This is a genomic window from Solirubrobacter deserti (genome assembly GCF_027587175.1).
In the GTDB taxonomy this organism is placed as follows: Bacteria; Actinomycetota; Thermoleophilia; order Solirubrobacterales; family Solirubrobacteraceae; genus Solirubrobacter; species Solirubrobacter deserti.
Genome location: NZ_JAPCID010000021.1, coordinates 1 through 55837, shown reverse-complemented (window position 1 = coordinate 55837; position 55837 = coordinate 1). Strand labels below are relative to the sequence as shown.

Annotated in this window: 56 protein-coding genes, 1 tRNA gene and 1 pseudogene (1 of these 58 cut by a window edge); 35 read left to right on the top strand and 23 right to left on the bottom strand. The window is 72.4% G+C overall.

Annotated elements, in window-relative coordinates; translation table 11 throughout:
- Positions 1 to 911: the 3' portion of a delta-60 repeat domain-containing protein gene (locus OJ962_RS16285; protein ID WP_202954932.1), read on the top strand. The gene continues 358 nt to the left of window position 1, outside the view; 911 of the gene's 1269 nt are visible here — the last part of the coding sequence; the start codon falls outside the window, past its left edge; it ends in the stop codon at positions 909 to 911.
- Here the strand turns inward: OJ962_RS16285 and OJ962_RS16280 are convergent.
- Complete coding sequence (locus tag OJ962_RS16280; protein WP_202954931.1) at positions 889 to 2205, bottom strand: pyridoxal phosphate-dependent decarboxylase family protein; 1317 nt, start codon at positions 2203 to 2205, stop codon at positions 889 to 891. The two genes, OJ962_RS16285 and OJ962_RS16280, sit on opposite strands and share 23 nt — an antisense overlap.
- A 67-nt stretch (positions 2206 to 2272) precedes the next feature.
- On the opposite strand from OJ962_RS16280, the gene OJ962_RS16275 reads away from it, so the two are divergent.
- The 5 genes from OJ962_RS16275 to OJ962_RS16255 are packed head-to-tail and all read left to right on the top strand — an operon-like array spanning position 2273 to position 6720.
- Positions 2273 to 2548 (top strand): hypothetical protein, encoded by a 276-nt coding sequence (locus OJ962_RS16275; RefSeq protein WP_202954930.1) that lies wholly within the window; start codon positions 2273 to 2275, stop codon positions 2546 to 2548.
- 9 nt (positions 2549 to 2557) lie between these two features.
- Complete coding sequence (locus OJ962_RS16270; protein ID WP_202954929.1) at positions 2558 to 3793, top strand: RNA polymerase sigma factor; 1236 nt, start codon at positions 2558 to 2560, stop codon at positions 3791 to 3793.
- Positions 3794 to 3804: 11 nt separating this feature from the next.
- A complete protein-coding gene (locus tag OJ962_RS16265) occupies positions 3805 to 4893 on the top strand; it encodes an aminotransferase-like domain-containing protein (RefSeq protein ID WP_202954928.1) in 1089 nt (362 codons plus the stop codon).
- Positions 4874 to 5527, top strand: coding sequence for an alpha/beta hydrolase family protein (locus OJ962_RS16260; RefSeq protein WP_202954927.1), 654 nt, complete (start codon positions 4874 to 4876; stop codon positions 5525 to 5527). The genes OJ962_RS16265 and OJ962_RS16260 overlap by 20 nt, the downstream gene beginning before the upstream one ends.
- Positions 5518 to 6720 (top strand): kynureninase, encoded by a 1203-nt coding sequence (locus tag OJ962_RS16255; RefSeq protein ID WP_202954926.1) that lies wholly within the window; start codon positions 5518 to 5520, stop codon positions 6718 to 6720. The genes OJ962_RS16260 and OJ962_RS16255 overlap by 10 nt, the downstream gene beginning before the upstream one ends.
- Here the strand turns inward: OJ962_RS16255 and OJ962_RS16250 are convergent.
- Together OJ962_RS16250 and OJ962_RS16245 are read right to left on the bottom strand one after the other, a co-directional pair.
- A complete protein-coding gene (locus tag OJ962_RS16250) occupies positions 6717 to 7175 on the bottom strand; it encodes a VOC family protein (protein WP_202954925.1) in 459 nt (152 codons plus the stop codon). The two genes, OJ962_RS16255 and OJ962_RS16250, sit on opposite strands and share 4 nt — an antisense overlap.
- 20 nt (positions 7176 to 7195) lie before the next feature.
- Positions 7196 to 7612, bottom strand: a complete 417-nt coding sequence (locus tag OJ962_RS16245; RefSeq protein WP_202954924.1) for a MarR family winged helix-turn-helix transcriptional regulator — start codon at positions 7610 to 7612, stop codon at positions 7196 to 7198.
- A gap of 126 nt (positions 7613 to 7738) precedes the next feature.
- On the opposite strand from OJ962_RS16245, the gene OJ962_RS16240 reads away from it, so the two are divergent.
- Both OJ962_RS16240 and OJ962_RS16235 read left to right on the top strand, forming a co-directional pair.
- Positions 7739 to 9130, top strand: a complete 1392-nt coding sequence (locus tag OJ962_RS16240) for a DHA2 family efflux MFS transporter permease subunit (protein ID WP_270006479.1) — start codon at positions 7739 to 7741, stop codon at positions 9128 to 9130.
- Between the two features lie 14 nt (positions 9131 to 9144).
- Entirely contained in the window at positions 9145 to 9903 is a 759-nt protein-coding gene (locus OJ962_RS16235; RefSeq protein ID WP_202954922.1) for a helix-turn-helix domain-containing protein, read from the top strand.
- Here OJ962_RS16235 and OJ962_RS16230 read toward each other — a convergent pair.
- Genes OJ962_RS16230 through OJ962_RS16215 form a run of 4 tightly spaced genes read right to left on the bottom strand, consistent with a single transcriptional unit; the run spans position 9867 to position 13530 of the window.
- A complete protein-coding gene (locus OJ962_RS16230) occupies positions 9867 to 10205 on the bottom strand; it encodes an STAS domain-containing protein (protein ID WP_202954921.1) in 339 nt (112 codons plus the stop codon). The genes OJ962_RS16235 and OJ962_RS16230 overlap by 37 nt on opposite strands.
- Positions 10202 to 11797, bottom strand: a complete 1596-nt coding sequence (locus OJ962_RS16225; RefSeq protein ID WP_202954920.1) for an ATP-binding SpoIIE family protein phosphatase — start codon at positions 11795 to 11797, stop codon at positions 10202 to 10204. The genes OJ962_RS16230 and OJ962_RS16225 overlap by 4 nt, the downstream gene beginning before the upstream one ends.
- Positions 11798 to 11809: 12 nt before the next feature.
- On the bottom strand, positions 11810 to 12886 hold the full coding sequence (locus OJ962_RS16220) for a calcium:proton antiporter (RefSeq protein WP_202954919.1): 1077 nt from the start codon (positions 12884 to 12886) through the stop codon (positions 11810 to 11812).
- Entirely contained in the window at positions 12883 to 13530 is a 648-nt protein-coding gene (locus OJ962_RS16215) for a haloacid dehalogenase type II (protein ID WP_202954918.1), read from the bottom strand. Before OJ962_RS16215 ends, OJ962_RS16220 begins: the two co-directional genes overlap by 4 nt.
- A gap of 11 nt (positions 13531 to 13541) precedes the next feature.
- Between OJ962_RS16215 and OJ962_RS16210 the strand changes: the two genes are divergently transcribed.
- Together OJ962_RS16210 and OJ962_RS16205 are read left to right on the top strand one after the other, a co-directional pair.
- Complete coding sequence (locus tag OJ962_RS16210; RefSeq protein ID WP_202954917.1) at positions 13542 to 15704, top strand: beta-glucosidase family protein; 2163 nt, start codon at positions 13542 to 13544, stop codon at positions 15702 to 15704.
- Entirely contained in the window at positions 15695 to 16555 is an 861-nt protein-coding gene (locus OJ962_RS16205; protein ID WP_202954916.1) for a LysR family transcriptional regulator, read from the top strand. Before OJ962_RS16210 ends, OJ962_RS16205 begins: the two co-directional genes overlap by 10 nt.
- Here the strand turns inward: OJ962_RS16205 and trxA are convergent.
- From trxA to OJ962_RS16190, 3 genes are all read right to left on the bottom strand, one after another.
- Positions 16511 to 16834, bottom strand: coding sequence for a thioredoxin (trxA, locus tag OJ962_RS16200; RefSeq protein WP_270006478.1), 324 nt, complete (start codon positions 16832 to 16834; stop codon positions 16511 to 16513). The genes OJ962_RS16205 and trxA overlap by 45 nt on opposite strands.
- Before the next feature lie 63 nt (positions 16835 to 16897).
- Entirely contained in the window at positions 16898 to 17605 is a 708-nt protein-coding gene (locus OJ962_RS16195; RefSeq protein ID WP_202954914.1) for a metal-dependent transcriptional regulator, read from the bottom strand.
- A 19-nt stretch (positions 17606 to 17624) separates the two neighbouring features.
- Positions 17625 to 18500 carry a LysR family transcriptional regulator gene (locus OJ962_RS16190; RefSeq protein ID WP_202954913.1) on the bottom strand — a complete coding sequence of 292 codons (876 nt, stop codon included), beginning with the start codon at positions 18498 to 18500 and terminating at the stop codon, positions 17625 to 17627.
- Positions 18501 to 18684: 184 nt separating this feature from the next.
- On the opposite strand from OJ962_RS16190, the gene OJ962_RS16185 reads away from it, so the two are divergent.
- Complete coding sequence (locus OJ962_RS16185; protein ID WP_202954912.1) at positions 18685 to 19629, top strand: ATP-dependent DNA ligase; 945 nt, start codon at positions 18685 to 18687, stop codon at positions 19627 to 19629.
- Here OJ962_RS16185 and OJ962_RS16180 read toward each other — a convergent pair whose 3' ends face one another.
- A complete protein-coding gene (locus tag OJ962_RS16180) occupies positions 19630 to 20730 on the bottom strand; it encodes an NAD(P)H-dependent glycerol-3-phosphate dehydrogenase (protein WP_270006477.1) in 1101 nt (366 codons plus the stop codon).
- Between the two features lie 131 nt (positions 20731 to 20861).
- On the opposite strand from OJ962_RS16180, the gene OJ962_RS16175 reads away from it, so the two are divergent.
- The 3 genes from OJ962_RS16175 to OJ962_RS16165 are packed head-to-tail and all read left to right on the top strand — an operon-like array spanning position 20862 to position 23385.
- The gene (locus OJ962_RS16175; protein WP_202954911.1) at positions 20862 to 21839 is read left to right on the top strand and encodes an ATP-binding cassette domain-containing protein; all 978 of its coding nucleotides are present in this window, start codon (positions 20862 to 20864) and stop codon (positions 21837 to 21839) included.
- Positions 21836 to 22612 carry an ABC transporter permease gene (locus tag OJ962_RS16170; protein ID WP_202954910.1) on the top strand — a complete coding sequence of 259 codons (777 nt, stop codon included), beginning with the start codon at positions 21836 to 21838 and terminating at the stop codon, positions 22610 to 22612. The genes OJ962_RS16175 and OJ962_RS16170 overlap by 4 nt, the downstream gene beginning before the upstream one ends.
- Positions 22612 to 23385, top strand: a complete 774-nt coding sequence (locus OJ962_RS16165; RefSeq protein ID WP_202954909.1) for an ABC transporter permease — start codon at positions 22612 to 22614, stop codon at positions 23383 to 23385. Before OJ962_RS16170 ends, OJ962_RS16165 begins: the two co-directional genes overlap by 1 nt.
- Here the strand turns inward: OJ962_RS16165 and OJ962_RS16160 are convergent.
- Positions 23382 to 24944: an FG-GAP repeat domain-containing protein gene (locus OJ962_RS16160; RefSeq protein WP_270006476.1), complete on the bottom strand. Its 1563-nt coding sequence runs from the start codon at positions 24942 to 24944 to the stop codon at positions 23382 to 23384. The genes OJ962_RS16165 and OJ962_RS16160 overlap by 4 nt on opposite strands.
- 54 nt (positions 24945 to 24998) lie before the next feature.
- Between OJ962_RS16160 and OJ962_RS16155 the strand changes: the two genes are divergently transcribed.
- Positions 24999 to 26252, top strand: coding sequence for a glycerophosphodiester phosphodiesterase family protein (locus tag OJ962_RS16155; protein WP_202954907.1), 1254 nt, complete (start codon positions 24999 to 25001; stop codon positions 26250 to 26252).
- On the opposite strand, the gene OJ962_RS16150 is transcribed toward OJ962_RS16155, so the two are convergent.
- The 4 genes from OJ962_RS16150 to OJ962_RS16135 all read right to left on the bottom strand — a co-directional run bounded on the left by OJ962_RS16150 (position 26253) and on the right by OJ962_RS16135 (position 29962).
- Positions 26253 to 27260 carry a glycerate kinase family protein gene (locus OJ962_RS16150; protein WP_202954906.1) on the bottom strand — a complete coding sequence of 336 codons (1008 nt, stop codon included), beginning with the start codon at positions 27258 to 27260 and terminating at the stop codon, positions 26253 to 26255.
- Positions 27257 to 27787, bottom strand: a complete 531-nt coding sequence (locus OJ962_RS16145; protein WP_202954905.1) for a transposase — start codon at positions 27785 to 27787, stop codon at positions 27257 to 27259. The genes OJ962_RS16150 and OJ962_RS16145 overlap by 4 nt, the downstream gene beginning before the upstream one ends.
- Positions 27788 to 27906: 119 nt before the next feature.
- Positions 27907 to 29250, bottom strand: coding sequence for a sensor histidine kinase (locus tag OJ962_RS16140; protein ID WP_270006475.1), 1344 nt, complete (start codon positions 29248 to 29250; stop codon positions 27907 to 27909).
- A 31-nt stretch (positions 29251 to 29281) separates the two neighbouring features.
- On the bottom strand, positions 29282 to 29962 hold the full coding sequence (locus tag OJ962_RS16135; RefSeq protein WP_202954903.1) for a response regulator transcription factor: 681 nt from the start codon (positions 29960 to 29962) through the stop codon (positions 29282 to 29284).
- A gap of 82 nt (positions 29963 to 30044) precedes the next feature.
- Here OJ962_RS16135 and OJ962_RS16130 point away from each other — a divergent pair, with 82 nt between their 5' ends.
- The 7 genes from OJ962_RS16130 (at position 30045) to egtD (ending at position 37291) form a co-directional block, all read left to right on the top strand.
- A complete protein-coding gene (locus OJ962_RS16130; RefSeq protein ID WP_270006474.1) occupies positions 30045 to 31127 on the top strand; it encodes a S1C family serine protease in 1083 nt (360 codons plus the stop codon).
- A gap of 10 nt (positions 31128 to 31137) precedes the next feature.
- Entirely contained in the window at positions 31138 to 32169 is a 1032-nt protein-coding gene (locus OJ962_RS16125) for an AAA family ATPase (protein WP_270006473.1), read from the top strand.
- Positions 32166 to 33131: a VWA domain-containing protein gene (locus OJ962_RS16120; RefSeq protein WP_202954901.1), complete on the top strand. Its 966-nt coding sequence runs from the start codon at positions 32166 to 32168 to the stop codon at positions 33129 to 33131. Before OJ962_RS16125 ends, OJ962_RS16120 begins: the two co-directional genes overlap by 4 nt.
- Before the next feature lie 82 nt (positions 33132 to 33213).
- Positions 33214 to 34182, top strand: coding sequence for a DUF58 domain-containing protein (locus tag OJ962_RS16115; RefSeq protein ID WP_202954900.1), 969 nt, complete (start codon positions 33214 to 33216; stop codon positions 34180 to 34182).
- Between the two features lie 55 nt (positions 34183 to 34237).
- Positions 34238 to 35212: a VWA domain-containing protein gene (locus OJ962_RS16110; RefSeq protein WP_202954899.1), complete on the top strand. Its 975-nt coding sequence runs from the start codon at positions 34238 to 34240 to the stop codon at positions 35210 to 35212.
- Between the two features lie 37 nt (positions 35213 to 35249).
- Positions 35250 to 36311 (top strand): SUMF1/EgtB/PvdO family nonheme iron enzyme, encoded by a 1062-nt coding sequence (locus tag OJ962_RS16105; RefSeq protein WP_202954898.1) that lies wholly within the window; start codon positions 35250 to 35252, stop codon positions 36309 to 36311.
- On the top strand, positions 36308 to 37291 hold the full coding sequence (gene egtD, locus OJ962_RS16100; RefSeq protein ID WP_202954897.1) for an L-histidine N(alpha)-methyltransferase: 984 nt from the start codon (positions 36308 to 36310) through the stop codon (positions 37289 to 37291). Before OJ962_RS16105 ends, egtD begins: the two co-directional genes overlap by 4 nt.
- Here the strand turns inward: egtD and OJ962_RS16095 are convergent.
- The 3 genes from OJ962_RS16095 to OJ962_RS16085 are packed head-to-tail and all read right to left on the bottom strand — an operon-like array spanning position 37266 to position 38581.
- Positions 37266 to 37649, bottom strand: coding sequence for a hypothetical protein (locus tag OJ962_RS16095; RefSeq protein ID WP_202954896.1), 384 nt, complete (start codon positions 37647 to 37649; stop codon positions 37266 to 37268). The genes egtD and OJ962_RS16095 overlap by 26 nt on opposite strands.
- Positions 37650 to 37664: 15 nt before the next feature.
- Complete coding sequence (locus OJ962_RS16090; RefSeq protein WP_202954895.1) at positions 37665 to 37961, bottom strand: hypothetical protein; 297 nt, start codon at positions 37959 to 37961, stop codon at positions 37665 to 37667.
- A gap of 41 nt (positions 37962 to 38002) precedes the next feature.
- Positions 38003 to 38581 (bottom strand): TetR/AcrR family transcriptional regulator, encoded by a 579-nt coding sequence (locus OJ962_RS16085; RefSeq protein ID WP_255525886.1) that lies wholly within the window; start codon positions 38579 to 38581, stop codon positions 38003 to 38005.
- Here OJ962_RS16085 and OJ962_RS16080 point away from each other — a divergent pair.
- Genes OJ962_RS16080 through OJ962_RS16070 form a run of 3 tightly spaced genes read left to right on the top strand, consistent with a single transcriptional unit; the run spans position 38580 to position 41883 of the window.
- A complete protein-coding gene (locus OJ962_RS16080) occupies positions 38580 to 39206 on the top strand; it encodes a DUF2867 domain-containing protein (protein ID WP_202954893.1) in 627 nt (208 codons plus the stop codon). The two genes, OJ962_RS16085 and OJ962_RS16080, sit on opposite strands and share 2 nt — an antisense overlap.
- Positions 39190 to 41442: a DEAD/DEAH box helicase gene (locus OJ962_RS16075; RefSeq protein ID WP_270006472.1), complete on the top strand. Its 2253-nt coding sequence runs from the start codon at positions 39190 to 39192 to the stop codon at positions 41440 to 41442. Before OJ962_RS16080 ends, OJ962_RS16075 begins: the two co-directional genes overlap by 17 nt.
- A gap of 57 nt (positions 41443 to 41499) precedes the next feature.
- The gene (locus OJ962_RS16070; RefSeq protein WP_202954892.1) at positions 41500 to 41883 is read left to right on the top strand and encodes a CAP domain-containing protein; all 384 of its coding nucleotides are present in this window, start codon (positions 41500 to 41502) and stop codon (positions 41881 to 41883) included.
- Here OJ962_RS16070 and OJ962_RS16065 read toward each other — a convergent pair.
- Entirely contained in the window at positions 41872 to 42702 is an 831-nt protein-coding gene (locus OJ962_RS16065; RefSeq protein WP_202954891.1) for a M23 family metallopeptidase, read from the bottom strand. The genes OJ962_RS16070 and OJ962_RS16065 overlap by 12 nt on opposite strands.
- Before the next feature lie 117 nt (positions 42703 to 42819).
- On the opposite strand from OJ962_RS16065, the gene OJ962_RS16060 reads away from it, so the two are divergent.
- Positions 42820 to 42892, top strand: a tRNA-Phe gene (locus OJ962_RS16060).
- Between the two features lie 133 nt (positions 42893 to 43025).
- Here OJ962_RS16060 and OJ962_RS16055 read toward each other — a convergent pair.
- Positions 43026 to 43181 carry a hypothetical protein gene (locus OJ962_RS16055; protein ID WP_202954890.1) on the bottom strand — a complete coding sequence of 52 codons (156 nt, stop codon included), beginning with the start codon at positions 43179 to 43181 and terminating at the stop codon, positions 43026 to 43028.
- Between the two features lie 20 nt (positions 43182 to 43201).
- Between OJ962_RS16055 and OJ962_RS16050 the strand changes: the two are divergent.
- Together OJ962_RS16050 and OJ962_RS34445 are read left to right on the top strand one after the other, a co-directional pair.
- A pseudogene (locus OJ962_RS16050) lies at positions 43202 to 43833 on the top strand (transposase); the annotation flags it as partial.
- Between the two features lie 174 nt (positions 43834 to 44007).
- Positions 44008 to 44349: a transposase gene (locus OJ962_RS34445; RefSeq protein ID WP_202955216.1), complete on the top strand. Its 342-nt coding sequence runs from the start codon at positions 44008 to 44010 to the stop codon at positions 44347 to 44349.
- On the opposite strand, the gene OJ962_RS16045 is transcribed toward OJ962_RS34445, so the two are convergent.
- Positions 44339 to 45046, bottom strand: coding sequence for a L,D-transpeptidase (locus OJ962_RS16045; RefSeq protein WP_270006471.1), 708 nt, complete (start codon positions 45044 to 45046; stop codon positions 44339 to 44341). The genes OJ962_RS34445 and OJ962_RS16045 overlap by 11 nt on opposite strands.
- A gap of 605 nt (positions 45047 to 45651) precedes the next feature.
- Between OJ962_RS16045 and OJ962_RS16040 the strand changes: the two genes are divergently transcribed.
- The 5 genes from OJ962_RS16040 to OJ962_RS16020 all read left to right on the top strand — a co-directional run bounded on the left by OJ962_RS16040 (position 45652) and on the right by OJ962_RS16020 (position 51970).
- Complete coding sequence (locus OJ962_RS16040) at positions 45652 to 48294, top strand: DUF11 domain-containing protein (RefSeq protein ID WP_270006470.1); 2643 nt, start codon at positions 45652 to 45654, stop codon at positions 48292 to 48294.
- Positions 48295 to 48397: 103 nt separating this feature from the next.
- Entirely contained in the window at positions 48398 to 48763 is a 366-nt protein-coding gene (locus tag OJ962_RS16035) for a response regulator transcription factor (RefSeq protein WP_202954886.1), read from the top strand.
- A gap of 141 nt (positions 48764 to 48904) precedes the next feature.
- Positions 48905 to 49621, top strand: coding sequence for a helix-turn-helix transcriptional regulator (locus tag OJ962_RS16030; protein ID WP_202954885.1), 717 nt, complete (start codon positions 48905 to 48907; stop codon positions 49619 to 49621).
- A 74-nt stretch (positions 49622 to 49695) separates the two neighbouring features.
- On the top strand, positions 49696 to 50298 hold the full coding sequence (locus tag OJ962_RS16025) for a hypothetical protein (RefSeq protein ID WP_202954884.1): 603 nt from the start codon (positions 49696 to 49698) through the stop codon (positions 50296 to 50298).
- Positions 50267 to 51970, top strand: a complete 1704-nt coding sequence (locus OJ962_RS16020; protein WP_202954883.1) for a GGDEF domain-containing protein — start codon at positions 50267 to 50269, stop codon at positions 51968 to 51970. Before OJ962_RS16025 ends, OJ962_RS16020 begins: the two co-directional genes overlap by 32 nt.
- Before the next feature lie 6 nt (positions 51971 to 51976).
- On the opposite strand, the gene OJ962_RS16015 is transcribed toward OJ962_RS16020, so the two are convergent.
- The gene (locus tag OJ962_RS16015; RefSeq protein ID WP_270006469.1) at positions 51977 to 52705 is read right to left on the bottom strand and encodes a helix-turn-helix transcriptional regulator; all 729 of its coding nucleotides are present in this window, start codon (positions 52703 to 52705) and stop codon (positions 51977 to 51979) included.
- Between the two features lie 217 nt (positions 52706 to 52922).
- Here OJ962_RS16015 and OJ962_RS16010 point away from each other — a divergent pair, with 217 nt between their 5' ends.
- Complete coding sequence (locus OJ962_RS16010; RefSeq protein WP_270006468.1) at positions 52923 to 54560, top strand: carboxypeptidase-like regulatory domain-containing protein; 1638 nt, start codon at positions 52923 to 52925, stop codon at positions 54558 to 54560.
- Positions 54557 to 55837, top strand: a 1281-nt coding sequence (locus tag OJ962_RS16005; RefSeq protein WP_270006467.1) for a sigma-70 family RNA polymerase sigma factor, incomplete at its 3' end; no start/stop codon positions are given. The genes OJ962_RS16010 and OJ962_RS16005, both read left to right, overlap by 4 nt.

Sequence of the window (55837 nt, the reverse complement as noted above, 5' to 3'; positions counted from 1 at the left end):
CAGACGGCTCGACGCGCTTCGTGACGCTGCGGCTGCTGCCGAGCGGTGAGATCGACCCGAGCTACGGCGCCGGCCAGGGGTACGTGCTCAGCGGCCCGAACGACGCCGTCCTGCACGCGATGACGATGAACCGCGACGGCGTCGTCTACCTCGGGGGCGAGAGCAACGGCGCGCCGTTCATCATGCGCCTGCTCGGCGACGGCACGGTCGACCCCGCCTTCGCCAACCCCGCGCTCGGCCTGACCGGCCGCGTGACGGGCCTGCTGATCCGCCCCGACGGCACGCTCACCTACACGGTCGCCACCGGCGCCGCGGCCTTCACCGTCGTGCGCCTGAACGCCGCCGGCACGCTCGACCCCGCCTGGGGCGGCACCGGCGTCGTCACCCACGTGCTCAGTTCCGGCACCGGGCCGGACGTCGGCGCGATGGCCGTGCGCCAGGGCTCGGCCACCACGACGCTCGTCGCCGGCACGGACACCACCGCCGCCGGCACCGCCCGCGGCGCCGTCGTCCGCCTGAATGCCGACGGTTCACTCGACACGGCGTTCGGCTCCGACGGCATCACGCGGATCTCCCGCTCGGGCCGCGACCTCCACGTCACGTCGATGGTGCGCGACCGCTCCGGCCGCATCCTCGTCGCCGGCACCGGCCGCACGCCCGACTCGCTGCTCGTCCGCCTGCGCGCCAACGGCGCCCGCGACGCGCGCTTCGGCAACGGCGGCCTCACCTTCCCCGTGCTCGGCGCCCCGCCCGGCGGCACGCCCGTCTTCACGCGCTTGGACGCGATCGACGTCGCGGGCAGCAAGGCCGTCGTCGTCGGCTCCGCGGCCGGCCCGGGCCGGCTCGTCCGCAGCATCAACGGCACCACTTACACGGGCCGCTTCGCGCTCACCGTGACGCGATTCGACTGACCCGCTCGTGCAGCCACGGCACGTGCGGCTCGTGCTCGGGCTTCATCAGCACTGAGCGCAGCACGCGCGCGCCGTCGGCGTCGAGCTCGACGTCCGGATGCGCGGCGGCGAACGCGTCACGGCCGATCCGCAGCGTGGAGAGGAACACCGGATCCTCCTCCGTCATGCCGGCCTGCAGCACCTGCTCACTCGCCGCGTCGATCTCCGACGCGCGCGACCGCGTCGGGAAGTAGGTGAGGATGTCGAGCTCGGGCTCGCGGTGGAGCGTGAGCGCGTCCGAGCCGCGGATCAGCTCCGCCCACGCGCGCGCGGCGCGCACGCCCGCGGAGAGGATCGGCGCGAGGTCGAGCGAGCGCAGCGTCAGCCACAGCGCCGCCGCCGCGGCGCCCGCGCGCGAGCACTCCAGCGAGATCTCGCCCAGGTGCAGCTCGGCCGAGGTGAAGTACGTGTACGGCGAGTCGTGCTTGTACAGGCGCCCGACGCCCGGGTCGCGGAACAGGATCGCGCCGCACCCGTAGGGCTGCAGCCCGTGTTTGTGCGGGTCCACCACCACGCTGTCCGCGCGCGCGATGGCGCGGAACGGCTCTCCGTCGATCAGCCCGGAATCGGCCAGCAGCGCGAAGAAGCCGCCGTAGGCCGCGTCGACGTGCACGCGCACGCCGTACTGCTCGCGGAACGTGACGGCGCGGGCGACGTCGTCCAGCGTGCCGGTCCCGGTCGTCCCCGCCGTCACCACCACGGTGCCCACGCGCCCCTCGCGGCACAGCGCCTCGACCGCGTCCAGGTCGATCCGTCCCTGCACGTCCGCGGGCGCCTCCAGCCCGGTCACGCCCAGCACGGCGCACATGCGCGAGTGCGTGTAGTGCGCGTTCGCCCCGTACACCACCGCCTTGCCCGGGTGCAGCTCACGCGCCACCCACAGCGCTTCGAGGTTCGCGATCGTGCCCGAGGAGGTGAGGTGCCCGAGCGTGTCGTCCGGGAAGCCGAACATGCGCGCCAGCCACGCGACCACCTCGACCTCCATCGCGGACGTCGCCGGCCCGCCGTCCAGCGCATGGTTGTTGGCGTTCACGTGCAGCGCCGCGGTGTAGGCAGCGATGGCCACGGGGTGCGGCGGCTTGAGCATCTGCCCCGCGTAGCGCGGGTGATGGAACGGATAGCTCGTCCCCATGCGCTCGACGAACTCGCCCCAGGCGGCCTCGAACCGCGCGGCGTCGGGCTGCAGGGCGGGATGCGACGGAGCCGGCTCCCGCCAGCTCGTGACAGCGTCGCGGGCACGATCGAGAAAATCCACGGTGCGAAAAATATCCGCGAGGGGGGAAGGTCCGTCACATCACGCCCGCTCGCCTCGTGACGCCGACATGACCCGCATCCTCCCCACCCTCCTGCTGACCACCACCCTGGCCGTCGGCGGCGTCACGCCCGCCGTCGCGGCGGACAAGACCGGCGTCCGAGCGGTCTGCGCCGAGTCCACCTACGTCATGCACAAGCCCGGCAAGACCGTGACCGGCACCCTGTTCAAGGACCAGAAGATCCGCGTGACCCGCTACAGCCCTTCCGGCCGGTGGGCCTATGGCGACGCCCGCGGCAACGCGAAGCGCAAGGGTTGGGTCAAGACCGCCGATCTCTGCCGGTAGGCTCCGCCGGTGAACCCCGCTCTGCGCCTGCGCTCGGACGACCACCTGGTCCGGCTGTTCCGCGCGGGGCGGGAGGACGCCTTCGAGGCGATCCACGACCGCCACGCGCGGCGCCTGCACGCCGCCGCCGCCCGCGCGCTGCGCACCCACGGGGGCGACCCGGAGGGCATCGTCCAGGAGGCGTTCATCCGCGCCCACCGGGCGCTCCGCGGTGAGCGCGCGCCGGCGGAGCTCAAGCCGTGGCTGCACCGCATCGTGCGCAACCTCTGCATCGACGAGCTGCGGCGCACGCGAGCCGTCTCGCTCGACGATGACGACGACGAGATCCAGGTGCCGGCGGGCGAGGACGTCTACTCGACGCTCAGCCGCCGCCACGAGTTGCGCGGCCTGATCGACGACCTCGCGGACCTGCCCGAGCAGCAGCGCGCCGCCCTGCTCATGCGCGAGCTCGACGGGCTGACCCACGACGAGGTCGCGAGCGTGCTCGAGATCACACCCCAGGCATCACGCCAGCTCGTCATGCGCGCCCGCACCAGGCTCAACGCCGCCGCTGAGGCGCGCGACGCCGCCTGCGGCGACATCCGCGACGACCTGCTTGTCGCGCACGACGAGAAGCGCCGGCCGTCCGAGCACGCGCTGCGCCACGTCCGCGGGTGCTCCGCGTGCGCCGAGTTCCGCGCGAACCTGAAGGCCACGCGCAGCCGCCTGCGCGTGCTGGTCCCGCCGATCGGCTTCGGCCCGCTCGGAGGTCTGTTGTCCGGCCTCGGCGGTGGCGGCGGCGTCGCCACCAAGGTCGTGGCCGGAGGCTGCTGCGCGGTGCTCGCCGCGGGCGGCGCGACGGCCTGGGTCGCCGGCCAGACCGAGGTCGTGCGCGACCGCGCTCCGGCCGCGGAGGGCGGCGGCCGGGCCCTCATCGGCACACCGATCCGCAAGGGCAGCGCCCTGCCGCCCGACGTGGCGATCGCGAAGCTGACGGTCGAGCTGCCCGCGCGACAGCGCACGTTCAAGCGGCTCAGCGCCCGCGTGAGCTGCCCCGCCGGGATGGTGGCCGCCGGGCTCGCCCAGCCGCGCACGCAGGACGGCAAGCTCGCGCTCGAGCACCTCGCGATGTACCAGATCTCCAAGGCCGACCACCGCCGTCTCGCCCGCGGCCGACCGTCGCGCACGACGGAGATCGAGTACGCGGCCCAGCGCCGGGACGCACCGCTCGTGATCAGCGTCGGCACGCTCTGTAAACGCCGCTAGGCTCCACGCCTATGGCCACGATCTCCTTCGCCCGTGGGGCGCCGTCGCTCGACATCGTCGACGTGGAGGGCCTCAAAGAGGCCTCCCGACTCGCCTTCGAGAACGACCCCGCCGGGACGACGGCGTACGGGACGAGCGTGGGCTACGTGCCGCTGCGCGAGTGGATCGCCGAGCAGCACGGCGTGGCCGTCGAGCAGGTGCTCGTCACCAACGGCTCGATGCAGGCCGACGCGTTCCTGTTCGAGTTGCTCGTGCAGCAGGGCGACGCGGTGATCGTCGAGAACCCGACCTACGACCGCACGCTGCTGAACCTGCGCGGCCGCGGCGCGGACGTGCGCATGGTCGACCTCGAGCCCGACGGCATCAGCATCGACGCGCTCAAGACGGTGCTCGGCGAGGCCGTGCACCCGAAGCTCGCCCACATCATCCCGAACTTCCAGAACCCCGCGGGCTACACGCTCTCGGCCGAGAAGCGCACGGCGCTGCTGGAGCTCGCGGTCGAGCACGACTTCACGATCTTCGAGGACGACCCGTACGTGGCGATCCGCTTCGAGGGCGAGTCGATCCCGACCATGCTCAGCCAGGACGACGCCGGCCGCGTCGTCTACGCGTCCTCGTTCAGCAAGACCGTCTGCCCGGGCATCCGCGTCGGCTACCTCGTCGGGCCGCAGGCCGTGATCAAGCAGATCCAGACGCTCGCCACCAACACCTACATCTCGCCGAACATGGTCGCGCAGTCGATCGTGAACCAGTTCGCACGCTCCGGGCGGATGGACGGCGCGATCGAGACGGTCAAGACGAACCTGAAGGCGCGCAAGGACGCGGTCGTGAACGCGCTCCAGCGGGAGATCCCCGACGCGACGTTCGCCAACCCGTCCGGCGGCTACTTCATGTGGGTCGAGCTGCCCGAGGGCGTCGACGTGGCCGAGCTCGAGAAGGCCGCGGCCCAGCGCGAGGTCCAGTTCGTCAAGGGCACCGACTTCGGCGGCGGCCCGAACACACTCCGCCTCGCCTACTCGGGCGTCACGCCGGAGCAGATCGATGAGGGCATCACCAAGCTCGCCGAGGCGCTCAAGAGCCTTGGAGTCGCAGCTTCATAGGTACGGCGACGACCCCTCGCAGTACGGCGTGCTGTACGGCGAGGGGCCGGTCGCGGTGGTCATCCACGGCGGCTTCTGGAAGGCCCAGTACGGGCTGGACCTGATGGACGACCTGTGCGCCGACCTGGCCGCGCGCGGGTGGGCGGCGTGGAACATCGAGTACCGCCGGCTCGGCAACGGCGGCGGCGTGCCGGAGACGCTCGACGACGTCTGCGCCGCGATCGAGTTCCTCGAGCACCTGCCCGTGGACCGCAGCCGCGTCGTGACGATCGGCCACAGCGCCGGCGGGCACCTGGCGGCCTACGCGGCCACGCGCGTGCGGGTGACCGGCGTCGTCTCCCAGGCCGGCGTGCTCGACCTGGCCCGGGCGCGCGAGCTGCGATTGTCGGACGGCGTCGTGGATCGCTTCCTGGGCGAGCACCCGACGTCGGTGGCCTCGCCGATCGAGCGCCTGCCGCTCGGCGTCCCCACGCTGCTCACCCACGGCGGGAAGGACGACATCGTGCCCGTGGAGATCTCACAGCGCTTCGCCGCCGCCTCCGGCGCAGCGCTGATCGTCGAGCCCGACGAGGACCACTTCGGCCACATCGACCCGGACAACCCGCTCTGGAAGGCGGTGCTGGCATGGCTGTGACGCGCGCCGACGCCCTCGCGCTGGACGCGAAGGACCCACTCGCGGCGTTCCGCGAGCGCTTCGTGATCGAGGACGAGCACAGGCTCTACCTCGACGGCAACTCGCTCGGCCGGCTGCCGAAGGGCACGCGTGAGCGGCTGCACCGGGTCATCGACGAGTGGGGCTCGGAGCTCGTCGGCGGCTGGCACGACTGGATCGACGCGCCCACCCGCACGGGCGACGCGCTCGCGGAAGTGATCGGCGCCGACCCCGGCACGGTGCTCGTCGCCGACAGCGTCACGGTCAACCTGTTCAAGCTCGTCAACGCGATCCTGGAGACGCAGCCCCATCTCCGAAAGCTGGCGACCGACCAGGACAACTTCCCCACGGACCGCTACGTGCTCGAGGGCATCGCCCGCGCCCGCGGCCTCGAGCTGGAGATCTTCGACGTCGACCCGCTGCTGGGCCCGCAGCCGTCCGACGTGCCGGAAGACGCGCTCACGGTGCTCTCGCACGTCGCCTACCGCAGCGGGGCGCTCGCCGACATGGCCGCGTTCCCGGACACGGTGATCTGGGACCTCAGCCACTCGGCCGGCGCGCTGCCCGTGGACCTGCGCGCGATCCGCTACGCCGTCGGCTGCACCTACAAGTACCTCAACGCCGGCCCGGGCGCGACGGGCTTCCTCTACGCGCGCGACCCCGACGCGCTGGTCACGCCGATCCAGGGCTGGTTCGGCCAGGCGCGCCAGTTCGAGATGGAGCGCCCGTACGAGCCCGCGCCCGGCATCACGCGCTTTCTCGCCGGCACGCCACCGATCCTCGTCCTCGCCGCGGTGGAGGAGGGCGCGCGGATCACCGCCGAGGCCGGTATCGAGGCCATCCGCGAGAAGTCGATCGCGCAGACCGAGTTGCTGATCGCGCTGCACGACCAGTGGCTGCAGGCGCTCGGCTTCACGCTCGGGACGCCGCGCGAGCCGCATCTGCGCGGCTCGCACGTCTCCCTCCGGCACGAGGAGGCCTGGCCGATCTGCAAGGCGCTGATCGAGCGCGCCGACGTCATCCCGGACTTCCGCGGCCCGGACTCCGTCCGGCTCGGCATCGCCCCGCTCTACACCCGCTTCGTCGACGTCTACGACGCGCTCGAACGCCTGCGGGACCTCGTCGAGCGCGGGGTGCACCGCGAGATCGACGTGGCCGTCTCGCGCGTGACCTAGGCCGACATGGCCTCTTCGGTGCGGCGCTGCAGCTCGGCCTCGTCCATGTCCTCGATGTGCGTGCAGATCATCCAGCGGTGGCCGTACGGGTCGCGCAGCGAACACGCGCGGTCGCCGTGGAAGGTGTCGTTGGGCGGCGTGACGGACGTCGCGCCCGCCGCCACCGCCCGGTCGTGCAGCGCGTCGCAGTCCTCGGTGTAGATCATCAGCGCCACCGGGACGGGCTCGTCACCCTTGGGCGCGACGGAGCCGTACTCCGGGAAGGCGTCGGAGACGCCGACGATCGAGGTGCCGATCTGCAGCTCGGAGTGCATGAGCTTGCCGCCCATCACGAGCTTGAGCCGGACCTGCGCGCCGAACGCGCGCTCGTAGAAGTCCAGCGCCTCGACGCCGCCTTCGACGGTGAGCTGGGGCGTGACGGTGTGAAATCCCTCGGGAATCGGCTTGACGGTCATTCCACGACCGTAGGCGCCGCTCAGCCGGCCGTATTGTAAGAACGCGCCAGGGCGTCCACGGCTGCCTGGCGCACGCCCTCGTCGAGGTCGGCGACGAGCCGGTCCCCCAGCGCGTCCGCCTGCCGCAACGCCTCGGTGCCGGCCTCCGTCAAAGTGACGACCGACCGTCGCCGGTCGGTCTCCGAGCGCTGACGGGCGACCATGCCGCGCCGTTCGAGCTCGTCGATCACCGGCACGATCTGCGCGGGCAACAGGCCGCAGAGCCCCGCGAGCTCCTGCTGGGAGGGCGGCGCGTCCTCGCTCAGCACCGCGAGGACGATGTACTGGCGCCCGCTCAGCCCGATCGCGGCCAGCGGGTCCTCGGCGCGGGCCATGATCTCGTTGCCCAGCTTCACGAGCAGCAGGGCCGACCGGCTGAGGGTTCCGCGGGACAGCATGTCCTCGCAGGGTAGAGTCTCGGAAAAATGATTCATGACTTGAATCATTCATCGTAGCGGCGTAAGGTGCGCCGCATGAACGTTCACGAAGAGAATGATTCACGCGCAAAATGGCTTGCACTCGCCGTGCTGGCCATCGCCCAATTCATGGTCGTCCTGGACGTGACGATCGTCAATGTCGCGCTCCCGGCCATCCAGACCGACCTCGGGTTCAGCGCCGAAGGGCTGCAGTGGGTGGTCAACGGCTACACGCTCGCGTTCGGCGGCCTCCTGCTGCTGGGCGGGCGGATGAGCGACATCCTCGGTCGCCGGCGCTTGTTCCTGATCGGGCTCGGGCTCTTCACGGCCGCCTCGCTGGCCGGCGGTTTCGCCACCTCCGACGGCCTGTTGATCGCCGCTCGCGCGGTCCAGGGGGTCGGCGCCGCCCTGCTGTCCCCGGCGGCGCTCGCGCTGCTCACGGTCACGTTCCCCGCCGGCCGTGAACGCAACATCGCGCTCGGCGTGTGGGGCGCGCTCGCCGGCATCGGCGGCACGCTCGGCGTGGTCGCCGGCGGCGTGCTGGTCGACTCGCTCGGCTGGGAGTGGATCTTCTTCGTCAACGTGCCGGTCGCCGCGCTGGCGATCGCGGCCACGCCGATGTTCATCACCGAGAGCCGGCGCGTGCAGGCGGACTCGAGCTTCGACGTCGCCGGCGCCGTGCTCGGCACCCTCGGCCTGCTCGCGGTGGTGGGCGGGGTCATCCGTACGGAGGCCGCGGGCTGGGGATCCGCGGAGGTGCTGAGCCTGTTCGCCGCGGGCATCGCGCTGCTCGCGGGGTTCGTCGCGGTCGAGGCGCGCGCCAAGGACCCGCTCGTCCCGCTGCGCCTGTTCCGCGTGCGCGGCCTGAGCGTCTCCGCGATCGCGCTCGCGCTCAACGGCGGCGCGTTCCTCGGCATGTTCTTCCTCACCGCGCTGTTCCTGCAGCAGGTGCACGGCGACTCCGCGCTGGAGGCCGGCGCGCACTTCGTCCCGATGGGCATCGCGGCCATCGCCTCCGCCGTCGTCGGCGCGCAGCTCGTCACCCGCTTCGGCACGCGCTCGGCCTACCTGGGCGGGACGACGGTCGGCGCCGTGGGCCTGCTCCTGCTCAGCCAGGCGGGCGCCGACTCCAGCTACGCGGGCGCGCTGCTGCCCGGCCTGATCGTCTTCGGCCTCGGCCTGCCGCTCGTCGGCGTGGCCAACCAGATCGCCGCCGTCGCCGAGGTCCCGCACGAGGACGCGGGCGCGGCGTCGGGCGTCATCACCGCCGCGTTCCAGGTCGGCGGTGCGATCGGCCTCGCGCTCATCTCCACGGCCGCCACCACCCGCACCGGCGACGCGCTCGCGGCCGGCGCCGCCCAGGCCGACGCGCTGGCGCAGGGGTTCGAGCGCGGGATGATGATCGCCGCGGGGCTGGCGATCGCGAACCTCGTCGTGGGCCTCATCCGCGCGCCCCGTATCCAGCCCGACGCGGCGATGGTGGCGGAAGCTAGCGTCTGAGTTACATTCGGAACGTGCTCAACGTGGATCGGCGCGGCATCGTGAACCCGGAGGAGGCGGGTCGCCACTACCGCCTCACCCGGGTGCCGCCGTCCGCCGACCTCGCCCACCTGGTCGAGCGCCACTGGATGGTCGAGTGGGACCTGGACGAGCCGTACACGGCGCAGATCGTCACCCACCCGAGCGTCAACATCGCCTTTCAGGACCCGCCGACGATCCACGGCGTCTTCACCGGCCGCTTCGACCGCGAGCTGACCGGGTCAGGCCGCGTGATCGCGACCAAGTTCCGCCCCGGCGGGTTCCACGCCTTCCACCCCGTCCCCGCGCACACGCTGACGAACCAGGTCATCCTCGCCGACACCGTCTTCAGCCGCCCGCGGCCGCGAACGTTCGCCGAGATCGAAGACGTGCTGCGCGCGCACGGCTGGACCGACGACCCGCGCATCGACGAGATCGTCGCGCTCCACAGCGCGATGCTGGACGACCCGGCGATCACCCGGGTCGAGCACCTGTGCGCGCACGCCGGCTACTCCAAGCGCACGCTCCAACGGCTGTTCCGCGAGTACGTCGGCGTCACGCCGAAGTGGGTGCTCGACCGCATCCGCCTGCACGAAGCCGCCGAGCGGATGGCGGACGGCGAAGCGGACTGGGCAAGCCTGGCGCTCGACCTCGGCTTCTTCGACCAGGCGCACTTCATCAAGGCGTTCAAGGCGGTCGTCGGCCGCTCGCCCGCCGCCTACAGCGCGGCTTCGACCGTGGGGAAGGTCGGGTAGGTCTTGTCGAGCCCCGTGATCTTCAGCATGCGGGCGATCGAGGAGTCCGGCGCGATCACGAGCCTGAGCGACAGCTGGCGCGACCGCAGCTCGTCCCCGAGCGAGAACATCAGGTTGATGCCGGCGCTGTCCAGGTAGGTCGTGGGCGTGAGGTCCACGACCAGCACCGACGACTGGTTGGTCACCAGTCCGCGCACCGCGGCGCCGACCTCGGCGACGTTGGAGGCATCGATCTCGCCCGTCACGACGGCGACCGGGAAGTCGCCGTGCCATTCGACGTCCACGCGCGCAAGCTCGCTCACGCCGCCTCCCGCCCCAGCGTCCGCCGCAGCTCCACGCGTGTGCCCTCCTCGTCCTGGGTTACGTCCACCGATTCCATCAAGGCCCGCATCATCGAGATTCCGCGCCCGCGATGCGTTCCGCGTGGCTCGCGCCAGCTTCCGCGGTCACGGATCTGGAAGCAGATCTGCCCGTTCTCGCAGCTCCCGATGACCTCGTAAGTGGCGTCCCCGGGCGCGTACGCGTGCTCGACGGCGTTCGCGGCGGCCTCCTGCACGGACACGATGATGTCGTAGATCTCGTCCTCGGCCGCACCCCAGCGCCCCAGCCAGCGGCGCAGCAACGGGCGCATGGTCGGCAGCGTGTCGGCCGTTGCGGGCCATGTGGTGCGCAGCGTGTCCGGCAGCAGCTCCAGCCGGGCGCCGAGCACGGCGACGTCGTCGTCGGCCGCCGTGCCCCGCACCGCGCCCTCGGCGATGTTGAGGCACAGATCGCTGAGGTCGTCGGAGACCTCCACCAGCGCGCGCAGCCGTTCGAGCCCCGCCTCCACGCCCTCGCCGCGGACCTCCACGGCGCCGTCGGTCGCGAGCAGCAGGACGCTTCCGGCCGGGAACTCGAACGTCGCCTCGGGGAACGTCGCCGCGACGGACACGCCCAGCGGCGGGCCACCCTCGACCGCCAGCACGACCGTCTCGCCGGCGGGACCGCGCATGATCGGCGGCAGGTGACCCGCGCTCACGAGCGTCGCCCGCTCGCGCTCGAGGTCGACCACCGCGTAGGACAGCGTGGTCATCTCGTGCTGGCCGAGCGTGAGCAGCAGCCGGTTGAGCCGGTCGACGACGCCGGCGGGTGGGTGCCCATCGAGCGCGTAGGCGCGCAGGCCGGTGCGCATCTGGGCCATCATGGCCGCGGCGCCGATGCCGTGGCCCATCACGTCGCCGACCACGAGCGCGATCGCGCCGCGGCCGAGTGTGAACGCGTCGTACCAGTCGCCGCCGATGCCGCCGCGCCGCACGGCGGGGCGGTAGCGCGCGGCGAGCTCCAGGCCGGGCACGCTCGGCAGCTCTTCCGGCACGAGGCTGCGCTGCAGCATCTCCACCACGCCGCGCTGGTGGAAGGAGCGCGCGCGCTCGATCGCGGTCGCGGCGCGGTCGGCCGCCAGCTGCAGCAGGTCGGCGTCGGCGCTGTCGAACATCCGCGGCGTGAGCGTGCCGACGTGCAACACGCCGATCACGACGTCGGCGACGAACAGCGGGACGCCGAGCATCGAGCGGATGCGCTTCTCGCGCAGGATCGGGTTGAGGATGTCGGCGTGGTCGACGTCCTCGATGAAGATCGCGCGCCGCTCCGCCGCGATCCGGCCCGCGAAGCCGCCGCCGACCGGGATCCGGACCCCCTGCTCGACCTCCTCCTCGATGCCCTTGGCGGCGGTCGCGACGAGCCACTCGCCGCTCTCGTCGAGCAGCAGGAACGCGGCCGTGTCGGTGCCCAGGATCTCGGCGATCCGCTCCAGCAGCTCGTTGAGCAGCTGGTCCAGCGGCAGATAGGCGAGCGCGACGTCGGCGACGCGCTGAAGAGCCCGCAGCTTGTGCAGTTCGTCGTGCTGGGACGGCACCGCCCGGAGACTTTACGGGGAGAAGACCAGCACGATGTACACGAAGAACACGAGCAGGTGCACGGCGCCCTCGAGCACGGTCGTGCGCGGGCCGGAGAAGGTGACCACGCTGAGCAGCAACGTGAGCGCGACGAGCACCATCCCGGTCGGGTCGAGCCCGAGGATGACCTGCTCGCCCGTGATCAGGCCGATCGTCAGGACGGCGGGAAGCGTGAGGCCGAGCGTGGACAGGCAGGCGCCGAGGCAGAGGTTCACCGTCCGCTGCAGCTGGTTCTTGCGGGCCGCCTTGAGCGCACTGATGCCCTCGGGCGTGAACACGATCAGCGCGATCAGCACGCCGCTGAGCGCGATCGGCGCCCCCAGCGCCTTGATCTCGGCCGTGACGACCTTGTCCAGGCTCTTGGACAGCAGCACGATCGGAAGCGCCGCGGCGAGCAGCAGCGCCACCCACTTGGCGATCGTGCGCGCGTTGAGCTCCTCGGGCTCGTGCTCGTCGGACGCGCCGTGCATGAACAGGTCGCGGTGCCGGCCGGTCTGGATGCGCAGGAAGAAGACGTAGAGGACGATCGTCGCCGCCGCGAACAGGACCGCCTGCGTCGTCGACAGCGTCGGCGCGTCGGTCGAGGTGGTGACCGACGGCAGGATCAGCGCGATTACGCCCAGCGGAATGATCACGCTCAGGAACGCGGACGCGCCCGGGAGGCTGTAGTCCTGCTCGTGGTGCTTGAGGCCGCCGATCACGAGCGACAGGCCGATCACGCCGTTGAGCACGATCATCATCACCGCGAACATCGTGTCCCGGCCGACGGTGGGCGCGTCGCCGCCGAGCATCACCGCGCTGATCAGCATCACCTCGATGCCGACGATGCTCAGCGTCAGGATCAGCGTGCCGAACGGCTCGCCGAGCATCTCCGCCAGGTGGTCGGCGGCGACGATCACGCCGTACGCGCACCACAGGATCACGGCCAGCAGCCAGACCAGGAACAGCGTCGCGATCGGGACCGAGTCCAAGTTGGACTTCGAGAGCAGGTCGTCCCCGAAGAGCTGGAAGGCGATGACGGTGCCCCAGCCGGCGATCAGATGCTTCATGCGAGCTCGCCGAACGTCGCGGCCACGATGTCCCAGTCGCTCGTCGGCTCCGTGTCCTCGGTCGGGCGCGGGACGAACGCCGTGCGCAGGCCGACCGCGCGCGCCGCGGCCAGGTCGTCGTTGTGCGCGGCGACCATGCAGACCTCGTCGTACGGGAGGCCGAGCGCGTCGGCGCTGGCCCGGTACACGCGCGGGTCGGGCTTGTACGCGCGCGCGATCTCGGCGCCGAGGATGGCGTCCCACGGCAGCTTCGCGTACTTGGCGAGGTTCACGGACTGGGCGATGTGGCCGTTCGAGCAGGGCGCGATGATGTGGGTCTCCTTGAGGGCGGTGAGGCCGGCGACGACGTCCGGCCACGGGTCGAGCCGGTGCCAGGCGCGGACGAGCGTCTCGCGGTAGCGGTTGGGAAGATCGCTACCCAGCTCCCTCAAGACCTGGTCAAGCCCGATCCGGTGCAGCACGTCGAGGTTCACCCACGGGCGCGCGCCGCTGCGCACGGTCTCCAGCTGCGGCTGGTACTGCGCCCGCCACAGGTCCGCCGCCTGTTCCGGGAGCCCGAACCGCGCGCAGTGCCGGATCATGCTGCCGCGCCAGTCGACCGTCGTGCCGAACACGTCGAAGATCAGCGCCTTCACAAGCTGCATACTGACGCGTGATGGATGCGCGGCTGCTGACGGGTGCGGACTTCTGGTCGCTGCGGGAGGCGCCGGAGCTGGGCCTGCGGCGGCTCGTGGTGTCCGACGGCCCGGCGGGTGTGCGGGGAGAGACCTGGGATGAGCGCTCCCCGTCCGCGAACGTGCCGGCGCCGACCGCTCTGGCGGCGACGTGGGACGTCGCGCGGGTGGAGCGCGTCGCGCGGCTGCTCGCGTTCGAGTGCCGCCGCAAGGGCGTGGACGTGCTGCTCGCGCCGACCGTCAATCTGCATCGCACGCCGTACGGCGGACGCCATTTCGAGTGCTTCTCCGAGGACCCGTACCTGACGGCGGCGCTGGGCGTCGCCTTCGTGCGCGGGCTGCAGCAGGAGGGCGTCGGCGCGACCGTCAAGCACTTCGTCGCCAATGACAGCGAGACCGAGCGCTTCACGCTGGACGCCCACGTCGACGAGCGCGTGCTGCGCGAGCTGTACCTGCTGCCGTTCGAGCTGATCGTGGCCGCCGACCCGTGGGCGATCATGGCCGCCTACAACCGCGTGAACGGGACGACGATGACCGAGTCGCCGCTGATCGCGGACGTGCTGCGCGGCGAGTGGGGCTACGCCGGCGTCGTGATGTCCGACTGGGGCGCGACCCGCAGCGCCGACGCGCTGGTCGACCTCGCGATGCCCGGCCCGGACTCGCCGCTGGATCCGCCCGACGTGGACGTGCGCGTCGGGCGCCTCGTCGAGCTCGCGCGACGGACCTCGAAGCATGAGGCCACGCCCTGGTCCGAGGCCGAGATCGCCACCGAGCTGCGCGCGGCCGCGGCCGCCGGCTTCGTGCTCGCGCGCAACCACGGCGCGCTGCTCCCCCTCACCGGCAGCTCGCTGCGCCGCGTCGCCGTGATTGGCCCGAACGCGCGCGAGGCGCGGACGCTCGGCGGCGGAAGCGCGACCGTCTACCCCACGTACGCGGTCTCGCCGCTCGACGGCCTGCGCGCCGCGCTCCCGCACGCGGAGGTCACGTACGCGCCAGGGGTCAAGGCGCACACGCGGCTGCCGGTGGCGAAGGTGTCCGTCACGCTGAACGGCACCGAGCAGCGCGAGACCGGCGAGTTCATCTGGTTCGGCGAGCCGCGCACGGTGGAGCTGCGGACCACGATCACGGCCGAGGTCGCGGGCGAGCACGTGATCGGCGTGTCGGGCGCGGGCCGCTTCACCCTCACGCTCGACGGCGAGATCGCGTTCGACGAGACGCTCGCGCTCGGCGACGACGCCGACCCCGGCGAGCTGCTGTTCGCGCCGCCCCAGCACGGCGTGCCGGTCAGGCTCGCCGCCAACCAGGCCGTCGACGTGGCGCTGCGCGCGGAGGGCGTGACGTCCTTCCAGCTCAACCACGACCCGCCGTTCCCGGACACGGCGATGGACGACGCCGTCGCGCTCGCGCGTGACGCGGACCTGGTCGTGCTCGTCGTCGGCACCACCGCGGAGGTCGAGAGCGAGGGCTTCGACCGATCCTCGCTCGCGCTGCCGGGCGCGCAGGACGAGCTCGTCGCGCGCGTGACCGACGCCAATCCCAAGACGGTCGTGGTCGTCAACGCGGGCGCGCCCGTGCTGATGCCATGGATCCAGCAGGCACCCGCCGTCCTGCTCACCTGGTTCGCAGGCCAGGAGGCCGGCAACGCGATCGCCGACGTCATCCTCGGCGCCGCCGAGCCGGGCGGCCGGCTGCCCACCACCTGGCCCGCGACCGAGGAAGGTCTGCCGCGCGTGCAGCCGGTCGACGGCGTGCTCGAGTACACCGAGGGCCTGAAGGTCGGCTACCGGGGAGACGCCGAGCCGCTGTTCCCGTTCGGCCACGGCCTCGGCTACACGAGCTGGCAGTACCTCGCGATGGACGGCACCCGAGTACGCCTGGCCAACACCGGCACCCGCCGCGGCCGCGAGGTCGTCCAGGTCTACGCCTCCCGCCCCGACAGCGCGATCGAACGCCCGTCGCGCTGGCTCGCCGGCTTCGCGGTCGTCGAGGCCGACGCCGGCGAGGAGGTCATCGTCGAAGTCCCGCTCTCCCCGCGCGCCTTCGACCACTGGGCCGACGGCGCGTGGCAGCGCGAGCCCGGCGCGTTCGTCCTCGAAGCCGGCCGCTCGGTCGCGGACCTGAAGCTGTCGAGCCCGTGGAGCTGAGACAGCTCGAGTACTTCGCCGCGGTCGCGCGCCACCGGCACTTCACGCGCGCGGCGGAGGCGCTCTACGTCACCCAGCCGGCGCTCTCGCAGCAGGTGCGCCGGCTCGAGGCCGAGCTCGGGCTGCAGCTGTTCCGGCGCACGTCCAGGGGTGTCGAGCTGACCGCCGCGGGCGAGGACCTGCTGGCACACGCCGAGCGCATCCTCGGCGAGGTCGCTCAGGCGCGCGCCGACATGGACCGCCACACGGGCGCCTCCCGCGGCGTCGTCCGGGTCGCCACGACCGCCGCCGACGCGCCGCGGTTGCCCGCCGCCCTGGCCGCGTTCCACCACGAGCACCCGCACATCCAGATCGCGCTGCGACAGGGATCGGCCGCCGAGCTGGTCGCGCTGACGCAGGCCGGCACCGTCGACGTGGCCGTGCTCGCCCTGACCGGGACGCCGCCCGGCGTGACGGTCGCGCCGCTCACGGACGAGCCGCTGCGCGCCGCACTGCCCGTCGACGACGAGCTCGCGGGCACGACCATCGCGCTCGAGGAGCTGCGCGGCCGCCCGTTCATCCTCGCCGAGCCGGGCACCGCGCTGCGCGACACGGTCCTGCAGGCGACCCAGCGCGCCGGCTTCAGTCCGCTGCCGCTGTTCGAGGTCGGCGACCCGGCGACGGTCCGCTTCCTGGTCAAGGAAGGGCTCGGCGTGGGGCTCGTGCCGGCGAGCTGGCTGGAGCGGCCCGGCCCGGTCGTCGGTGCGGCGGATCTGCGCGACCCGCCGCGTCACCGGCTGTCGCTGCTCACGCCCTCGGCGGGCGCCTCACCGGCCGGCCGGCTGCTGCTCGAGCGCCTCGCGGAGCTCTGACTCCAGGCGCTTGCGTGGGCGCGCGCCCACGAGGTTGGCGATCGGCGCACCGCCGCGGAACAGCATGAAGGTGGGCATGCCGAGCACGCCGTACTCGACCGCCAGCTCCTGCTCGGCGTCGACATCGACGCTGACGATCTTCAGATCGTCGCGCTCGCCCGCCATGTCTTCGAGGATCGGCGACATCACGCGGCACGGTGGGCACCACGTCGCCCAGAAGTCGACGAGGACGGGCTTGTCCGCCTCCAGGACCTCGGCGGTGAAGGTGTCAGTGGTCACGGGGTTCAAGGCCATGCTCGAACCATGGCCCCGCACCCCGGACTTCCCAAGTCGGATCCGTTATCAGCGCCCGTAGCGTTCCTTACCGAGCACGAGCTGCTCGGGAAGGGCGATGCGCGGCGGCGGTGACGGATCGGCGAGCACCGAGACGGTCTCGGCCACGGAACGCGTCAACGAGCCCTCGCGCCCGTCGAGCACGAATGTCACCTGCTCGTCGTCGACCGCGGTGATCTCGCCCGCGTGCCCCGGCTCCAGGCCCTCGGCCTTGAACAGGTGCAGCAGGTCCTCGGCCTCGTTCTCGAAGCGCAGGATCGTGATCTTGGCGCCGACCTCGCAGTCCCCGAGCGGGACGCCCTCGATGCGGGTCCCCGGCTCGATCGGATGGCCGTGTGGGCACGTCTTCGCGTCCCCGATCGCGGCCATCATGCGCGCCTCGAGGTTCGGGGACATCGCATGCTCGAGCCGCTCGGCCTCCTCGTGCACGTCGTCCCACGGGATCTTGAGCACGTCGGTGAGGAAGCGCTCGATCAGCCGGTGGCGGCGCACGACCTGCTGCGCCTGCTCGAGCCCGTCGTCGGTGAACGAGATCGACTTGTCGGCTCCGCGCGTGATGTAGCCGTCGCGCTCCAGGCGTCCGACCATCTCGTGCACGGTGGGCGCGGACAGCTGCATGGCACGCGCGACGTTCGCGCCCGTCATCGGCAGGCCCGCCTCGTGGAGCCAGAAGATGGTCTGGAGATATTCCTCTTCGGCAACGGTCGCGTCGGCCATGCCGTTGATCGTATCCGCCTCAGGCGAGCGCCTTCTCCGCCAGTTCCATGAAGGCGCGTGTGGAGGGGGACAGACGAGCATTCCGGCGCGTGATGAACGCGTAGGTCTCGAACAGAGGCGGATCGAACGCCACCTGGTGCAGCTTGCGGGCACGCAACATCGAGGGCAAGCCGACGGTGTCGCCGAGCCCCCGTGCCGCCAGGTCGAAGGCCGCGGTCATGTATTCGACCTCGATCACCGGCTCGACCCGCACGCCGGCCACCTGCGCCCGCTCCCGCAGCTGCACGCGGGTCGGGTCCTGCGCCGCCCAACGGGCGTCATACAGGATCAACGGCGCGTCCGCGAGCCGCTCGATCGTGATCGGCTCGCGCGTGCGCTCGGGGTCGGCGGACATGTAGAACAGCTCCTCGCTGCGGGCCGGCCGCACCTCCAGCCCGCGGTCCTCGATCGGCAGGATCACGAGGCCGGCCTCCAGATGCCCGTCGCGCACCGCGTCGGCCACCTCGGCCGAGTTCTGGCCGATCGCCCGCACGCGGACGTCCGGGTACTTGGCCCGGAAGCGCGCGATCAGCCCGACCAGGACGGAGTGGTGGGCGCCGCCGAAGAACCCGAACGCGACCGTCCCGCTCACGAGCGTGCGGACCTCGCGCACCGACTCGACCGCCTCCTGCGCCTCGGCCAACACCCGCTCCGCGTGCGGCACGAACAGCCGCCCGGCGTCCGTGAGCTCGACCCCGCGCCCGGCCCGCATGAACAGCGGGACGCCGAGCTCCGCCTCCAGCCGGCGGATCTGCTCCGACATGCTCGGCTGCGCCATCGTCAGCGCGTGTGCAGCCGCCGAGAAGCTCTTGTGCTCGGCCGCGGCGAGAAAGTACTCGAGCTGTTCCAGTCTCATAGGTGATCCCTATGTATCCCAGAGTCAATCAAGCCTACAACAATGGGGCACAAGGTCCGATACTAGGGGCATGATCGCTCTCGCTCTCATCGCCGCCTTCGCGGTGGGTGCGGTTTTCGCGGCCGAGGATCGCCCCGGTTTCCGCGAGACCTCCCCGCTGTCCTAAGTAAGGTTCGCAGCGCCCATGGCGCTGCCACTCAAGCCACCTCTGCTCCCCCAGCTCGCTCGTCCGGCCAAGAAGCTGCCGGTCGGTGAAGGCTGGGCGTACGAGCCCAAATGGGACGGATTCCGCGCCATCGCCTTCGTGGATGGCGCGGACGTCTACCTGCAGTCGCGCAGCGGGAAGCCGCTGCGCCGCTACTTCCCCGAGCTCGCCTTCCCCGCCGGGCGCTACGTCCTCGACGGTGAGATCGTGCTCTTCGACGCCGACGGGCGCCAGGACTTCGACGCGCTCGGCCAGCGCATCCATCCGGCCGAGTCGCGCATCGCCATGCTCGCCGAGCAGACGCCGACGACGTTCGTCGCCTTCGACCTGCTGGCGCACGACGACGAGTCGCTGCTCGCCCTCCCGCAGCGGGAGCGCCGCGATCGGCTGGTCGCGTTCATCTCCGACCCGCTCCAGCTCTGCGACTCCACCACCGACCCGGCGGCGGCCGAGCTGTGGCTGGACGACCGCGAGGGCGTGATCGCCAAGAAGCAGGACGCGGTCTACAAGCCCGGCGAGCGCGTCGGGATGTCGAAGATCAAGCGCGTGCGGACGATCGACGCCGTCGTCCAGGGCTGGCGGCCCGGCAAGGAGGAGGGCACGGTCGGCTCGCTCATCCTCGGGCTCTACGACGACGACGGCAATCTGCAGACCGTCGGCCACACCTCCGGCATCAGCCGCGCCGAGAAGCGCACGCTGCCCGCCAAGCTCAAGCCGTACGAGACCGGCGAGCGCGGCCAGGGGGACCCGTCACGCTGGGACAACGCGCGCGAGCTGGAATGGATCGCGCTGCGGCCCGAGCTCGTGATCGAGATCACCTTCGACCACACCTCCAACGACCGCATCCGCCACGGCACCAAGCTCGTGCGCTGGCGTGACGACAAGCGCCCGCAGGAGTGCTCGATGGCGCAGCTGCGCACCTAGCTACGCGTCCGAGCGCAGCACCGACTCGGTGACCTGGCGCCGCCGCACGCGGGCGATCGCGCGCCGCCACGCCGAGTCGCGGACCGCCGGCGGAGGCACCGTGGTGCGCACGCGGGCGACCCACTCGTCCAGCGGAAGCTCGCCCGAGATCAGGCCGTGCAGGGCGGCCGTGACCGGCGCGTCGACGTGGGCGCGGCGCAGCGCGGTGGCGAGCAGCGGGACCATGTCCAGCGCCTCGACCGCCTGGCCGATGCGCGCCGGGATCTCGGACGCGGGCACGCCCTGGCCGAGCAGCTCACCCGCGCGCCGGTTGCGCGACTGCGGCGCGAGCGCGGTGCCGACGAGGTCACCCGTGCCGGCGAGGCCGATCATCGACTCGGGCTTGCCGCCCTGGCGCTCGGCGTAGCGCCACACCTCGGCGAAGATGTGGCCCGCGGCGGCGCCGGCGGCGTTCAGGCCCTGGCCCTCGGTCGCGCCCGCAGCCAGCGCGGCCGCGTTCTTCGCGATGCCGCTCAGCTCCACGCCGACCGGGTCGTTGGACTGCTCGCACACGACGCCCGCGCGCATGAACACCTGTGCCACCGCGGCCGAGACCTGCACGTTGGTCGAGGCGGCGACGAGGGCCGCGCCCTCGGTGACCATCTCGCGCGCGTGGGCGGGACCGCCGAGGCAGCCGACCCGGTCCACGCCGCACACCTGGTTGAGCAGCGTTGTCGGGGCCAGTCCGTCCGGCGGGACGAGGCCCTTGGCCATCGAGATCACGGGCGTGCGCGCGGGCAGCCCGCTGCGGTTGAGGTTCTCGATGACCTGCGCGATGCCCTTGGACGGCACGCCGAGGAAAACGTAGTCCGCGCGCGAGAGGCCCGCCGACATGGGCTCCACGCGCAGCTCGCGTGGCAGCGGGACCTCGGGCAGGTACGCGACGTTCTCGCGGTCCTCCTCGAGCCGGGCGGCCTGCTCGGCGGAGCGGGTCTGCAGCGTCGTCTTGAAGCCGCCGCGCGCGAGCAGCACGGCGACCGCCGTGCCGAAGGAACCGGCGCCGATGACGATCGCGCGTCGTGATCCGGGCGTGGGGAGATTGATCTGGGGCCGGGCCGGCACAGGGAGACGTACCCTGCTGACGCGGCGTCGTTACCGACCCACCCGCCTGGATTCATATTGGCTCACAGGCGCTCGGATTTCCAGGGGGCTGGCTCCCGGATCACTCACGAACCGGGGCGTACGCTACCGATATGTCGCTAGCTGCCAGCGCGGGCATCGAGGTCGAGGGTCTGGTCCGCGAGTTCAAGAACGGCCCACGGGCCGTGGACGGCATCCACCTGCGGGTGGCGCCGGGGGAGATCTACGGCTTCCTCGGGCCGAACGGGGCGGGCAAGTCCACGACCGTGCTCATGCTCACCACGTTGCTGCCGCCCACGGACGGGACGGCGCGCGTCGCCGGCCACGACATCCGGCGCGAAGGTGCGGCCGTGCGCGCCGCGATCGGCGCCGCGCTGCAGGAGGCCGCGCTGGACCCGTTGCTCACGGGCCAGGACCACATGCGGCTGCAGACGACGCTCCAGGGAATCCCGAAGGGCGAGCGCCGCGCGCGCGGCGACGAGCTGCTCGAGCGCGTGGGGCTGATGGACGCCGCGGACCGCAAGGTCGGCGGCTACTCGGGCGGCATGAAGCGCCGGCTCGATCTCGCGCTCGCGCTCGTGCACCGCCCGCGCGTGTTGTTCCTGGACGAGCCGACGACCGGCCTGGACCCGAGCTCCCGCGCGGATCTGTGGGACGAGGTCGCCCGCCTCGCCCGCGAGGACGGCACGACCGTCTTCCTCACCACGCAGTACCTCGAGGAGGCCGACGTGCTCGCCGATCGCGTCGGCATCATCGACAAGGGCGGGATCGTCGCCGAGGGCACGCCGGAGGCGCTGAAGGCCGAGATCGGGCGCCCGTCCGTCGAGGCCACGCCCGCCGACCGCGCCGACCGCGACGCCGTCGCCGGCGTGCTCAGCCGCTTCGGGTCGGCCGTCCCCGCTCCGCCCGGGGCCGCGGCCGTCCGCCTCGAATCCGGCGAGAACCTCGCCGAGGTCGTGCGCGCGCTCGACGCCGCCGACCTCGCGGTCGCCGATCTGCAGCTGCACCAGCCGTCGCTGGACGACGTGTTCCTGGCCAAGACGGGCCGCAAGCTGGACCCTCCGGCGAGCGAGGAGCCGGCCGCCGTATGAACGAGCTGGCACTTCAGACCTACGAGATGGCTCGCCGCTCGGTGGTGAAGGTCCTGCGCCAGCCGGCGCTCGTGATCCCGCCGATCCTGTTCCCGCTGATCATGATGGGCATCAACGTGAGCGGGCTCGACGCCGCCACGGAGATCCCCGGCTTCCCGACCGACAGCTACCTGGACTTCGCGATCGCGTTCCCGATGATCCAGGGCGCGCTGTTCGCCTCCATCAACGCGGGCAGCTCGGTCGCGCGCGACGTCGAGACCGGGTTCCTGAACCGGCTCGCGCTGACGCCGATGCAGCGCGCCGCGATGCTGCTCGGCCTGTTCACCGGCGAGATGCTGATCGCGTTCGTCAGCACGCTGATCTATCTCGCCGTGGGGTTCGCGGCCGGGCTGCACTTCGCGTCGGGCTTCGCCGGGGTGCTCGTCCTGCTCGCCCTGTCGCTGTTGATCGCGCTCGCGTTCGCCGGGCTGGGCGCGTTCATCGGGCTGCGGACGGGCTCGCCGGAGGCGGTGCAGGGCGTCTTCCCGCTGCTGTTCGTGTTCCTGTTCCTCTCCTCGGGCTCGCTTCCGCGGGACCTGATCGAGCACGACTGGTTCCGGATCGTCGCCACCTGGAACCCGGTCTCCTACCTGTTCGAGGGCCTGCGGTCGCTGATCATCTTCGGCTGGCAGGCACGGGAGCTGGCGCTCGGGTTCGGCTTTGCGGCGGCGATCGCGGTGCTCGGCGTCTTCGGCGCGACGACCGCGCTCCGCACCCGGGTGGCGGTGCGCTGATGCGGCGCTTCCTCGACGTGGCGTACGGCATCGCCTACCGCTCGACCAAGAAGGTCGCCACCAACCCGCAGCTGCTGCTCCCGTCGCTGATCTTCCCGCTGTTCTTCTTCGTCGCGTTCGCCGGCGGGCTGTCGAGCGTCGGGGACGTGCCCGGCTTCGACTTCCCGTCGGGCTACACGGCGTTCCAGTTCGTGTTCGTGCTGCTGCAGGCCTCCGCGTTCGGCGGCGTGTTCACCGGGTTCGGTATCGCCTCGGACTTCGAGAACGGCTTCTCGCGGCGGCTGATGCTGGCCGCGCCGAACCGGCTCGGCATCCTCGCCGGCTACACGCTCGGGGCGACGATCCGGGCGGCTGTCGTCGGCGTGCTGCTGTTCGTCGTCGCGCTGGCCAGCGGCATGCAGATCGACGGCAACGGCGTCGACCTGTTCGGCCTGGTCGTGCTCGCGCTGCTGGTGAACTTCACGGCCGCGATGTGGTCCGCGGGCGTCGCCATGCGCATCCGCTCGATCCAGGCCGGACCCGCGATGCAGCTGCCCGTATTCCTGATCCTGTTTCTCGCGCCGGTCTACGTGCCGCTCGACCTGCTCGCGGGCTGGATCGAGGCGGTCGCGCACCTGAACCCGATCACGCCGCTGATCGAGGGCGGGCGCGACCTGATCTCGGGTGGCGACTTCCAGCCCCTGCTCGTGTTCGGGGTCGCGATCGGACTCGGCGCGCTGTTTCTGGCGTGGGCGGTGCGCGGCGTCGCCTCGGCGGAACGGGCGGGCGGCTAGCCCGTCTTCACCGTCGGGCGCTTGCTCGCCCGGATCGTGAGCGTCTTGATGGCGGCCAGGTTGCCGGGGCGGGAGACCACCACGCGGACCTTCGTCCCGGCCCGCAGCCGCTTGCGCACGACCCGGTCGAGCGAAGCCGTGCCCCGCGCCCGCTTCTTGACCGAGTAGGACTTGCGCGAGCAGCCCTTCCGGCACGTCGCCTTGACCGTCGCGCCCGCCGGGACACCCTTGACCTGCAGCCGCGTGATCCGCGTCCAGCGGCCCTTGACGCTGTAGTCGTAGGAGAGCGTCACCACGAGCCGCGTCTTCGGCGTCGGCGCGGGCGGTGCGGGCGGAGGCGGCGGGGGTGCGGGAGGAGCGGGCGGAGCCGGCTCCGGCACCGGGCCGAACGCGGTCCCGATCGAGGTCGTGCACGAGATCCCGGGGTCCGCACCACCGCCGATCGTGCGGCAGTAGTCGGCGCGGCCGTCGCCGTTGTGGTCGACCCAGGCGCGTGTGTCCGCGTAGCCCACGTCGGTCGGGCCGGAGACGATCGTCGGGCCGAGGCCGGCCGGCGTCCACAGCGTGCAGAACAGCTGCGCGTTGGTGGCGCTGGGCGCGACCGGCCGGCAGAAGTCGCGGTCGCCGTCGGCGTCGAAGTCCACCCAGGCCGTGCCGGCCGTGTCTCCCCCCCGCACGGGGGGGGAGGTGAGGTTGGCGCCGTCGAAGCCCGGGGGCGGGCCCGGCGGGCAGGGGATGTGGGGGTGGGGCGGCGCCCCGCCGACACGGCGGCAGTAGTCGGCGCGCCGGTCGCCGTCGACGTCCACGAAGGCGCGACCGTCCGGATAGCCGACGTCGTCGGTGGCGCTGACGATCGTCCCGCCGAACCCGCTGCCGGTCGAGAGCGTGCACGCCAGCGTGCCCGACGCCACACGGCACAGGTCGGCGCGCCCGTCGGCATTGAAGTCCACCCATGCGCGTCCCGCGAGGTCCCCGACGGCGAGCACGGCCGAGCCGAACCCGGGCCCGAAGCCCGGCTCCCACGCCGAGCACAGCGCACGGTCGGCGGTCAACCGGCAGTAGTCGCGCTTGCCGTCGCCGGTGACGTCCGCGAGCGCGGCGGTGTTCGTCTCGCCCCAGGTGAGCAGCTGCGAGGCGCCGACGAACGTGAAGGCGGTGGACAGCGTGCAGGCGAAGCCTTCTCGGCCCGCGTCACCGACGCGGCGGCAGTAGTCCGCGCCGCCGTTGCCGTCGACGTCCCCCCACAGGCGGTCGTCCAGGTAGCCCGGGTCGGCGGGCTCGCCCGTGACCGTGGTGCCGAAGCCCCGGCCGGTCGCGAGCGTGCACAACGGCCGGGAGGCGGCGTCGAGGCGGCAGTAGTCCGCCTTGCCGTCCGCATTGAAGTCCACCCAGGCCCGGCCGCGCTCCTGGCCCCAGTCGAGCGGGCCGGAACGGTAGGTGCCGGTGTCCTGCGCCTGGGCGGCGGGCACGGCGAGCAGGGCGAGGAGAAGGCCGGTGACGGCCACGCGTACGACGAACAGCACGCGCGACAGCTTGGACGGAGTGTGGGGTTCCGTCAACGCTTCACCTTCCGGTCACACGGTCGGGCCAGCCGTCGAACAGGCTGGCGCGCCATGAAGAAGACATTGGCCCTCGGGCTGCTGGCCCTCGCCTGCATCGCTCCGGCGCAGGCTTCGGCGGTCCAGCTGAACATCGCGCACCGAGGCGCTTCCGACGCCCGTCCGGAGCACACGTTCGCCGCGTACGACCACGCCCTCACCCTGGGTGCGGACTACATCGAGCAGGACCTCCAGATCACGAGCGACGGCGTGCTCGTCGTCATGCACGACGAGACGCTCACGCGCACGGTGCGCGGGCCGGCCGAGAACTGCACCGGTCGCGTCGACTCCAAGACGCTCGCGCAGCTGAAGACGTGCAGCGCGGGCGACTGGGGCAAGTTCGCCGGCGGCGCATACGTGAGCGAGAAGATCCCGACGATGGAAGAGGTCTTCCAGCGCTACGGCAAGACGGTCAACTACTACATCGAGACCAAGCAGCCGGAGCCGGGCGAGAACATGGAGGCCAAGCTGCTGGCGCTCCTGGACAAGTACGACCTGCGCGAGTCCGCCGTCACGGACTGGCAGGTGCTGATCCAGTCCTTCGACGCCAACTCGCTCAAGACCATCCACGCGATGGACCCGCGTCTGCCGCTCGTCTTCCTCGGTTCGCTGAACCCGACCAGCATCCAGGCGGTGCGTGAGTACGGCGTCGGCATCGGCCCGTCGTTCGGCGGTGTGACCAAGGCGAACGTCGATCTCGCGCACGCCGCGTGCTTGAACGTGCACCCGTACACGGTCAACACCACCGCGGACATCCAGCGGATGCTCGAGCTCGGCGTCGACGGCATGTTCACCAACTTCGCCGACCGCCTCGAGACGCTGCTCGGCGCCAAGGCCGCCCCGGGCCTGACGGGCGCGTCGATCGCCGCCGCCGAAACGCGCCGCTGCCGCGGTGAGCAGAAGGACGTCCCGGCGCAGGTCGGCGGCTCCGTGCCCGCCACGCTGTCGCTAACGATGGGCGCCCCGGCCAGCTTCGAGCCGTTCATCCCGGGCGTCGAGCGGGTCTACACCGCCGGCACGACCGCCAAGGTCATCTCGACCGCGGGCGACGCGTCGCTGACGGTGAGCGAGCCCGGCCACCTGACCAACGGCGCCTTCACGCTGGCCTCGCCGCTCGGCGTGACGATCGCCCCGAACGCCTGGTCGGGCCCGGTCTCCAACGCCGACGCCGCGATCACCTTCACCCAGCCGATCGGCCGGACGGAGCCGCTGCGCACCGGCACCTACGCCAAGACGCTGACCTTCACGCTGTCGACCACGAACCCGTAGTCACGCCTCGCCACTGGCGAGCGCCTCGCCGAGGCGCTCGCCGGCCGCTTCCAGCTCCTCGAGGTTCGTCGCCTCCTGAACCATCTGCAGGTCGATCATCCGCTTGCCGAAGCCGTCGAGCTCGTCGCGGCCGACGATCGCGTGCAGCGGCACGCCCGCCTGGCGCGTCCGCGTGCCGATCTCGCCCACGAGCTTGCCCTGCAGCGTCTGCTGGTCGAGCTTGCCCTCGCCGGTCACGACCGCCCGCGCGGCGCGCATGCGGCCGTCGAAGCCGAGCGCGTCGAGCACGAAGGAGGCGCCCGGTTCGATCGCCGCGCCGTACTTCGCCCACAGGCCGCCGCTGAGGCCGCCCGCGGCGCCGGTCATCGGCACGCCGCGCGGGTCCTTCGGGAGCGTCTGAGCGAGCTCGTGCAGCCGCGCCTCCAACCGGGCGACCATGTCGGGGTCAGCGCCCTTCTGGGGCCCGAAGACCTTCGGCGCGTCCTCCCACACCGTCCGCACGTCCGTGAGGATCACGATCTTGGCCCTGCCGATCCCGCCGGCGGCCTCGATCGCCTCGATCGCGCCCGCGCCGCCGTCGGTCGTCGCGCTTCCGCCCACCGCCACCAGGATCACCGCCGCCCCGGCCTGCGCCGCCGCCGCGATCAGCTCCCCGGTGCCGTAGGTCGTCGCGGCCCACGCGTCTTTGTTGTCGCCGACGAGCGCGAGCCCGGACGCCATCGCCATCTCGACGATCGCCGTCCCGCCGTCCTCGATGAGCCCGAACCCGGTCTTCACCGGCGCCCCGAGCGGCCCGGTGACCGTGCGGGCGATCAGCTCCCCGCCCAGCTGCGGCAGCAGCGCGTCCAGCGTGCCGTCGCCCCCGTCGGCCACGGGACACAGGTCGGGCGGCATCAGCCCGGCCTTCTCGAGCCCGCGCCCGATCGCCGCCGCGACCTGCGCGGCATTGAACGTGCCCTTGAACTTGTCGGGCGCAACGAGAACAGGACGCTCAGGAACGACGCTCATCCCAACAACCTAAAGGGGTCAGACCCCTTTAGGTTGTGCAGCGACGAACTCGCGGTAGACCTGAACCGGATCGCCGCCGGCCTGGGCGAGTACGAGAGCAGGCGTGGAGCGTCGAGCCAGGCCGGGTAGTCCGCCGTGACGATGGCGTTGAAGCTGCTCCAGGGCCACGCGTCGGGTGCGGCGCAGAACCCGGCCTCGACCGGGTTCCGAGCGATGTAGGCGGCGGTGATCCACAGTTGTGGGTCCGTGAACACGCTTGTCGAGCCGTAACGCGCGCCGAAGACGTGACCGGCCGCCTCATGGCGGAGGTTGAACGCCTGCGCATACGTGCCCTGCAGGCGCTGCATACCGCGACCGAGGTTCGGTTGCGGAGTCTCGATCATCAGATGCATGTGGTTGCCCATCAAGCAATACGCCAAGCAACGCCACGCCATCCGGTTCGTGACGCGAGCGAGGAGCGACAGGTAGCGGCGACGATCGAGGTCGTCTAGGAAGATCTGTTGTTTCGCCGCACCGCGCGCGTACACGTGGTGAATCCCTCCGGCCAACTCGGGACGCAACGAACGAGGCATGCCCGCTGTAGGCGGTCGGCGGCTCGTTCTCGCCCCGCCCTCAACCTAAAGGGGTCAGACCCGTTGATGTTGCTTTAGGTTGGGTCGGCCGGGAGGGTGAGGGTGAACTCGGCGCCGCCACCCGGGGCGTTGGCGGCGTGGACACTGCCGCCGTGCTGCTCGGCGACCTGGCGGACGATCGCCAGGCCGAGGCCGGAGCCGGGGCGCCCGCGGGAGGAGGCGCCGCGGTAGAAGCGGTCGAAGAGGTGCGGGAGGTCGGCGGGGTCGATGCCGGTGCCGTGGTCGCGCACGCGGACGCCGTCCGGGCCGGCGTGGACCTCGACGAGGCCACCCGGTGGAGAGTGCTTGGCGGCGTTGTCGAGCAGATTGTTGACGGCGCGAGCGAGGCGCTCGCGGGTGCCGTCGAGCACGGCGGGTTCGACGGTGGCGTCGAACTCGATGCCCGGGGCGTGGCGGCGGGCGCGGACGACGGCGTCGCGGACGAGCTCGTCCAGGCGCACGTCCTCGCGCTCACGCGTGGGTTCGTCGCCGCGGGCGAGCTCGATCAGGTCGGCGACGAGCATGCCGAGCTCGGTGGTCTGCTCCTCGACGTCGGCCAGCAGGCGGGCGCGCTCGTCCGCCGGGAGGGAGTCCGACTCGGCCAGCACCTCGATGTTCGTGCGCAGGGAGGTGATGGGGGTGCGCAGCTCGTGCGAGGCGTCGGCGACGAGCTGGCGCTGGGCGGCGACGCTGCCCTCGAGCGTGGCGAGCATCGCGTTGAAGTGCTGGGCCAGCTCGCCGACCTCGTCCTGGGTCTCGACGTCGATCCGGCGCCCCAGGTCCTCGGTGGCCGCGATGTGGCGGGCGGCGTCGGTTACGTGCACGATCGGGGCGACGACGTTGCGCGAGACCAGCCGGCCCAGCGCCACCGCGAGCGCGATCCCGCCCAGGACCACGAAGACCAGGATCAGGCGCAGCCGCGCGAGCACCGAGTCGGCGGGCTCCAGCGAGCGCCCGAACTGGACGGCCAGCCCGTCGCCGGCCGGGACCGTGAGCACGCGCGTGTGCGTGCCGGCGACGTCCGCGTCGGCGAAGAACGGCTCGGCGACGCCCGCGGCCACGTCGCGCGCGCGGTCCTGCACCGGGATCTCGACCAGCTCGGTGCCGATCGGGCGCACCAGCTCGTCGGCGTCGATCAGCTGGATGAACGGCGTCGGCCCGCCGAAGCGCGCCGCCAACGGCCGGAAGCGACCGCCGGGGCCGCCGGGGCCGAAGGGCCCGCCACGACCCTCGCCGAACCCTTGCGGGAACGGGATCAGCCGCTGCTCCTCGAGCGCCCGGTCGACCTCGCCGCGGATCGAGCCGCGCACGGCCAGATACGCCACCAGCGCGGCCAGCGCGACCGCCACCGCCACCGCGATCGCCACGGCCACCGTCATCCGACGGCGCAACGGCAGCCCGGACATCACTTCAGTCCCGCAGCACGTAGCCCACGCCGCGGACCGTGTGCAGCAGGCGCGGTTCCCCGCCCTCCTCGGTCTTGCGGCGCAGATAGCCCATGTACACGCCGAGCGAGTTCGAGGAGGAGCCGAAGTCGTAGCCCCACACCCGCTCGAAGATCTGCGAGCGCGTGAGCACCTGCTTCGGGTGTTCCATGAACAGCGCCAGCAACTGGAACTCGGTCCGCGACAGCTCCAGGACCCGCGCGCCCCGCCGCGCCTCCCACGCGCCCCGGTCCAGGACCAGATCCGCGAAGCGCAGGACCGAGCCGTCGTCCTCGGCGCCGGGGTCCGCCCGCCGCAGCAGCGCGCGCAGCCGCGCCTTGAGCTCCTTCAGAGCGAAGGGCTTGACCAGGTAGTCGTCGGCGCCCGCGTCCAGCCCGGCTACGCGGTCGTCCACCGCGTCCCGGGCCGTGAGCATCAGCACGGGCGTCCGGTCCCCCGCGTCGCGCAGCCGCCGGCAGACCTCCAGCCCGTCCACGCCCGGCATCGCGACGTCGAGGATCACCGCATCCTGGCGCGTGTCCGCGAGCCGGTCCAGCGCCTGGCGCCCGTCCTCGGCGAGCGTCACCTCGTACCCGTCCAACCGCAGCGCACGGTCCAGCGCGCTCCGCACGGCGGGTTCATCGTCGACGATCAGAACGCGGGTCATCGGGCCACCAAGGTCAGTTCTCAACGTAAGAATCACAGAAGAGAAGGCGATCTTTAGGAAGTCGCGCTCTCATGCGTGGGCTATGCGCTCCTTCGTGTCCTTTCTGGCGGGCGCGATCGCGGTCGGTGCCGTGGTCGCGCTCCTGGCCGTCGGCGGCGTCATCGACGACGACGCGTCCACGTCCTCCTCCTCGGCGGCCGCGCCGTCGCCTCCCACTGCGAACAACGACTCCGACAACGACGACGAGGGCGGCGGCAGCGCGCCCGCCGACATCTCCGAGCTCTACAAGCGGGTCTCGCCCGGCGTGGTGTTCGTGCAGGCCGGCCAGACGGGCACGGGCTCGGGCTTCGTCTACAGCGACGAGGGCCACATCGTCACGAACGACCACGTCGTCGAGGGCTCCACGCAGTTCCAGGTCGTCATCGGCGGCGATCCCAATCCGATCCCCGCGCGGCTGATGGGCCAGGATCCCTCCAGCGACCTCGCGGTGCTCAAGGTCGACCCGGGCGCCGTCAAGGGCGGGCTCAAGCCGCTCGAGCTCGGCGACTCGACCACGCTCGAGCCAGGCGACCAGGCGATCGCGATCGGCTCCCCGTTCGGCCTCGAGGGCACCGTGACGACGGGCATCATCTCGAGCCTCGGCCGCACGATCGACTCGCCGAACTGCTACCCGATCGCCGACGCCGTCCAGACCGACGCGGCCATCAACCCCGGCAACTCCGGCGGCCCGCTGCTCGACGGCAACGGCCGCGTGATCGGCGTCAACAGCCAGATCCGGTCCGGGTCCGGCTCCAACAGCGGCGTCGGCTTCGCCGTCCCGGTCTCGACCGTCAAGTTCGTCGTGCCGCTGATCCAGAACGGCGGCAAGGTCGAGCGCGCCTACCTCGGCGTCCGCAACGGCACCCCGCCCGCGCGTGACGGCGCGATCGTCGACTCCGTCGTCCCGAACGGACCCGCCGCCCAGGGCGGCCTGCTGCCGGGCGACAAGATCACCAAGATCGACAACAAGGACATCAAGTCCTCCGAGGACGTCTCCTCGGCGGTCACCGCCCGCAAGCCCGGTGAACAGGCCAAAGTGGTGGTCAAGCGCGGCGGCCAGGAACGTACCCTGACCATCCAGCTCGGCACGCGACCCGAGACCCAGGCGACGGCGAACTGCCGCTAGGAGATTCCCAGTGACCCACGAGGACCGACGGCTCCACGCGCTCGACTCACGGCAGGAGCCGAACCCGTCGCGTGACGCGCACGACGCGCTGGAGACGGCGCTGTTCGAGATCAAGCGGGTGATCGTCGGCCAGGAGGCGATGCTGGAGCGCGTGCTGGTCGCGCTGCTCGCCGGCGGCCACGTCCTGCTGGAGGGCGTCCCGGGCCTGGCCAAGACGCTGACCGTCAAGACCGTCGCGGACGTGCTCGGCGGCTCCTTCAAGCGGCTGCAGTTCACGCCCGACTTGGTCCCGGCGGACCTCGTCGGCACGCGCATCTACCGTCCGGACAGCGGCGGCTTCGACACCGAGCTCGGCCCGGTCTTCTGCAACTTCCTGCTCGCGGACGAGATCAACCGCGCGCCCGCCAAGGTGCAGAGCGCGCTGCTCGAGGTCATGCAGGAGCGCCAGGTCACGATCGGCCACGACACGCACACCGTTCCCGCGCCGTTCCTGGTCCTCGCGACGCAGAACCCGATCGAGTCCGAGGGCACCTACCCGCTGCCCGAGGCGCAGGTCGACCGCTTCATGTTCAAGCTCGTGGTCGACTACCCGACGCACCGCGACGAGGTGAGCGTCGTCGAGCGCAGCCTCGAGACGACCACCCACGCCCGCCAGGTCCTCACCCCCGAGAAGCTGTCCGAGCACCAGCGCGCCGCCGGCACGGTCTACGTCGACCGGCGCGTGATGGAGTACGCGGTCGCGCTGACCACGGCCACGCGCGACCCGGGCGAGGAGAACTGGGTGGAGTTCGGCGCCTCGCCGCGCGGCTCGATCAACCTCATTCACGCCGGCCGGGCGCTCGCGCTGCTGCGCGGCCGCGACTACATGCTGCCGGTGGACGTGCGCGACCTCGCCCGCGACGTCCTGCGCCACCGGATCGTGCTCACCTACGAAGCCCTCGCGGCCGGGGTCGACTCCGACCGCGTCCTCGACGACGTCCTCGAGCGCGTGCCCATGCCCCGCATCGAGCTCGCGCAGGAGCGCCCCTTCTACGGCGCATGACGTTCCAGGCGCCGCTCCTGCTGCTCCTGCTGGCGCTGGTCCCGCTGGTCGCGGTGATCTACGCACTGATGCAGCGGCGGCGGCGCAAGTACGCCGTCACGTTCACCAACGTCTCGGTCCTGGCCGCGGTCGCGGGCCGCTCCTACACGCGCCACGTCCCGGCGGTGTTCGCGCTGCTGGCGTTCGCCGCGCTGCTGGTCGCGCTCGCCCGGCCGGAGCGCACGGTCGACGCCGAGCGGCGCGAGGCCAACGTCCTGCTCGTCTTCGACACCAGCGGCTCGATGCTCGCCACCGACGTCGCGCCGAACCGCCTGTCCGCCGCCCAGCTGGCCGGGACCACGTTCGTGGACGCGGTGCCGGACGAGTTCCGGATCGGCGTGATCGGCTTCGGCTCCACCGCGCAGCAGCTGAGCGAGCCGACCACCGACCACCTGCGCGTGAAGGCGACGATCGAGTCGCTCCAGGTCGCGGGCGCGACCGCGATGGGCGACGCGCTCAAGCTCGCGTTCAACTCCGCCCGCGTGCCCGTGCCGGACGGCCTCGGCGGGTCGCGGCGCCTGCCGGGCGCGATCGTCCTGCTCGGCGACGGCGCGAGCACCCGCGGGGACGACCCGATCGACGTCGTGCAGGACTCCAAGAAGTTCAAGATCCCGGTCTACACCGTCGCGCTCGGCACCCAGGACGGCACGCTCACGCACACCGACCCGAACACGGGCGCGACGACCACCGACCGCGTCCCGCCGGACCGGTTGACGCTGCAGGACATCGCGCGCGACACGGGCGGCCAGTTCTTCGCCACCGCCGACGCGAACCGGCTCGCCGCCGTGTACCGCAACATCGGCACGCGGCTCACCAGGACCAAGGAGAAGCAGCAGGTGACGTCCGCGTTCGCGGGCGGCGCGCTGGTCCTGCTGCTGCTCGGCGCCGGCTTCGGCCTCGCGCGGGGAGCGCGACTGCCATGAGGTCGGCGACGACTCGCGCTGCGCGCTCGCGTCGCTGGGAGCAATCGCCTAGAGGGCGATTCTCCCGGGGTGAGGTGATCCCGTGCGACTGGTGACCGACGAGCGCCCGCCGCACAAGCCCGGGCCCGGGCCGGTCCCGCCCGCGGTCCTGCGTTCACTTGACCTCGCGGTGATGAAGCGGATCGAGAGCCTGATCCCCGGCGAGCACCTGACGCCGCAGACCGGCCAGGGCACCGAGCTGGCGATGATCCGCCCCTACCACCCGGGCGACGACGTCCGCCACCTGGACTGGAACGCGACCGCGCGGCTGCAGGAGCCGTACGTCCGCGTGCACGTGGGCGAGCGCGCGCTGACCTCCTGGCTGGTGCTCGACGTGTCCGCGTCGATGCAGTTCGGCACCGCGGATCGCCGCAAGGCGGACGTCGCGGAGGGCGTCGCGCTCGCGATCGGCCACGTCGCCACCCGGCGCGGGAACCGGCTCGGCGTGATGGGCGTCGGCGCCGGGGACACGCGCATCATCCGACCGCGCCAGGGTCGTTACGGGCTGCTCGGCCTGCTGGCGGAGCTGCGCCGCGACGGCGGAGCGCCCGACGGCGCGACGCTCGGCCAGGCGCTCAAGGGCGCGGCCGCGATCGGCCGGCAGCGCGGGTTGGTCGTGATCGTGAGCGACTTCCGCGGCGACCGCGACTGGGCCGCGCCGCTGCAGGAGCTGCGCGCGCGCCACGGCGTGCTGTGCGTGGAGATCGTCGACCCGCGCGAGCAGGAGCTCGTTCCGGCCGGCGACCTGTGGCTGGTGGACCCGGAGACGGGCCGCCAGGTGCACGTGGATACGCGCCGGCGCAAGATCCGCCAGCGCTTCGCGGCGGCCGCCGCGGCCGAGCGCGACGAGGTCCGCACAGCGATCCGCCGCGCCGGCGCCGACCACCTCGTGCTGTCCACCGCCGGCGACTGGCTGCGCGTGCTCGCCGGGCATCTGCGCCGCAGCGAGGCCGCCCTGAAGGCGGGAAACCCGGGCCGGACGGCCGCGGTCAACCGGGCGGCGGGACGATGAGCGCCGCCGTCCGCGCGCCGCGCCTCGCTGCGCCCGCCCACCGGGAGACGCGGCCGTGAGCTTCGCCGAACCGATCCTGCTCGCCGGGTTCATCCTGATCCCGCTGGCGCTGCTGGCCTACGGGTCCCTGCAGCGGCGCCGCACACGCGAGTCCGCCGCCTGGGCCAACCCGGCGCTGCTGCCGAACCTCGTCGCCGGCCGGCCCGGCTGGCGCCGCCACCTCCCGCCGCTGCTGCTCCTGCTCGCGCTGGCGGTGCTGGTCGTCGCCCTCGCGCGCCCGCAGCGCACCGTCGCCGCGCCGCAGCGCGCGGCGAACATCATCATGGTCACGGACATCAGCGGCTCGATGAACGCCACGGACGTGAACCCGGACCGCCTGACCGCCGCCGTGGACGCGGCCAAGACGCTCACCGAGCGCGTGCCGTCGACGTTCCGGCTCGGCCTCGTGACGTTCTCCGACTATGCCGAGCAGCGCGTCGCGCCGACCACCGACCGCGCGCAGATGAAGGGCGCGCTGGACCAGCTCGTGGCCGAGGGCGGCACCGCGATGGGCGACGGGCTCGAGCGCGGCCTCGCCGCCGCCCGCACGCCCGTGCCCGACGCCGCCGGCACCGGCGTCCGCCGCCTGCCGTCGGTCATCGTCCTGCTCTCGGACGGCAAGAACACGTCCGGCGCGCGCGACCCGATCGAGGTCGCCGTCGAGGCCGGCCGCGCGCGCATCCCGATCTACGCCATCGCGCTCGGCACGCCCGCCGGCGAGGTCGAGCTGCGCGACTCGTTCGGCCTGCTGCAGCGCGTCCAGGTCCCGCCGGACACCGAGACGCTCAAGGAGATCGCGCGCGTCTCCGGCGGCCGCCAGTACGAGGCCGCCCAGGCGGACAAGGTCAAGGAGATCTACGCCAACTTGGGCACGCGGCTGTCGTCGCGCTCCGAGAAGGAAGAGGTCACCGCGTTCTTCGCCGGAGGCGCGATCTTCCTGCTCATCGCCGCCGGCGGGCTCTCGCTGCGCTGGTTCGGACGCCTGATCTAGGTCACCCGCTGACCTAAATCGAACATACGATCCGTGTATGTTCGAACTCGTGGCGCACGATCTGCACACGGTGATGACGCAGGTGCGGGAGCGGACGTTCGCGCTCGTGGCGCACCTCGACGAGGACCGGCTGAACGAGACGACCAGCCCGATCATGAGCCCGTTGAGCTGGGATCTCGGGCACATGGCGGCGTATGAGGACCTGTGGCTCAACCACCGCGTCGGCGGGCGCGAGCTGCTGCGGGAGGACCTGGCGGCGCTCTACGACGCGTTCGAGACGCCCCGGGCGGTGCGCGGCGATCTCGAGTTCCTGCGCGGGGAGCCGCTGCGCGAGTACATGGCCGAGGTCCGCGCGCGGGCGCTCGAGGCGCCGGTGCGCGACGGCGGTGAGCTGCACGAGCTCGTGATCCGGCACGAGCTCCAGCACACGGAGACGATGCTGCAGGCGATGGTCCTCGCGGGCATCGCGCCTCCGTCGTTCACCGGCCCGCCGGCCGTGGACGGGAGCGGGCTCGAGACGGTCGAGATCGAGGAGGGCCCGTTCGAGCTGGGCTCCGGCAGCGAGGGCTTCGCGTACGACAACGAGCGCCCGCGCCACACGGCCTCCACCGGCCGCTACACGATCGGGCGTACGCCGGTCACCAACGCCACCTGGCAGGCGTGGGCCGACAACGGCGGCTACACCGAGCGCGCGTTCTGGTCGGACGCGGGCTGGGCCTGGCGCACCGAGCAGGGGATCGACTCGCACCCCGGCGGGCCGCGCAACGCCCCCGTCATGCACGTCACCTACTTCGAGGCCGAGGCGTTCGCCCGTGCCCACGACGCGCGCCTGCCCACCGAGGTCGAGTGGGAGAAGGCGGCGCCGCGGCTGGAGGGCGTCGGGGCCGTGTGGGAGTGGACGTCGAGCCACTTCACCGGCTACCCCGGCTTCAAGGCCCATCCGTACCGCGAGTACTCCGAAGTGTTCTTCGGCGACCACTATCGGGTGCTGCGCGGCGGTTCGTGCGCGACGCATCCGCGGGTCGCGTCAAATCAGTTCCGCAACTGGGACCTCCCCGAACGCCGGCAGCTGTTCGCCGGAGTGAGGATCGCGCGATGAAGACGGCGTTCAAGGACATCCAGATCGTGTCGCGGCTCGGCGCGGACGAACGCACGCTCGCGTTCGACGTGCTGGACGGGCTGACGCGGCCGTTCAAGGAGATCCCGCCCAAGCACTTCTACGACACCGAGGGCTCGCGCCTGTTCGAGGCGATCACCAAGCTCCCGGAGTACTACCCGACGCGCACGGAGCGCTCGATCCTCGAGGCCGAGGCGGCGAACATCGTCGACATGACCGGCATGGCCGAGCTCGTGGAGCTCGGCAGCGGTGTCCCGACCAAGACGCTGTTGCTGCTGGACGCGATGCGCGACGCGGGGACGCTGGACCGCTACATGCCGTTCGACGTCAGCGAGGTCGTCCTGCGCGAGTCGGCCGAGATGCTGGTGGAGCGCTACCCCGGCGTGCGCGTGTTCGGCGTGGTGGGCGACTTCGAGCGCCACCTGGACGCGCTCCCGCCCGCCGAGGGCCCGCGCGTGATCGCGTTCCTGGGCGGCACGATCGGCAACTTCCCGCCCGGCTCGCGCCGCCGCTTCCTGCGCGGGCTGGCCCGCGCGTTGCGGCCGCAGGACGCGCTCCTGCTCGGCACGGACCTCGTGAAGGACCCTGCGGTGCTGGAGGCGGCCTACAACGACAGCGCGGGCGTCACCGCCGCGTTCAACCGCAACATGCTCGCCGTGATCAATCGCGAGCTGGACGCGGACTTCGACCTCGAGGCGTTCGAGCACGTCGCGTTCTACGACCGCGAGCAGGAGTGGATCGAGATGCGCCTGCGGGCGCTGCGGCCGATGGTGGTCAACGTGCGCAAGCTCGACCGCGCCGTGCACTTCGCCAACCGCGAGGAGCTGCGGACCGAGATCAGTTGCAAGTTCACGCCACGGCGCCTGGAAGCGGACCTGGCGGCCGCCGGCCTGCGCTCGCGCGCGTTCCTGACCGACCCGGAGGACCTGTTCGCGCTCAGCGTCGCTGCGCCAGTTCGCTGATCACGGCCTGGTAGAGCAGGTCCTCCTCCTCCTCGGCGACGCGCACGAACGGGCCGCGGATCTCGAGCTCGAGCGGGCCCACCCACACCGTCCCGACGGGTGCGCCCGCGAGCGCCGCGCCGACGCCGATGCACTGCTCGCGTTGCAGGCCGAGCGCGCGCATGACGAACGCGACCGAGCCGTCCTCGGTCGCCACGTCGTGCCGCTCGCCGCCGACCTCGACGGAGTCCTCGTCGTTGGCGAGCGCGAAGACCTGCACGTCGGCGCGGGCGCAGGCCTCGAGCGCCATGTCGTTGAGCCGCGAGCCCGGGTCGACGATGTCCGGGTCGTAGAAGACGCAGCGCAGCGAGGCCGGCATGCGCCCGAATCTAGCTCACACGTCGGAGATGGGACCCCCGCCGCCGCCACCGGTGTCGTCGGGGCCGCACGTGCGCAGCGCGGGCGAGTGGAGGGCGGCATTGACGAGGCCCTCGCCGCCCTTGCCGACGCGCATCTGCGAGCCGCGCAGGAACGCGGGCGGGTTCGGGTCGACCGGACCGCCGTTGACGGTGTAGCCGCCGCGGTGCGAGTTCTCGGCCTCGTTGCAGACGTCGGTCGCGTGGGCGGGCGCGGGAAGAGCGGCGAGGGCGCAGACCGCGCCGAGCGCGGACAGGGTGAGCTTGCTGGGCATGAGGGCGGTATCGACCGCTCCGGCCGCCCGGGCGATCGGGTCTACGCCCCACCGAGCAGCTCGACGATGCGGCCGAGGCCCGCCGGCCGGCCCGGGACCGGCCCGAGCTGATGGTGGCCGACGTAGAACCCGTACGCCAGCCACGCGCGCGAGTCGGCCTCCTCTTCCTCGCAGCCCAGCTCGAGGAAGAGGGTGCGCAAGAACGCGATCCGCGAAGCGACCACGCGGGCGAACACGGGCGCCACCAGCGGATCGTCGGCCGCCTTGGCCAGCGCGACCTCGATCGGGTCCGCGGGCGGCTCGTACACGCGCGCGAAGAGCGCGCGCAGCCGCGCCTGCGGGTCGCGCACCGCCTCGCCCTCCGGGATCAGCTCGGTCGTGTTCTCGCGCTCCCACAGCAGCAGCGCGGCCTGGACGAGCTCGTCGCGATCTTTGAAGTGCCAGTAGAAGCTGCCGCGGGTGGCGCCGACGGCCTTGGTCAGGCGGTCGACGGCCACGCCGGCGACGCCGCTCTCGGCCATCGCGACGAGCGCGGCGCGGGTCCAGTCCTCACGGGTTGCGATGGCCCGTACAGTACTGTACGGTCCGTTCCGTACACCACTGTATGGAGGTGACGGCATGCGGCTTCCCGACGGCACGCACTTCTCCCACCCGTGGCGCATCCACGCGCTCGCGGCGGACTTCGACCTCGAGGACGTCTGGGCGCTCCCGACGCCCGGACGCAAGGAGAACTTCCCGCGGCTCGTCGAGCAGTTCGTCTCCCGTGGCGAGCCTGGCGACTTCCCGGTCGCGTTCCGGGCGCTGTTCGCGCTGCGCTGGCAGCTGGGGAAGCTGTTCGGCTGGGACCAGGAGGGCGGCGGGACCGACGGGCGCGTGCCGTCACTGCGCGAGCGGCTCCCGCCCGATCTGCGCGACGGGCCGCGCGGGCCGGACATCACCGCCGTGCCGGGCCGCGACGAGCCGCAGCGAGCGGTGTTCGACTCGGTCTACCTGACCGGCGACGAGTGGGTGGCCGAGCTCGCCAACAAGACGGTCCACGGGCTGCTGCACATCGGCTGGGTGGAGAGCGACGACGGCCACAACGCCCAGATGGCGGTGCTGGTCAAGCCAGCGGGCTGGTTCGGACGCGCCTATCTGGCGGCCATCAAACCGTTCCGGCTCGCGATCGTTTACCCCATGTTGCTGGAAACGATCGGCCGGCAGTGGCAGACGGGCCTAGGATCGAAGGGTGGGGGTCGTTCGTGATCATGAGCCGTGGGACGGCTTGCTCAGCTCCGGCCGGATCGACGACCGGCTGGTGCGGCAGGCGATGCAGCACGAGCGTCAGGGGACGATGGTCCCGATTCCCGCCGATCTGCACCCGGACGTCGTCGCCGCCCTGAAGCGGCGCGGCGTCGACTTCCTGTGGGGCCACCAGGCCGAGGCGCTGGACGCCGCGTTCGCGGGGCCGACGATCGTCACCACGGGCACGGCGTCCGGCAAGTCGCTGTGCTTCCAGCTGCCGACGCTGCAGACGCTCGCGACCGCCCCGATGGCGCGGGCGCTGTACCTGTACCCGTCCAAGGCGCTCGCACAGGACCAGGCGCGGGCGCTGCACGCGTTCAACTTCAAGCGGCTGCTGCCGGCGATCTACGACGGCGACACCCCGCGCGAGCACCGGGCCGAGCTGCGCCGGCGCGCGAACCTGATCCTCACCAACCCGGACATGCTGCACGTCGGCATCCTCCCGAACCACCGCCAGTGGGAGCGGTTCTTCAGCGGGCTGGCGGTGGTCGTGATCGACGAGGCGCACGTGTACCGCGGCGTCTTCGGCTCCCACGTCGCGAACGTGATCCGGCGGCTGCGGCGGATCTGCGAGTTCTACGGGACGGCGCCGCGGTTCCTGCTCGCGAGCGCGACCGTGGCCAACCCGGGCGAGCTGGCCACGCGGCTCACCGGGCTCGACGGCATGCAGGTGGTCGATCGCGACGGCTCACCCGGCACGCGGCGCACGATCGCGATGTGGAACCCGCCCGTGGTCGACGAGGAGACGGCGCGCCGGCGTTCGGCCCTGTCCGAGGCCGCGGACCTGCTCGTGAGCCTCGCGATCGAGGGCGCGCGGACGATCGTGTTCATGAAGTCGCGCAAGGGCATCGAGCTGATGGCCAAGTTCGCCGATGTGGAGTTGCGCAAGCGCGGCCACCCGGAGCTCGCGGAGCGGATCGCGCCCTACCGCGCGGGCTACACGCCCGCGCAGCGGCGCGAGCTGGAGCGGCGGCTGATGGACGGCGAGCTGATCGGCGTGGTGGCCACGGACGCGCTGGAGCTCGGCATCGACATCGGCGCGCTGGACGCCGCGATCTGCGTGACGTTCCCGGGGACGGTGGCGTCGCTGAAGCAGATGTGGGGGCGCGCGGGGCGGCGCGGGCGCGGGCTCGCCGTATACGTGGCGGGTGAGGACGCGCTCGACCAGTTCTTCTGCCGGCACCCGGACGAGTTCCTCGAGCGGCCGGTCGAGGCGGCGATCCTCGATCCCCACAACGAGCAGCTGTTCGCCGGGCACCTGGTGTGCGCCGCGCACGAGGGCGCGCTCTCGCACGAGGACGAGCCGATCTTCGGACCGGAGTGGAAGGAGGCCGCGCAGGTGCTGGTCGGCCAGGGCGTGCTGCGTGCGCGGCCGGACGGAACGTTCGTTCCCCGGCACGCGGACCAGTACCCGGCGGGCGACGTGTCGCTGCGGTCCGCCGGGCTCGATCCCGTGTCCGTGATCGACGGCGGGACCGGCGAGGTGATCGGCACGGTCGACGCCGGGCCGGCGCCCTCGACGGTCCACCAGGGCGCCGTGTACCTGCACGGCGGGCGGTCGTTCGAGGTCGCGGCCCTGCAGCTCGAGGACCGGCGCGCGTTCGTGCGGCCGTTCGACGGCAACTGGTACACGCAGCCCAAGCGCGAGACCGACACGCGGATCGAGGAGGTGCTGGCGACGCGCACCGTGCTCGGCGTTCGGTTGTCCTTCGGGCGCGTGGTGGTGAGCGAGCAGGTGCTGGCCTACCAGCGGCGGCGGCTGAACGATCACGAGGCGATGGACCTCATTCCTCTGGACCTCCCGCAGACGTCGTTCGCGACGCAGGCGCTCTGGTACGAGCTGTCAGATGACGACGTGGGGACGCTGCACGCGGCCGAGCACGCCCAGATCGCGGTCCTGCCGCTGCTGGCGATGTGCGACCGCTGGGACATCGGCGGGCTCTCGACGAACTTCCACCCGCAGACGGGCGGGCCGACGATCTTCATCTACGACGGCCACCCCGGCGGGATCGGGATCTCGCGGCGCGGCTACGAGGCGTTCGAGCGCCTGGTGGGCGACGCCTTCCGGCTCGTGAGCGAGTGCCCGTGCGAGTCGGGGTGCCCGTCCTGCGTGCAGTCCCCCAAGTGCGGGAACCTGAACGAGCCGCTGTCGAAAGCCGGCTCGGCCGCGTTGATGCGGCGCATGCTGGGCGCGTGAGAACACCCTCACGGCGCTCTCACAGGTGGCTTAGTGCCCGCCGGGAGGGTCCCGGGCATGACCTCCGCCGCGCTGCTGCTCTCCCTCGCCGCCCTGGACCCGACGGTCGCCGCGGTCAACGCCGAACGTGCCCGTCGTGCATTGCCGCCGCTCGCGTCGAGCGTGGTGCTCGAGCGGTCCTCGGACCGGTTCGCGGACCGGCTGGCGCGGAGCGGGCGGTTCGCGCACGATGCGCGTATCCGTGTCGACGGCGGGCGCTTCAGCGCGCTCGGTGAAGCACTCGCGCGCGGCGACGGGTTGTCGCCGGCGGACGCGGTTCGAGCCTGGATGGACTCCCCGCCGCACCGGCGGCTCGTGCTCTCACCGCGGTACACGCACGTCGGCGCCGGTGCCGCCCGCGCGGGCGGGACGACGATCCGCGTGCTGCACCTAGCCCGCTGAAGCCGCCCAGGCCTGCAGCTCGGGGAGCGGGTCGACCGGCGCGGACGCCGCGGACGCACGCCAGCCGTTGACCCAGATCTCGAAGTGCAGGTGCGGGCCGCTCGAGCCGCCCGTGTTGCCCACGTTCGCGATCCGCTGCCCGGCGGTGACCAACTGGTCCTTGGCGACGACGGTGGAGTTCTCCTGCAGGTGCATGAAGACGTAGTGGCGGCCATCGACGCCCGCGATCACGACGTAGTAGCCCGCGCCGCTGGCCTGATAGGCGACGTGCTGGACCGTGCCGGCGACCGGCGTGGCCACCGGCGTGCCCTCCGCCGCGGCAAGATCCTGGCCCTGGTGCGTGTGCCCGACGCGGCCGACGCCGAACTTCGACTGCTCGCCCCCGAACGTGTACGGGCCCTGCACGGGGAAGATCTTCGAGCCGACGGACGTCGTCAGCGCCGCGGGCGGCGTCGGCGGCGCCTTGGGCGCGACCGTCAGCGTCTGCCGGAAGTACTGCTTGCTGTTTCGGACCGTCACCACGAGCCGCGCCGTGTACCGGCCGGGCGTGAGCGTCGCCGTCCACGTCGCCTTCACCGCGCCGCTCCCGCTCACCCGCCCGAGCTTCGCGCGCACGGCGGGCTTGCCGGGCGCGATCAGGTCGACACGCGTGAGCGCCTTCGGCGTCGCATTGAACGCGAACGTCACCGCCGCCCCCTCGGTCACCACGTGCGGCGTGGCCGTGAAGCCGCGCGCCGTCGGGGCCGCCGTCCCGCCGCTCTGGGCGTGGGCGGCAGGCGCGATTAGCAGGGCGATGGCTGCGGCAAGAACGACGATCACAGGCCCTATTTCGGCATGTGATCAATCTTTCGTAAATCACTGCAGGAGATCCTGCGAGGCTGTCGACGGCGCGGTCTTCCCCTGCGCCCGTCACGACGCGCTAGCCTAAGCGCCCGCGGCGAGATAGCTCAGTTGGTAGAGCACACGACTGAAAATCGTGGTGTCCCCGGTTCGAGTCCGGGTCTCGCCATCGCCGAAACCGCCTGCCAGCAGGCGGTTTTCTCGTTCTGAGGGCGGTTCTCCGAGCCCGGGGGTTTGGGCACAAGAACCGCCGGAGGCCGGGAACCTGTGCCTAAATGGCCGTGAATCTCCGGTCATTCGGCTCATCGAGTCCCATCCAGCAGTCGCTCGATCCCGGCATCGCCGACGTCCTCGGCGGTCATGACGGCCTCGCCGAGCAGGTACTCCACCAGGCGCTTGATCCGAGGCCGGATCTCCGAGCGCGAGGCCTGCATGTAGTAGCGCTGCATCGTGGTCATGTCGCGTGGCCGATCTGTGCCTGCACCCACGACGGGCTGCGGCCGGCCCGGGCCGACAAGGTCACGAACGCGCGGCGCAGCGTGTGCGGCGTGATCGCGGGCGGCCGCTCAGCGGCCGCTACGTGTCGTTTGTCGAGCGCGAGAAGATCCGCGATCCTGAAGGCGCAAGGCGTCGGGATCCGCGAAACCGCCCGGTGGCTCGGCAGGTCGCCTTCGACGATCTCGTGGGAGTTGCGGCGCAATGCCGCGACGCGCTGCGGCCGGCTCGAGAACCGGGCCTCGGTGGCGCAGTGGAAGGCCGAGCTGATCGCGCGGCGCCCCAAGACGGCCAAGCTGGTCCCAACGAGCGTTTGCGCGAGTACGTGCAGGAGCGCTTGGCCGGAGCGGTCCGTCGAGCCGACGGGACACCCGCGAGTGGGCCGGAGACACCGGCATGGAAGGGCCGCAACAAGCCCCGTCGTCAGGACCGCCAGTAAGTGATGCGTGGAGCCCGCAGCAGATCTCTGAAACGGCCCAAGCTTGAGTTCCCGGATGATCGAGCATGCGGATCTCGCACGAGGCGATCGATCAGGCGCTCTACGTGCAAAGCCACGGCGCGCTCCGTCGAGAGCTGGTGACCTGCCTGAGCCTGGGGTTGCGCATCTCGCGCTCTTCCTAGACGCCAAGATCGAGAAGGTCGCGACGGCGGCCGGGTGGTGAACAAGGCGTTGGTGATCGCGCACGGCGTCCACGAGACCGGCCGCCGCGAATCCTCTCGATCGATGTCGGCGAGGACGTGACCGAGGCGTTCTGACCAGCTTGCTGCGCGGGCTGGTCGCTCGCGGCCCTGGTCGGCGTCCAGCTCGCCATCAGCGACGCCCGCGCCGGCCTGAAGGCCGCGATCGCCAAGGTCCTCGGCTGCGCCTGGCAGCGCTGCACCGTCCATTTCCTCCAGGACTGCTTCGGGCCGGCGCGCAAGGATCAGCATGGCGCGCTCGGCGCGCTGAGCCGCCTGATCTTTGCCGCCGACAGCCTCACCGAGGCCCGCGATCGGCTCTCGGAAGCGGTCGCCCACCTTGACGGCCTCCTACACCACGTCCCGGGACTTGACTCTGGGGCGTTTGACCGGGCCCGGTGTACGAGGTGGCACGTCAGTCGATTCCATTCCATCCGGCACGTCAGCGCCTGACGTGCACCGGCGTGCCGGCCGGCACCCGCGTGGCGAGCCAGCGGACATCGCGGTTATTGACGCGCATGCAGCCGTGCGAGCGGGCACTGCCGAGCGGGTCGCGCAGGCTGGCGCCGGACCGGCCGTGGATCGCGACCCGTCCCGGGCCGCCGCCGTAGCTCTCGAGGACGTTCGAGAGGCTGGTCAGGGACAGCACCCATGGACCGACGAATACCCGGGGGTTCGGCTGGCGGTTGCGCTCGTAGATGGCGGCGAGCCCGAGCGGGGTCGGCGTCGCCCGGGCGCCGATGACCGCGCGGAACGAGCGTACGCGCTTGCCGTCGCGGTAGACGGTGACGCGCCGCGTGCGCAGGCGGACCGTGATCCAGTAGCGGCTGCGGCCGAGCGCGACGCGGTCGCGCGGGACCCACCCGGTGGAGCCGTTCGGGCGGGTCGGCAGCAGCACCTTCACCCAGTCCTGCCCCTCGAACGTCGCCCCCTCGAGCACCAGCAGCGCCTGCGGCTGCGCCGACCACGAGGTCGTCGTCCCCAGCCGGCGGCCGGACTTCGCGGCGCGCAGGTCATGGCGAGCGAACGCGGGCGCGACGAGTCGCGCGACGGTCGAGCCGTTCGCGCGGGACGGCGCGGCGACCGTGAACGGCGTCGGCGTCGGCGTCGGCGTCGGCGCTTGCGCATGGGCGGGCGTGGGGCCTGTCACGGCGATCGCGCCCACCGCTACGAGCGCGCGCGCGTGGCGCCGAAGCGTCAGTCGCCCGGGTCCCTCGCCTGTGAGTCGTGGACGTCGCATGGCTGTCTGCATCCGGGACGCGCCCCCGGGGTGGCCAGCCTAGTCAGCACGAGGCCGTCGCTGGTAAGCGTCACCGCCGGAATCACTCTTTGGTCGTAGTCACGCGTATGTGAACGCACAGCGACCCCCGGTGGTCGGATACGACCTTGGGATGAAAGACGGGCTCTGCCATGCGGCAGAGACTCACACCGCATATGGTCTGCGATCGGCACGACGGCCCGTCGGAAGAGTCCTCCGGCGCGCTGGCGCGCCGCTTCGGCCGGCACGACCAGGTCATCAGCTGTCAGTGACCGAGCTGTCGTGAGGTCATTCCGCAACCTCCACTCACAGTAAGTCAACACCAGCCGGGCTGAGACGCCCGCTGATCCGCGCGTGTCACTTCACGCGTGGAGGATGCCAGTGCCCATACGGGAGGGACACGCATGTTCGAAGCACGCTCATCCAGTGACGACCCGGACGCCCGCGGGCCGGGTGCGCGCTTCCGGCGCTCCAGGGGCCGGGTACGTGCTGCTGTGGTGACGGCCTTGGCGCTGGCGACGATGGCGGTGGCCGCCCCGTCGGCGTCGGCCCAGGCGAGCGCGTGGTCGTGCGACGCGTTCGGCTACCTGTTCCAGACGCCCACCGCCGGGACGAACGAGATCTATCGGGTCGACCTCGCCAGCGGTCAGCAGACCAAGCTGGTCGATCTTGCACATCCGGTCAACGCCGTCGGGTTCAACCAGCTCGACGGCTTCTACTACGGCCGGCAGAACAACGAGGACGACCCGGCCACCCCGACGTTGTCGATCGTGCGCGTCCACAGCGACGGCAGCGTCGACGACCTCGGATCGCCCACCGGGCCGGGCGGCACCATCCCCGCCACCGAGGGTCACCACGTCGGCGACGTGGGCCCCGATGGCCACTATTGGGTGGCCAACACCGTCAACTGGTACGAAGTCGACCTGACGACCCCGACCCCGAGCGTGTTGCGGTCGGGCACGTTCACGTGGGACCCGGGCTTGCAGCCGGGCGGCATGGCCGACTGGGCGTTCGTCAATGGCTCGTTGCACGCGCTCGTCAGCGCGACGGTGCCGACCGGGCCCACGCATCTCGCGCGCTTCGATCCGGCCACCGGCCGCGTGATCGACCTGGGGCCCGTCGGGTTCTCGGGCGGCGGCATCGGCGCCGTCTTCGTCGACGCCTCCGGGTACCTCTACGGAAGCCAGAACGCGAACGGCAACGTCTACCGCGTCGACACGACCACGCGTGCCACGATCCTCGCCTCCACGGGACAGCCGTCGGGAGGCAACGACGGCGGGCGGTGCGCGAGCGCGCCGGTGCCGACCATCACGGTGACCAAGACGGTCAACGGCCGGGTGCGGCCGGCCGACCAGTTCGTCGTCGGGCTGGTCGAGGACACGGGGCGGGCGCTGGACTCGGCGACGACGTCCGGCACCGCGACGACGGCGTCGACGACCAACTGGCCGGTGAGCCAGGGCAGGACGTACACGATCACCGACGCGATGGCTCCCGGCTCGCCGACGCCGCTGGGCGAGTACCAGAGCTCGCTCGCGTGCAAGGACTCCAACGGCAACCCGGTGGCCACGGGCGGCACCGGGCCAACGTGGACGCTGACAGTCGCGAGCGCGACCTACTACACGTGCAACGTCATGAACTCGGCCATGGCGGACGTGGTGCTCGAGAAGCGCGCGACGTCGTCGCCGATCGTCCCGGGCGAGGACGTGACGTTCTCCCTGAGGGTGACCAACAACGGCCCCAGCACGGCGGTCAACGAGACGATCACCGACAAGCTGCCGGCCGAGGTCACGTTCACCTCGGCGAGCCCGGGCTGCAACGAGGCGAGCGGTACGGTGACGTGTGCGGTCGGCGATCTCGCGGTCGGCGCGTCGAAGACCTTCACGATCACCGGCCAGGTCGCGAGCTCGCTCACCAGCTGCCTGCGCAACACCGCGACGACGGCCGGGGCGACCCTGGACCCGAACACGAGCAACAACAGCTCGACGATCTGCGTCCCGATCGTGGCCCGGTCGGCGGTGTCGATGACCAAGACCGCTTCGACGCAGACCGTGCCCGCCGGCGGTGGACAGGTCATGTACACGCTCGTGGTTCGCAACAACGGGCCGAGCGACGATCCCGACGTGAAGGTGACCGACCCGCTCCCGGCCGGGCTGACGCTCGTCGCGGCGGAGGCCAGCCAGGGGTCGTGCACCACGGCCAACAACCGCGTCGCGTGCGATCTCGGCGCGCTCCGCAACGGCGGCTCGGCGCAGGTGCTGGTGACCACCAACACCACGGCGGCGCCCGGGTGCATCACCAACACGGCACAGGCGCAGGGCTCGCGCAGCGATCCGGCGGCAGACGACAACCGCGCGTCGGCCGTGGTCTGCGTGCCAGCGGTGCCAGCCGCGCCGGCGCCCGAGGCCTTCGACCTGGCGGTCGACAAGCGTGCCGGCCTCGCGCGGCCGCTCGTCGGCCAGCGGCTCACGTACCGGGTCGTGGTCCGCAACAACGGCCCGGGCGCGGCCCCGGCGGCCGAGGTCACCGACACGCTCAACTCCCCGGCGACCCTGGTGTCCGCGCGCACGACCCAGGGCACCTGCACGCAACAACTGCCCGTGAGCTGTCAGCTGGGCCGGATCGAGCCGGGCAAGAGCGTCACGGTGACGATGATCATCGCGCCGCTCAAGAGCGGCCGGGTGCGCAACGCTGCCAGCGCGACGAGCTGCTGCGGGACCGACTCGACGCCGGGCAACAACATGGACACGGCAGACGTCGACGTCCAGAAGGTGCCGCTGCGGCTGACCAAGGTGGCCAGCCGGGCCTCCGTCCAGGCGGGATCGACGTTGAGCTACCGCATCCGCGTCAGCAACCCGTCCAAGGGCGTGGCCCGCAACGTGGAGGTCTGCGACCGCCTGCCGTCGGGCCTGACCTTCGTCAGCTCGTCGCCGCGCGCGCGGCGCAGCGGGAGCCAGCGGTGCTGGACGGTCACCTCGCTCGCCGCCGGCAAGAGCCGCACGTTCCGGGTGACGGTGCGCGCGGCCAAGGGCGCCAGCGGCCGCAAGGTCAACCGCGCGACGGTCAGCTCGTCCGACGTCAAGCCCGCCACGGCCAGGCGGTCGGTGCGGGTGGTCAACCCCTCCCCGGGGGTGACCGGGTAGCTCCCTCCCCACCACCAGGGTGCGGCGCCGCCGGGCGGCGCCGCACCCAGCGGGAGCAGTCGACCGACTGAACGCCATGGGCCAACGCAACGAACCCGCTCGGGTGCGAGGGAACGAACCGCTCACCCCGCGCGAGCTCGAGACCCTCGCGCTGTTGGCGGCCGGCAACACCACCCCCGACATCGCGCGCCAGCTGGGGGTCACGCCGGGCACGATCAAGACGCACCTGACGAACATGTACAGGAAGATCGGGGTCCGGAACCGCATCCAGGCCACCCGCTACTACCTCGAGCACTGCACGAGCCACCCGCTGCGGCCGCCGCCCGCGCGGCACGCCGACGAGACGTCGCCGCTGATCGAACGGCAGATCCGCGAGCTCGAGGCGCGCCTCGACGAGCTCGCTCCGGCGACGGCCGAAGCCGAGCGCCTGCAACACGCGCTGAAGGCGCTGCGCGGCATCGAATCGTGAGGACACGGTCGAGGGCGGCGGGTCTCCTACCCGCCGTCTCCGACTTTCGGATGAGTTCGCCCTGCCATGCTTGCGTGGACGGGCCGGCGTAGGAGACGCTCGCGTCCAGAATCTCGGGGCACGAACCTTTCGGGGGTAGGGGTGAGCAGGGAGGACGTCTTGCTGGGCTTGGCCGTCGACGCGCTGCATGCGCTCATTCCGGCCTCGCTGGTCGTTGCCCTCGCGGTCGACGAGTCCGGGACCCTTGATCGCGAGGTCGCAAGCCGTGGCCGTTCGGAGCACGCCGCCCCGGCCGAGCGCCTCGCGGAACTGCTGCGGCGGCTGGAGCCGGTCGACCCGTTCAGCCCGCGCCGCGCTCAGGACCGTCGCGACGTCGTGCTGTCGGTGGCCGAGATCGGCGGGACCACGCGCTTCTTCAACTCGATCTACGGACGGCGCCTGCTCGACAACGGGTACGGATACCCGGCGTTCCTCTACCTGCGGCGCGACCGGCGGATCGTCGCGGCCATCGGGCTGTTCCGCGAGGCGGGCATGCCGCCGTTCGAGCCCGCGAACTTGCTGCTGCTCAGGCGTCTGTCGCTGCTGCTCGAGCAGTCGTTGCTCGTCGGCGCCGCAGAGGCGGTGGCGGCCGACCCGCTGGCCGCGCGCGAGCCGGTCGACGCCCTGACCCGCCGGGAACGCCAGGTCGCCGCGCTGGTCGCGAGCGGGTCCAGCAACGCGGACATTGCGCAGGCGCTGGCGATGAGCCAGGCGACCGTCAAGACTCACCTGACGAAGATCTACGCCAAGGTCGGCGTGCGGACGAGAACGCAGCTGGCCGTGGTCCTGGGCGCCGCGCCGACGGTGGCGAGCGCATGAGCGGCCTGCGACTTAGGGTTGATCCTCGCGGCCGACGGCACACGGGCGCGTCGCCGGCGGCGACGATGCGCCGCATGCCGCTCGCACTGGTGTTCGCCGTCGTCGCCGTTTTCGCGTTCTCCGCCGCCCCAGCGCACGCGCAGATCCTCGTGCGCCCGGCCTACAACTGCCCGCCGGAGACGCTCGAGCGCCCGTTCGCGCCGTGGGCGGACGACGCGAACTACGTGCTCGTCGGCGACGGTGGCTTCGAGGGCGGAGCCAGCGGCTGGCAGCGGTCGCGCGCCATCGTGGTCGAGGGCAACCAGCCCCTCAACAAGCGCGCGGCGACGGACGCGCACGCCCTGGAGCTGGCGCCGGGAGGGACCGCGAAGTCGCCGGAGATCTGCGTGGGACTCCACCACCCGTCGCTGCGCTTCTTCGTCCGCAAGACGGGATCGCCGTTGGGCTCGCTCGCGGTCGAGGTCGTGGTGACGACGGTCCTCGGCCTGCGAATCGGTCTGCCCGTGGGCCTGCTGGTGAGCTCCGGGGGCGGCTGGGCTCCATCACCGCCCATGCCGGTGCTGGCGAACCTGCTGGCGCTCGGCGGACGTACGCGGGTCGCGCTGCGCTTCACGTCGCTGGGCTTGAGCACATGGGAGATTGACGATGTCTACGTCGACCCCTACAGCAAGGGCTGAGGGCGGTGTCGAGGAGCTGCTTGCGCGGTCGCGCCCCGACCGCCCGCGTGGGCTGAGCGAACGCGAGCTGCGGGTCGAGCTCGCGCTCGCGGCGCTCGTCGCGGGCGGAGCGCTGGCCGCCGCGGTCGCCCTGCCGTCGGCGCGCTCGCTGGACGTCGGCTCGCTCGTCGCGGGCGTGTTCGCGTTCGCGGTCTGCACGCACGTGCGGCTGTATGTCGGTGGCGGGTCCGCGCTCGCCACGCAGCTCGTCTTCGTCCCGCTGCTGTTCCTGCTGCCGCTCGGGCTGGTGCCACTGGTCGTCGTCGTGGCGCTGGTATGCGGCGCGCTCCCGGAGGTGCTAGCGGGGCGGCAGTCCCCCAGCCGGCTGCTCACCGCGGTCGGCGACGCGGGGTACGCGTTCGCGCCGGTGGTGGTGCTCAGCGCCGCGGGCGAGCCGGACGCGGCCACCGGCCAGTGGGCGGTGCTCGCCGCGGCGTTCGCGGCGCAGATCGCGCTCGACTGCGTCCTGTCCGTCGGACGCGAGTGGCTCGGTCGCGGCATCCGCCCTTCGCTCCAGCTGCGGGTCATGCTCACCGTCTACGCGGTCGACGCGACGCTCGTGCCCGCCGGACTCGTGACCGCGACGGCCGCCGCCCACGAGCCGCTCGGCGTGCTCGCGACCCTGCCCCTGGCCCTGCTGCTGGCGGCGCTCGCACGCGACCGGACCCAGCGGGTGAACGCCGCGCTCGACCGGCTCGACGAGGTCGAGCGCGAGCGCGAGCGCGTACGGGTGGCCATCCACCGCACGGCACGATCGCTCGGCTACAGCCTCGACCGCGACGCGATGCTCGAGGTCGCGCTCGGGACCGCCGTCGACGCCGTCGCCGGCACGGCCGGCCGGGCGCGACTTGCCGGCGCGCTGGAGTCGTCCGTCTTCGAGGCGGTGCCCGCGCGCTCGGGCGACGCCGACTCGGAGGCGCTGCTCTCGGTCGAGCGGGCGGCGCTCGCCGGGGACGCGACCGCGTCGAGCGACGACCACGGGTTGTGGGCGATCGGGCGTCCGCTGCTGGCGTCGCGAGATCCCGTGATCCTCGGCGCGCTCGCGGTCTGCCGGACGAGCGGGCCGTTCTCGCGCGAGCAGAGCGAGCTGCTCGCGTATCTCGCGGCGCAGACCGCCGCGTCGATCGAAGCCATCGACCTGCACGAGCGGCTCCGGAACCCCGATCTGCAGGACGAGCTGACCGGGCTGGCCAACCACCGGCGCTTCCGCGACCTGCTGCATGCGGACGTCCAGCGGGCGTGCGCCTCCGGGCGGCCGCTCAGCGTGCTCGTGGTCGAGCTGGATGACCTTCGCCGGCTCAACGCCGAGCACGGCTTCGCGGCCGGCGACGAGGCGCTGCTCGTCGCGGCCGCGGTGATGCGCGCGCACACGGGCGCGGACGCCGCGCGGATCGGAGCCGGGACGCTCGCCGCGGTGCTCACCGGCGCCGACCTCGACGCCTGCGCCGCGGCCGGACGCGAGGTTCAGGCCGCGCTCCTGCAGCGCGGGCTGAGCGCGAGCGTCGGCGTCGCCGACGCCTCCCGCAGGCTCACGACGCCGGAAGCGCTGATCGCCGGCGCCGAGGCCGCCTGCCGTCAAGCGCGCGCCGCCGGGGAGGGCCGGCTCGCCGCGTTCCGCGGCCCGTACGCCTGACGACGGTCACGCCCGCGGGCCGAGCAGAATCGCGAGCTGGGTCCGGTTGCGCACCCCGAGCTTGGCGTAGATCTGCGTCACGTGGGTCTTCACGGTCGGAAGACTCATGTACAGCGCCCGCGAGATCTCCGCGTTGGTCGAGCCCCCGGCCACGAGCTGGGCGACCTCCGCTTCGCGCGGCGTGAGGCTCGCCAGGAGCAGCGCCTCGTGGCGGTCCGACGCCACCGCCGGCTCGCGCGCCTCGACGTAGACGTGCTCGACCAGGGGCTGGAGCCGTCGCAGCAGCAGCCGCTCGCGGGGATCGAACGCCGGTGCCTCGGCCGTGCGCATCAGCGTGATGGCGCCGACGATCGCGCCGGACGCGCGGACGTAGAGCGCGAGCTGGTCGTCGACGCCGTACCGCGCCAGGAAGCGTCCGTACGACGAGTCGGCGAGCGCTTCCCGGGGGAGCACGTCGTCGAGGTGCAGCACGGGGGCGCTGACGTCGGCGACGCGGCTGGCGGCGAACGGATCGACGAAGTCCGGGCTGCGGTGGCGCTCGGCCCACTCGTCCGGCAGCTGGGCCAGCGCGGGCGGCGGCGGCGTGAACACCCCATCGCCGACGCGTAGCCGCCGCGTGACGACGTAGAAGATGGCGACCGCGGCGGGGACCACCGTGACGACGACCCGCAGGGCCGAGGCCATCAGCTGCAGCAGTCCGTCGCCTGGGGGCGTGAGGTCGACCGGTGTGAGCACCGGCGCAGATCCACGCGCTGCCTCGCTCGGCCGCCTCCGCATCGCGCCGAGTATGAGCCGTGCGCCGTCGACGTGGCCTACGACGTTGGGATGATCTTCCCGCCCTGAGCCACCGGGCGTGCGCTGCCGGACCAGGTCCGGCGCCGAAGATCATCCCAAGGTCGTAGCCGTAAGGCCGGAGATGGCGTCCCCGAAGGTGTACGCTCGCCGGGCTGACATGGGCAAGGGCTGGTTGAGCTACGCGTCGGCCGCCGCGGTGGGAGTGTGCCTGACCCTGCCGGCGGTCGTCCACGCCAAGACGTACTCGGTGTGGTCGTGTCGCGGGCCGGCGGGCGAGCCGCTGAGCGCCGCGGCGTGGACGTCGACGACGGTGAACGCGGCGGCGGGCGACGTGACCTTCGCCGACACCTGCGCCCAGGGCGGCGCGCTGAGCGTCTCGCTGGCGCCAGGCCGGGAGTTCAGCAGCGCCGTCGTCGGGATGGCGGCGTTGTCCGCTCCGCCCGGGACGCGGATCGCCGGCTACCGGCTGTGGCGCTCGCTGGCGGTCGCGCCGCCGCAGTTCCTGCGCAGCTTCGACTACGGCGCCGCGGTGGCGGAGAGCGCCGGCGGTGCGGCGGTGCCGTACGGCTGCAGCACGTGGACATGCACGGCCGCCGGGGATCCGGGTGACCCGCTCGCGCCGGCCAACGAAGTCACGCAGCGTCGGGCGCCGCTCGACGCGGTGCGGTTGCAGGTCTCGTGCGAGCGGTCGTGGTGCCAGCGACCGGACCGCACGCCGGCGCAGGCCGCGCTGTACCGCGCGCAGGTGACCCTCGAAGACCTGGAGCCGCCGGCGGCTCCGACGGTGTCGGGCCAGCTCGTGGACGGGCCGGTGGCGCCTGGCGCGGCGGTCTTGACGGTCTCCGCGTGGGACCGGGGCGGCGGCGTGGAGTCGGTGTCTCTCTCGATTGACGGCAGGCCGGCGCAGACCGCGTCCACGGGGTGCCGCGAGCCGTACGTGACCGCCGTTCCGTGTCCGACCTCCGTGGCCGAGCACTTCCGCGTCGATGCCGGCGCGCTCACCGCCGGGCACCACACCGCGTCCGGGACCGTCGCCGACGCGGCGGGCAACGTCACCGGCTGGGGACCCGTCGAGTTCGAGGTGCGGGCCCCGACCGTGGCCGATCCGCGCCCCGTGCCCGTGACGCCGCCCGCCGTGCTGGCGGCACCTGCGCCCGGGCCGGCGCAGGCGCTCCGAGCGGCCGAGCTGCGGCTGGCGCGGCGATCGATCGTCCACGGCGCCGGGGCCACAGCGCACGTGACCGGGACGTTGCGGACGCCGCGGGGCGCACCGCTCGCCGGCGCCCGGCTCGAGGTGACCTCGCTCGACCTCGGCGTCGACGACCCCGAGCCGCGCCCGCTCGCGCGGGTCACGACCGACCAGCGCGGACGCTTCACCGTGCCCGCCCGTGGTGACGGCGCGCGGCGCATCACCGTTGCGTTCGTCCCCGCCGCCGGGAGCGCGCCGGCCGCAAGCGCGTCCGTGACGGTCCGGACGCGTCTGCGGCTCAGCGCCGAGCCGCACCCCGGCTCGCTGGTGAAGGGGCGCACGCTCACGTTGCAAGGACGGCTGCGCGGCGCGGGGCCGTCGGCCCGCGGCGCGATCGTACGCGTCGAGTCGATCGTCAACGGACGCTGGGCGCCGGTCGGCGTCGCCCGCGCCCGCGCAGACGGCCGGTACCGCTGGCGCTACCGGTTCGTCCACCTGACGCGCGACACGACGTTCTCGTTCCGGACGGTGGTCGAGTCCACGCCCGGGTGGCCGTGGCCGGTCGTGCGCAGCGAGCGCCAGCTCGTCGACGTCGACATCCGATGACCGCGCTTGCCGAGTCGCGGTATCGGCGCCAGCGCGCCGACGCGATCGTCGCGCAGGACTACGAGCGGCTCAAGCCCGAGGTCCTCAGCACGCTGCGGGGCAAGCTCGCCGCGCGCGGCCTTCGCCTCGACGACGCGGACCTTGAAGCGTCCTACAACCAGGCCTGGCATGGCGTGTACACGCGGCTTGCGGCCGGCGAGCCGATCGCGAACCGCGCCGGGCTGGTGATCACGATCGCCGAGCGGCGTGCCCTCGACGAGGTGCGCGCGTTGCACCCGGACCGTCGTGCGGCCGTCGACGACGTCGAGCTGCCGATGGTGGAGCCCGACCTCGCCGAGCGGCTTGACGACCATGTCCGGCTCGGCCAGTTCGTCGAAGGGCTGCGTGAGCGGCTGACGGTGCGCGAGCAGCAGGCCGCGGCGCTCTGCTACGTGCACGCCTACACGCGCCGGGACGCCGCCCGGGTGCTCGGTGTGAGCCCGCGGCGGATGGAGAAGCTGATGGACGGCGTGTCGAAGAAGCTCGGCGATCTGCTCGGCGAGATCGAGCGCGGCGAGTGGTGCGATCGAAGGGAGTCGCTCATCAGGGCCTATGCGCTTGGCCTGCTCGACACCGGCGGGGAGCGACGCCGCCTCGCGGCGCAGCACCTCGAGGACTGCTCGGCCTGCCGGTACCGCGTGCTGCGCATGCGCGGGCTCGCCGCCGTGACCCCGCCCGCCGCGGCGGTGGTTGCCGCGCGGCGCGGCGGAGGGAGCGGGGCGGCGCCCGGGCCGCGAGACCGCCCGCGTCCCGCGCGGCGCGCTCGCCAGGCCGGGCTGGCGGCGGCGCCCGCCGGCGCGGTGGCCGTGACGGCGTTCGCCGGCGTCCGGCTCTTCGATCGGCCGCCCGGCCACAGCGCGCCGGAGCCTCCGGGCGCGGCCGTGACCAGCGGCACGCCGGGTGCCGGTGCCGGCCAGGCCGCCGCGGACCGCCGCGGACTGACGCGGCCCGCGATCTCCCCGCCAGCGGGTGCGCCCTCCACCGGCGAGAAGCGGGCGACGCGATCCGGCGAAGCGGCCGAACACGACAGGGCGCGGCCCGGTCGGGCAGCCCGCGCGCGGACCGCATCACGCGCGGCCTCGGAGGCGCGCCGGGCCAAGCGTCAACGCCGCAACGCGGCGCGCTCGCGCGCCGCGCGGCAGCGGGCCGCGGCGCCGGCGGCGGCGGCCCCGCCCGCCCTCGTGGCGTCGCCTACCGCCCCGCCCCCCGTCGCCCCCGCGGCCCGCCCCCCGCCCGGC

What these genes read in the sequence shown, in the direction of transcription:
- OJ962_RS16275 (WP_202954930.1), top strand. Translation starts at nt 2,273, where the DNA reads ATGACCCGCATCCTCCCCACCCTCCTGCTGACCACCACCCTGGCCGTC.
- OJ962_RS16265 (WP_202954928.1), top strand. Translation starts at nt 3,805, where the DNA reads ATGGCCACGATCTCCTTCGCCCGTGGGGCGCCGTCGCTCGACATCGTC.
- OJ962_RS16255 (WP_202954926.1), top strand. Translation starts at nt 5,518, where the DNA reads ATGGCTGTGACGCGCGCCGACGCCCTCGCGCTGGACGCGAAGGACCCA.
- OJ962_RS16250 (WP_202954925.1), bottom strand. Translation starts at nt 7,175, where the DNA reads ATGACCGTCAAGCCGATTCCCGAGGGATTTCACACCGTCACGCCCCAG.
- OJ962_RS16245 (WP_202954924.1), bottom strand. Translation starts at nt 7,612, where the DNA reads ATGCTGTCCCGCGGAACCCTCAGCCGGTCGGCCCTGCTGCTCGTGAAG.
- OJ962_RS16220 (WP_202954919.1), bottom strand. Translation starts at nt 12,886, where the DNA reads ATGAAGCATCTGATCGCCGGCTGGGGCACCGTCATCGCCTTCCAGCTC.
- OJ962_RS16215 (WP_202954918.1), bottom strand. Translation starts at nt 13,530, where the DNA reads ATGCAGCTTGTGAAGGCGCTGATCTTCGACGTGTTCGGCACGACGGTC.
- OJ962_RS16210 (WP_202954917.1), top strand. Translation starts at nt 13,542, where the DNA reads ATGGATGCGCGGCTGCTGACGGGTGCGGACTTCTGGTCGCTGCGGGAG.
- OJ962_RS16195 (WP_202954914.1), bottom strand. Translation starts at nt 17,605, where the DNA reads ATGGCCGACGCGACCGTTGCCGAAGAGGAATATCTCCAGACCATCTTC.
- OJ962_RS16190 (WP_202954913.1), bottom strand. Translation starts at nt 18,500, where the DNA reads ATGAGACTGGAACAGCTCGAGTACTTTCTCGCCGCGGCCGAGCACAAG.
- OJ962_RS16185 (WP_202954912.1), top strand. Translation starts at nt 18,685, where the DNA reads ATGGCGCTGCCACTCAAGCCACCTCTGCTCCCCCAGCTCGCTCGTCCG.
- OJ962_RS16175 (WP_202954911.1), top strand. Translation starts at nt 20,862, where the DNA reads ATGTCGCTAGCTGCCAGCGCGGGCATCGAGGTCGAGGGTCTGGTCCGC.
- OJ962_RS16170 (WP_202954910.1), top strand. Translation starts at nt 21,836, where the DNA reads ATGAACGAGCTGGCACTTCAGACCTACGAGATGGCTCGCCGCTCGGTG.
- OJ962_RS16165 (WP_202954909.1), top strand. Translation starts at nt 22,612, where the DNA reads ATGCGGCGCTTCCTCGACGTGGCGTACGGCATCGCCTACCGCTCGACC.
- OJ962_RS16155 (WP_202954907.1), top strand. Translation starts at nt 24,999, where the DNA reads ATGAAGAAGACATTGGCCCTCGGGCTGCTGGCCCTCGCCTGCATCGCT.
- OJ962_RS16150 (WP_202954906.1), bottom strand. Translation starts at nt 27,260, where the DNA reads ATGAGCGTCGTTCCTGAGCGTCCTGTTCTCGTTGCGCCCGACAAGTTC.
- OJ962_RS16140 (WP_270006475.1), bottom strand. Translation starts at nt 29,250, where the DNA reads ATGACGGTGGCCGTGGCGATCGCGGTGGCGGTGGCGGTCGCGCTGGCC.
- OJ962_RS16135 (WP_202954903.1), bottom strand. Translation starts at nt 29,962, where the DNA reads ATGACCCGCGTTCTGATCGTCGACGATGAACCCGCCGTGCGGAGCGCG.
- OJ962_RS16130 (WP_270006474.1), top strand. Translation starts at nt 30,045, where the DNA reads ATGCGCTCCTTCGTGTCCTTTCTGGCGGGCGCGATCGCGGTCGGTGCC.
- OJ962_RS16120 (WP_202954901.1), top strand. Translation starts at nt 32,166, where the DNA reads ATGACGTTCCAGGCGCCGCTCCTGCTGCTCCTGCTGGCGCTGGTCCCG.
- OJ962_RS16105 (WP_202954898.1), top strand. Translation starts at nt 35,250, where the DNA reads ATGTTCGAACTCGTGGCGCACGATCTGCACACGGTGATGACGCAGGTG.
- egtD (WP_202954897.1), top strand. Translation starts at nt 36,308, where the DNA reads ATGAAGACGGCGTTCAAGGACATCCAGATCGTGTCGCGGCTCGGCGCG.
- OJ962_RS16095 (WP_202954896.1), bottom strand. Translation starts at nt 37,649, where the DNA reads ATGCCGGCCTCGCTGCGCTGCGTCTTCTACGACCCGGACATCGTCGAC.
- OJ962_RS16090 (WP_202954895.1), bottom strand. Translation starts at nt 37,961, where the DNA reads ATGCCCAGCAAGCTCACCCTGTCCGCGCTCGGCGCGGTCTGCGCCCTC.
- OJ962_RS16080 (WP_202954893.1), top strand. Translation starts at nt 38,580, where the DNA reads ATGCGGCTTCCCGACGGCACGCACTTCTCCCACCCGTGGCGCATCCAC.
- OJ962_RS16085 (WP_255525886.1), bottom strand. Translation starts at nt 38,581, where the DNA reads ATGCCGTCACCTCCATACAGTGGTGTACGGAACGGACCGTACAGTACT.
- OJ962_RS16070 (WP_202954892.1), top strand. Translation starts at nt 41,500, where the DNA reads ATGACCTCCGCCGCGCTGCTGCTCTCCCTCGCCGCCCTGGACCCGACG.
- OJ962_RS16055 (WP_202954890.1), bottom strand. Translation starts at nt 43,181, where the DNA reads ATGACCACGATGCAGCGCTACTACATGCAGGCCTCGCGCTCGGAGATC.
- OJ962_RS16025 (WP_202954884.1), top strand. Translation starts at nt 49,696, where the DNA reads ATGCCGCTCGCACTGGTGTTCGCCGTCGTCGCCGTTTTCGCGTTCTCC.
- OJ962_RS16020 (WP_202954883.1), top strand. Translation starts at nt 50,267, where the DNA reads ATGTCTACGTCGACCCCTACAGCAAGGGCTGAGGGCGGTGTCGAGGAG.
- OJ962_RS16010 (WP_270006468.1), top strand. Translation starts at nt 52,923, where the DNA reads ATGGGCAAGGGCTGGTTGAGCTACGCGTCGGCCGCCGCGGTGGGAGTG.